This is a genomic window from Nesterenkonia halobia, assembly GCF_039536005.1.
Lineage (GTDB): Bacteria > Actinomycetota > Actinomycetes > Actinomycetales > Micrococcaceae > Nesterenkonia > Nesterenkonia halobia.
The window spans coordinates 114,864-159,213 of the sequence record NZ_BAAAYG010000014.1; the positions used below are offsets into that span (position 1 = coordinate 114,864).

41 protein-coding genes (1 of these 41 running past the window's edge) are annotated in these 44,350 nt (G+C 71.9%); 9 read left to right on the plus strand and 32 right to left on the minus strand.

The window, feature by feature from the left end; genetic code table 11:
• The 3 genes in view from murI to clpS are tightly spaced (at most 5 nt apart) and all read right to left on the minus strand, a layout consistent with a single transcriptional unit that may run on beyond the window.
• Window positions 1-152: the start of a glutamate racemase gene (murI, locus tag ABD652_RS12910; RefSeq protein ID WP_344722023.1), read on the minus strand. Its footprint begins 865 nt before the window's first position; 152 of the gene's 1,017 nt are visible here — the first part of the coding sequence; the start codon lies at window positions 150-152; its stop codon lies beyond the left edge, outside the window.
• The gene (locus ABD652_RS12915) at window positions 149-931 is read right to left on the minus strand and encodes a DUF2017 family protein (RefSeq protein ID WP_344722025.1); all 783 of its coding nucleotides are present in this window, start codon (window positions 929-931) and stop codon (window positions 149-151) included. Before ABD652_RS12915 ends, murI begins: the two co-directional genes overlap by 4 nt.
• A gap of 5 nt (window positions 932-936) precedes the next feature.
• On the minus strand, window positions 937-1,245 hold the full coding sequence (gene clpS, locus ABD652_RS12920; protein WP_344722027.1) for an ATP-dependent Clp protease adapter ClpS: 309 nt from the start codon (window positions 1,243-1,245) through the stop codon (window positions 937-939).
• Between the two features lie 18 nt (window positions 1,246-1,263).
• Here clpS and ABD652_RS12925 point away from each other — a divergent pair, with 18 nt between their 5' ends.
• Entirely contained in the window at window positions 1,264-2,607 is a 1,344-nt protein-coding gene (locus ABD652_RS12925) for a nicotinate phosphoribosyltransferase (protein ID WP_344722029.1), read from the plus strand.
• Between the two features lie 93 nt (window positions 2,608-2,700).
• Here the strand turns inward: ABD652_RS12925 and ABD652_RS12930 are convergent, their stop codons facing one another.
• Window positions 2,701-3,264, minus strand: a complete 564-nt coding sequence (locus ABD652_RS12930) for a helix-turn-helix domain-containing protein (protein WP_344722031.1) — start codon at window positions 3,262-3,264, stop codon at window positions 2,701-2,703.
• 166 nt (window positions 3,265-3,430) lie between these two features.
• Between ABD652_RS12930 and ABD652_RS12935 the strand changes: the two genes are divergently transcribed.
• Entirely contained in the window at window positions 3,431-4,504 is a 1,074-nt protein-coding gene (locus ABD652_RS12935) for an FAD-dependent oxidoreductase (protein WP_344722033.1), read from the plus strand.
• A gap of 91 nt (window positions 4,505-4,595) precedes the next feature.
• Complete coding sequence (locus ABD652_RS12940; RefSeq protein ID WP_344722035.1) at window positions 4,596-5,240, plus strand: isochorismatase family protein; 645 nt, start codon at window positions 4,596-4,598, stop codon at window positions 5,238-5,240.
• Between the two features lie 94 nt (window positions 5,241-5,334).
• On the opposite strand, the gene ABD652_RS12945 is transcribed toward ABD652_RS12940, so the two are convergent.
• From ABD652_RS12945 to ABD652_RS12975, 7 genes are all read right to left on the minus strand, one after another.
• On the minus strand, window positions 5,335-6,111 hold the full coding sequence (locus ABD652_RS12945) for a hypothetical protein (protein WP_344722037.1): 777 nt from the start codon (window positions 6,109-6,111) through the stop codon (window positions 5,335-5,337).
• Window positions 6,112-6,690: 579 nt separating this feature from the next.
• Complete coding sequence (locus ABD652_RS12950; RefSeq protein WP_344722105.1) at window positions 6,691-8,433, minus strand: DEAD/DEAH box helicase; 1,743 nt, start codon at window positions 8,431-8,433, stop codon at window positions 6,691-6,693.
• Between the two features lie 201 nt (window positions 8,434-8,634).
• Window positions 8,635-9,024 carry a DUF3039 domain-containing protein gene (locus tag ABD652_RS12955; protein ID WP_344722039.1) on the minus strand — a complete coding sequence of 130 codons (390 nt, stop codon included), beginning with the start codon at window positions 9,022-9,024 and terminating at the stop codon, window positions 8,635-8,637.
• Window positions 9,025-9,141: 117 nt separating this feature from the next.
• Window positions 9,142-10,149: a zinc-dependent alcohol dehydrogenase family protein gene (locus ABD652_RS12960; RefSeq protein WP_344722041.1), complete on the minus strand. Its 1,008-nt coding sequence runs from the start codon at window positions 10,147-10,149 to the stop codon at window positions 9,142-9,144.
• A gap of 96 nt (window positions 10,150-10,245) precedes the next feature.
• On the minus strand, window positions 10,246-11,931 hold the full coding sequence (locus ABD652_RS12965; RefSeq protein WP_344722043.1) for a transporter: 1,686 nt from the start codon (window positions 11,929-11,931) through the stop codon (window positions 10,246-10,248).
• A complete protein-coding gene (locus ABD652_RS12970) occupies window positions 11,916-12,770 on the minus strand; it encodes an ABC transporter ATP-binding protein (protein ID WP_425574590.1) in 855 nt (284 codons plus the stop codon). The genes ABD652_RS12965 and ABD652_RS12970 overlap by 16 nt, the downstream gene beginning before the upstream one ends.
• Window positions 12,771-12,869: 99 nt before the next feature.
• Window positions 12,870-13,907, minus strand: coding sequence for a co-chaperone YbbN (locus ABD652_RS12975; protein WP_344722047.1), 1,038 nt, complete (start codon window positions 13,905-13,907; stop codon window positions 12,870-12,872).
• A 288-nt stretch (window positions 13,908-14,195) separates the two neighbouring features.
• Between ABD652_RS12975 and ABD652_RS12980 the strand changes: the two genes are divergently transcribed.
• Window positions 14,196-15,572, plus strand: coding sequence for an AI-2E family transporter (locus tag ABD652_RS12980; protein ID WP_344722049.1), 1,377 nt, complete (start codon window positions 14,196-14,198; stop codon window positions 15,570-15,572).
• A gap of 36 nt (window positions 15,573-15,608) precedes the next feature.
• On the opposite strand, the gene ABD652_RS12985 is transcribed toward ABD652_RS12980, so the two are convergent.
• Window positions 15,609-15,923, minus strand: coding sequence for an LIM domain-containing protein (locus ABD652_RS12985; RefSeq protein WP_344722051.1), 315 nt, complete (start codon window positions 15,921-15,923; stop codon window positions 15,609-15,611).
• Window positions 15,924-15,960: 37 nt separating this feature from the next.
• Between ABD652_RS12985 and nucS the strand changes: the two genes are divergently transcribed.
• Window positions 15,961-16,653: an endonuclease NucS gene (nucS, locus tag ABD652_RS12990; protein WP_344722053.1), complete on the plus strand. Its 693-nt coding sequence runs from the start codon at window positions 15,961-15,963 to the stop codon at window positions 16,651-16,653.
• Between the two features lie 129 nt (window positions 16,654-16,782).
• Here nucS and ABD652_RS12995 read toward each other — a convergent pair whose 3' ends face one another.
• The 19 genes from ABD652_RS12995 to argS form a co-directional block, all read right to left on the minus strand.
• Window positions 16,783-17,049, minus strand: a complete 267-nt coding sequence (locus ABD652_RS12995; protein ID WP_344722055.1) for a F0F1 ATP synthase subunit epsilon — start codon at window positions 17,047-17,049, stop codon at window positions 16,783-16,785.
• A gap of 86 nt (window positions 17,050-17,135) precedes the next feature.
• Window positions 17,136-18,596 (minus strand): F0F1 ATP synthase subunit beta, encoded by a 1,461-nt coding sequence (gene atpD, locus ABD652_RS13000; protein ID WP_010525767.1) that lies wholly within the window; start codon window positions 18,594-18,596, stop codon window positions 17,136-17,138.
• A gap of 75 nt (window positions 18,597-18,671) precedes the next feature.
• The gene (locus ABD652_RS13005; RefSeq protein ID WP_344722059.1) at window positions 18,672-19,565 is read right to left on the minus strand and encodes a F0F1 ATP synthase subunit gamma; all 894 of its coding nucleotides are present in this window, start codon (window positions 19,563-19,565) and stop codon (window positions 18,672-18,674) included.
• Between the two features lie 95 nt (window positions 19,566-19,660).
• A complete protein-coding gene (gene atpA / locus ABD652_RS13010; protein ID WP_344722061.1) occupies window positions 19,661-21,286 on the minus strand; it encodes a F0F1 ATP synthase subunit alpha in 1,626 nt (541 codons plus the stop codon).
• Window positions 21,287-21,422: 136 nt separating this feature from the next.
• Window positions 21,423-22,232: a F0F1 ATP synthase subunit delta gene (locus ABD652_RS13015; RefSeq protein WP_344722063.1), complete on the minus strand. Its 810-nt coding sequence runs from the start codon at window positions 22,230-22,232 to the stop codon at window positions 21,423-21,425.
• Window positions 22,232-22,795 (minus strand): F0F1 ATP synthase subunit B, encoded by a 564-nt coding sequence (locus tag ABD652_RS13020; protein ID WP_211364979.1) that lies wholly within the window; start codon window positions 22,793-22,795, stop codon window positions 22,232-22,234. The genes ABD652_RS13015 and ABD652_RS13020 overlap by 1 nt, the downstream gene beginning before the upstream one ends.
• Before the next feature lie 83 nt (window positions 22,796-22,878).
• The gene (locus ABD652_RS13025; protein ID WP_010525772.1) at window positions 22,879-23,082 is read right to left on the minus strand and encodes an ATP synthase F0 subunit C; all 204 of its coding nucleotides are present in this window, start codon (window positions 23,080-23,082) and stop codon (window positions 22,879-22,881) included.
• A gap of 133 nt (window positions 23,083-23,215) precedes the next feature.
• Window positions 23,216-24,028 (minus strand): F0F1 ATP synthase subunit A, encoded by an 813-nt coding sequence (atpB, locus tag ABD652_RS13030; protein WP_344722066.1) that lies wholly within the window; start codon window positions 24,026-24,028, stop codon window positions 23,216-23,218.
• Window positions 24,029-24,393: 365 nt separating this feature from the next.
• A complete protein-coding gene (locus tag ABD652_RS13035; protein WP_344722067.1) occupies window positions 24,394-24,834 on the minus strand; it encodes a hypothetical protein in 441 nt (146 codons plus the stop codon).
• The gene (locus ABD652_RS13040) at window positions 24,831-26,036 is read right to left on the minus strand and encodes an MraY family glycosyltransferase (protein WP_344722069.1); all 1,206 of its coding nucleotides are present in this window, start codon (window positions 26,034-26,036) and stop codon (window positions 24,831-24,833) included. The genes ABD652_RS13035 and ABD652_RS13040 overlap by 4 nt, the downstream gene beginning before the upstream one ends.
• An 18-nt stretch (window positions 26,037-26,054) precedes the next feature.
• Window positions 26,055-26,726, minus strand: coding sequence for an L-threonylcarbamoyladenylate synthase (locus ABD652_RS13045; protein ID WP_344722071.1), 672 nt, complete (start codon window positions 26,724-26,726; stop codon window positions 26,055-26,057).
• Window positions 26,723-27,646, minus strand: coding sequence for a peptide chain release factor N(5)-glutamine methyltransferase (prmC, locus tag ABD652_RS13050; protein ID WP_344722073.1), 924 nt, complete (start codon window positions 27,644-27,646; stop codon window positions 26,723-26,725). The genes ABD652_RS13045 and prmC overlap by 4 nt, the downstream gene beginning before the upstream one ends.
• Before the next feature lie 41 nt (window positions 27,647-27,687).
• Window positions 27,688-28,809: a peptide chain release factor 1 gene (prfA, locus tag ABD652_RS13055; protein ID WP_425574591.1), complete on the minus strand. Its 1,122-nt coding sequence runs from the start codon at window positions 28,807-28,809 to the stop codon at window positions 27,688-27,690.
• A gap of 132 nt (window positions 28,810-28,941) precedes the next feature.
• On the minus strand, window positions 28,942-31,035 hold the full coding sequence (gene rho / locus ABD652_RS13060) for a transcription termination factor Rho (protein ID WP_425574588.1): 2,094 nt from the start codon (window positions 31,033-31,035) through the stop codon (window positions 28,942-28,944).
• A 393-nt stretch (window positions 31,036-31,428) separates the two neighbouring features.
• Window positions 31,429-32,496, minus strand: a complete 1,068-nt coding sequence (gene thrB / locus ABD652_RS13065) for a homoserine kinase (RefSeq protein ID WP_344722077.1) — start codon at window positions 32,494-32,496, stop codon at window positions 31,429-31,431.
• A gap of 11 nt (window positions 32,497-32,507) precedes the next feature.
• Entirely contained in the window at window positions 32,508-33,617 is a 1,110-nt protein-coding gene (thrC, locus tag ABD652_RS13070) for a threonine synthase (RefSeq protein ID WP_344722079.1), read from the minus strand.
• A gap of 98 nt (window positions 33,618-33,715) precedes the next feature.
• Window positions 33,716-35,050, minus strand: a complete 1,335-nt coding sequence (locus ABD652_RS13075; RefSeq protein WP_344722081.1) for a homoserine dehydrogenase — start codon at window positions 35,048-35,050, stop codon at window positions 33,716-33,718.
• A gap of 95 nt (window positions 35,051-35,145) precedes the next feature.
• The gene (locus ABD652_RS13080; RefSeq protein ID WP_344722083.1) at window positions 35,146-36,696 is read right to left on the minus strand and encodes a diaminopimelate decarboxylase family protein; all 1,551 of its coding nucleotides are present in this window, start codon (window positions 36,694-36,696) and stop codon (window positions 35,146-35,148) included.
• The gene (gene argS / locus ABD652_RS13085) at window positions 36,696-38,351 is read right to left on the minus strand and encodes an arginine--tRNA ligase (protein ID WP_344722085.1); all 1,656 of its coding nucleotides are present in this window, start codon (window positions 38,349-38,351) and stop codon (window positions 36,696-36,698) included. The genes ABD652_RS13080 and argS overlap by 1 nt, the downstream gene beginning before the upstream one ends.
• A gap of 142 nt (window positions 38,352-38,493) precedes the next feature.
• Here argS and ABD652_RS13090 point away from each other — a divergent pair, with 142 nt between their 5' ends.
• The 4 genes from ABD652_RS13090 (at window position 38,494) to ABD652_RS13105 (ending at window position 43,127) form a co-directional block, all read left to right on the plus strand.
• Entirely contained in the window at window positions 38,494-38,919 is a 426-nt protein-coding gene (locus ABD652_RS13090) for an ArsR/SmtB family transcription factor (protein WP_344722087.1), read from the plus strand.
• 22 nt (window positions 38,920-38,941) lie between these two features.
• Window positions 38,942-39,910 (plus strand): SRPBCC family protein, encoded by a 969-nt coding sequence (locus tag ABD652_RS13095; RefSeq protein ID WP_344722089.1) that lies wholly within the window; start codon window positions 38,942-38,944, stop codon window positions 39,908-39,910.
• Between the two features lie 195 nt (window positions 39,911-40,105).
• On the plus strand, window positions 40,106-41,590 hold the full coding sequence (locus ABD652_RS13100) for a glycoside hydrolase family 43 protein (RefSeq protein ID WP_344722091.1): 1,485 nt from the start codon (window positions 40,106-40,108) through the stop codon (window positions 41,588-41,590).
• Window positions 41,591-41,849: 259 nt separating this feature from the next.
• Window positions 41,850-43,127, plus strand: a complete 1,278-nt coding sequence (locus tag ABD652_RS13105; RefSeq protein ID WP_425574589.1) for a M20 metallopeptidase family protein — start codon at window positions 41,850-41,852, stop codon at window positions 43,125-43,127.
• Window positions 43,128-43,173: 46 nt separating this feature from the next.
• Here ABD652_RS13105 and ABD652_RS13110 read toward each other — a convergent pair whose 3' ends face one another.
• The gene (locus tag ABD652_RS13110; RefSeq protein ID WP_344722093.1) at window positions 43,174-43,713 is read right to left on the minus strand and encodes a hypothetical protein; all 540 of its coding nucleotides are present in this window, start codon (window positions 43,711-43,713) and stop codon (window positions 43,174-43,176) included.
• Window positions 43,714-44,350: the final 637 nt, after the last annotated feature.

Consider the following 44,350-nt stretch of genomic DNA (forward strand, 5'->3'; position numbering starts at 1 on the left):
CCGTACGGGCCGTGGGCCGTGTCGCCGATGTAGATCAGCCGCTCGTCGGGCAGCTGGTCGAGCACCGCGCGGGCGACGGTCAGGCCGCCGACGCCGGAGTCGAAGATCCCGATGGGGGCCTGACGGCCGCGATCATGGCCGTCGACGGTCATGCCCGTCGACCGTCCGCGGCTCCGCCCTCGGCGTCGTCGGCGTCGGTATCAGCGTCGGTGTCAGTGTCTTCGGCGTCGGCGTCAGCGGCCGCGTCCTGCGCGCCGTCGTCGGGCAGCGCCTCGAGCATCGCGGAGAACAGCGTCTCCTGCAGCCAGGTGACGAAGGTGTAGACCTCGGCCATGAACGTCTCCTGGTCACCGCCGTCGTCGCGCACCGCGCGCTGCTGGACCGCCTCGGCGTCGGCTTCGTCCTCGATGCCGATCCGGGCGGACAACGTCAGCCGCACGTCGTTCAGCGCGCGGCCGAGCATCGGCGCCTGCTCGTCGGTGACCTGCACCGGCGAGGACTCGAGCAGCATCCGGGCGGCGCGCAGATCGGCGATCTTCGCCGCCCGCAGCGACGACTCGCTGAGCCGACGGAAGCGCCCGGCCTCCTCGTCGTCGGTCGAGGCGTCGGGCAGCAGCCGGCGCAGCACCGGGTCCTCGGGAGCGGCGAGCGAGTCGTCGCCGTCGAGGCCGGCCAGCTCGGCGCTGAAATGCGCGAAGACCGAGTCGTCCATGCCGGCGTCGGGGGTCGCGTCGGCAGGTGCGTCGGCGGCCTCGCTCGCCGGCGCGGCGTCGTCGGCGTCGCCAGCGTCGTCAGCGTCGTCGGAGACGTCCTGGGTGCGCCCCTCGAGGATCGTCACGACGTCCCCGCAGAGGCGGCTGAGCAGCCGACGCTCGTGCTGGTCCAGCTCGGCGCGGCAGCCGCGGGTGGTGGATCGGAAGGCAGTGGCCACGGTGCTCAGTTCTCCTCGAGGGTGGCCTGCAGGCCGTAGTGGTGCATGGCGGTCACATCGCGCTCAGCCTGCTCACGGCTGCCGGTGGCGACGACGGCGCGGCCCTTCTCGTGGACCTGCATCATCAGTTCGTGGGCGCGGTCGGACGAGTGGCCGAAATAGGTGCGGAAGACCCAGCTGACGTATGACATCAGATTCACCGGGTCGTTCCAGACGACGACGTGATACGGACGCTGCGCCGCGGCCCGGACCGAGGTCTCCTCCTCGAGGTCGGTCTCTCCGCGGGCGAGCGTCGACCCTGCAGTGGAGCTCATAGTCGATATTCTACGCTGGTGACCGTGACACAGACATCCGAGGCCGCGGGCGCCGAGCCCGGCGACTCCACCGCGCTGCGCACCGACCAGTACGAGCTGACCATGGTCCAGGCCGCCCTGCGGTCCGGGGCCGCCCACCGGCGCTGCGTCTTCGAGGTCTTCGCCCGCAGCCTGCCGGCCGGACGCCGCTACGGCGTGGTCGCCGGCACCGGCCGGCTGCTCGAAGGGCTGGCCCGATTCCGCTTCACCGCCGAGCAGCTGGGCTGGCTCGACGACCGGGGCATCGTCGACGAGCCGACGCTGGAGTTCCTGCGCGACTACCGCTTCTCGGGCACGATCACCGGCTACGCCGAGGGCGAAGTCTATCTGCCCCATTCGCCGGTGCTGCGCATCGAGTCCAGCTTCGCCGAGGCCACGCTGCTGGAGACCTACATGCTCTCCGTGCTCAACCATGACTCCGCCGTCGCCTCGGCGGCCTCCCGGATGACGCTGGCCGCCGTCGACCGCCCCTGCGTCGAGATGGGCTCGCGCCGGACCCAGGAGGCCAGTGCGACCGCCGCGGCGCGGGCGGCGATGATCGCCGGCTTCTCCGGCACCTCGAACCTGGAGGCCGGCCGCCGCTGGGACGTGGCCACGCTGGGCACCGCCGCCCACGCCTTCACCCTGCTGCACGACTCCGAGCAGGAGGCCTTCGCCACACAGGTCGAGGCCTTCGGCCCGTCGACCTCGCTGCTCGTCGACACCTACGACGTCGCCGCGGGCGTCCGGCGCGCCGTCGAGGCCGCCGGCGCCGAGCTCGGCGCCGTCCGGCTGGACTCCGGCGATCTGGTCGAGCAGGCCCACGAGGTCCGCCGACTGCTCGACGAGCTGGGCAACACCTCCACCCGGATCATCGTCACCTCCGATCTGGACGAGTACGCCATCGCCCGTCTGCAGTCGGCACCGGTGGACTCCTACGGCGTCGGCACCCAGCTGGTGACCGGCTCCGGGGCGCCCACCGCCTCGATGGTCTACAAGCTGGTCGAGCGCACCGACGCCGACGGCGCCGCCGTCCCGGTGGCCAAGACCGCCGTCGGCAAGCGCAGCGTCGGCGGGGTCAAGCACCCACTGCGCACCTACGGGGCCGACGGCTCCGCCACCAGCGAGCTGATCGGCGTCGGCGGCGCCCCCGACCCCGAGGGACGCGCAGTGCGGGAGCTGATGGTCCCGCTGGTCGTCGACGGCGAGATCCGCGCAGAGCACACCGGCGCGGCCGGCGTCGAGGCCGCCCGCGAGCGCCACCGCGCCTCAGTGGACGAGCTGCCCACGGCCGCGCACCGGTTGCAGGACGGCGAGCCGGTGCTGCCGACCGTCTTCGACTGACGCCGCACAGCCCGCTCCCGATGCGATGAGTCGGCGGAAAGCGTGGGAAAGGCGAAGCATTCCCACGCTTTCCGCTGACTCATCGCCGTCGTGTCAGGGCTCGGAGGTGACCCGGGTGCGGACGTGTTCGCCGGACTCGTTGAAGATGCCGATCACCTCGGCCGACTCCGGACCGGGCGCGCTGAACGCGTGCGGAGTGACAGTGTCGAACTCCGCGGCCTCGCCCGGATGCAGCAGGATCTCCCGCTCCCCGAGCTGCAGGCGCAGCCGGCCGGAGATCACATAGCACCAGTCGTGGCCGGGGTGGCTGTGCAGCTCCTCGGCGGGCAGCGGCGGACGCGGGGCATAGGTCAGCTTCATCGCCTGCACGGGCGCGGACTCCGGCGAGAGCGGCTGCACATGCATCTCCTCCTGCCGCCAGCCGTCGCGACGGACGCGCGGGTCGCCCGGTTCGACGGCGATCAGATCGTCGACGCCGATCCCCAGGCTGCGCGTCAGCGGCAGCAGCAGCTCCAGGCTCGCCTGCCGCCTGCCGGACTCCAGCCGCGAGATGGTGCTCGCCGAGACTCCGGCGGCCCGGGCCAGCCGGTCGAGCGTCCAGCCGCGCGCGGTGCGGGCGGCACGCAGCCGCAGACCGACCTGAGCGAGTGCGTCCATCGGTGCTCCTGTCTTCGCTTCCTGCCTCGCGTCCTGCCTCATGTCCTATGCCCCGTCGCGCCGCAGCATGACCGGGCCGACGATTCCCCGCTGTCCAGCATGGGCAGTTCTTGCCGATTCCGCAAGATGTATTTCTGAGAATCGGTCGCAGGAGGACGATGAAAGCATGAACTCCGCAGCCCACGTCTCCAGCACCTCCGACCACCACGACCAGCCCGACCAGCCCGACCAGCCCGACCATCCCGGCCGACCCGACCTCCACGACGTCATCGTCGTCGGCGGCGGGGCAGCCGGCCTCTCCGCGGCCCTCGCCCTGGGCCGCGCCCGGCGCGACACCCTCGTGCTGGACCTCGGCGCCCCGCGCAATCGCTTCGCCGCCGGCATGCACACCGTCCTCGGCCACGAGGGCCTCGCCCCGGCGGAGCTGCTGCGCCGTGGACGGGCCGAGGCCGCCGGCTACGGCGTCTCCTTCGCCGCAGTCGGCGCGGCGGAGGTGGCCGAGGAGCGCGACGAATCCCTCGGCACCGCGGCCCCGCCGCGGCTGCGCGTCACCGACACGGCCGGCGTCGTCCGCCGAGCCCGCGCCGTCGTCGTCGCCACCGGAGTGACCGACCGGCTGCCGGAGATCCCAGGTCTCGCCGAGCACTGGGGCACCGCTGTGCTGCACTGCCCGTACTGCCACGGCTGGGAGGTCGGCGACGCCCGGCTGGGCGTGCTGGCCGCCGGCCCGATGAGCCTGCACCAGGCCGAGCTCATCCGCCAGTGGAGCGATCGGCTGACCTTCTTCAGCGCCGCGGCCGAGCCGCTCGAGCAGCGGACCCGCGAGCGGCTCGCCGCCCGCGACGTCATCGTCGAACCGGCTCCGGTGGTCGAGGTCGTCGGCGACGGCGAGCGTCTGCACCGCGTTCAGCTGGCCGACGGCCGGCAGGTCGCCGTCGACGCACTGTTCACCGCCGGCGAGCTGATCCCGCACGACGACTTCCTCGATGGTCTCGACCTGGAGCGCGCCGACACCCCGGCAGGACGCTTCCTGGCGGTCGACCAGGGCGGACGCACGAGCCACGAGCGGATCTTCGCCGCCGGCAACATCGCCCAGCCGATGGGCACCATCCCGGCGGCGATGAGCACCGGAACCCTGGCCGGGGCCATGGCCTCCATGACCCTGGTCACCGAGGACTTCGACCTGGCCGAACGCGCCGGACGGGACCTCGGGCGGCAGGCCGGGCGCGAGCCGGCCTGAGGCTCCGCCCGGCGAGCGCCCCGGCCGGTGTCCGGCTGCACCGGACGTGCAGTAGCGTGGAAGGGACAGCCCGCCGACAAGGAGGATCATCATGGCCGAGGCCCTGATCATCGTCGACGTCCAGCATGACTTCTGCGAAGGCGGTGCGCTGGCCGTCGACGGCGGCGCGCGCGTCGCCGGCGAGATCAGCGAGCATCTGGAGGACGCCCACGCCCAGTACGACGCCGTGGTCACCACGCAGGACTGGCACATCGACCCCGGATCGCACTTCTCCGAGACCCCGGACTTCCGGACCTCCTGGCCGGTGCACTGTGTGGCCGGCACTCATGGGGCCGAGCTCCACGACGATCTGGACACCGACCACGTCGACCAGCCCTTCCTCAAGGGGCTCTACAGCGACGGCTACTCCGGCTTCGAGGGCCTGGTCGGCGATCCGGAGAAGGTCGGCACGTTGGAGGGCGAGAAAGGCACCAAAGTCGGCGCCGCCGACGCCGTCGCCGACGACGCCGAGGACCTGCACGCGTGGCTGGCCGATCGGGAGATCGATGCGGTCACCGTGGTCGGGCTGGCCACCGACCACTGCGTGCGCGCCACCGCGCTGGACGCCGTGGAGAACGGCTACCAGGTGCGCGTGATCCGTGAGCTCACCGCCGGCGTGGACGAGACGGCGGTGGCCGAGACCTATGAGGAGTTCGCCGAGGCCGACATCGAGATCGTCCGGCTCGACGAACTCTGATCTCCGACCGGGGAGCCGGAGTCGGGGCCTTCCGGGCCGGCACTGCACACCTGATGCGTCACCGCAGCTGGTATTCATCGCCTCCCACGGCACATCAGGTGTGACGTGAGACGCCGCGGAGGGCCAGCCGTCGTTCCAGGCGCCGGGGCTCCTCGAGATCCGCCCACCGCCAGCGCACCACGCGCCGGCCCGTCGCGAGCTCGACGTCGTCCTCGCGCCACTTCTCCCGCCAGTACACCCCGGCCGGATCAGTGCCGGAGAGACGATCGGCGTCGTCATACTTGACGCGTCCGTCGAACTCTCCGAAGACGCCGTCCTCCTCCCAGTCGAAGTCAAGACGCACCACGCGTCCGTCGGGCAGGTGCACGGACCGCTGGAGCGTCGGCGCGACGAAGCCCAGCTCATCGATGAGCACCCGAGAGCGCGACTCGCCGACCGATTCGCTGCGCCCGTCGGCGAACTCCCGCATCGCGTGCCACCGGCGCTGGGCGCGGCGCGATCCGAGCCAGCCTTCCACATCGTCCAGCTCCCCCGAGCGCGTCCTGACGAGACCCGCGGCCAGTCCCTCGCCGCGGCCCGCGAGCGCCGCATCCAGGCAGACCACGGCCTCCTGCCGCGACATCTGCGGGATCGTGTCCACCAGGGCGAAGGCCGCCGGCTCCACGGCGACGGTCACCGGCGTGCCGTCCGCCAGCAGCACTCCGGAGACGCCGCGCTCGACGGCCCGCGTCTCAGCGGGACCCGCCCAGTACTCTCGGCGAGCAGCCGCGGCTGACCAGCCGTGCGGCACAGGAGGCAGAAGACGCCGGACCGGGAACGGGGCCAGCGCCTCCGAGTCCATGGGTCCGAGCTCGGCGGCTCGGACCACCACGGAGCTCAGTCGCTGTCTCGGGCAGTTCCCGGTCATCGCCGGACCCCGGCTGCGACCGGCGCGACCCCGACCGGCCACGCGGATCTGCAGTTCGCCAGGATCTCGGAGCATCGGCAGTCCGTGGACGAGGAGCGCCGACTCGCGGCAGAAGACCGTCCCCGGCCGGAAGAGCGCGATCGCGGCCACCTGCGCCGCCGCCCGACGACGACGCGGGGCCGCGAGCCAGGCCAGGGTCTCGACGAAGACCCCCGGTCGGAGGCGGAGAAGATCTCCGCGATCCACAGCACGCCGCAGGGTCGATCGAGAAGGGGATCCTCCGCCGTCGCCGACGATCAGTCGGAGCGGCGACGGGGAGACGTCCGACGCGCGATGAGCCATGCGCCCATGATCACCGCTGGGGCCCCCGCGGCGAAGGGAGAAGGCGGCCGCTGTGGAGAAGCATCGGACCGCCGAAGCATCCGCACACCGGATGTGTCACCCAGGGTGGTCCGCCGCCCGATGAGTGACACATGAAGTGTGATCCGTCACCGCATCGTCCCCTCTCCCGGCAGGCCCGACCCCGCTCCTCCCGGGACCGCCTCACTTCCGGCCGACGAACCAGTTCTGCAGCTTCTTCAGCCGCTCCTCCAGCTGCGCCTGGGTCGCCTGCCCGACCTGCGGGCCGCCGCAGGCCTCGCGCAGCTTGTTGTGGATCGTCCCCTGGTGCATGCCGGTCTTCCCCGCATAGGCCGAGACCGACTTGTTCAACTCGCCGCGCAGCTTCTTCAGCTGCCGGTGGTCGACGACGTCGGCCGCCCGGTCCTGCGCATCCTGCGGGCGACGCCTGATCTGCTCGGCCTGATGCTGGCGCAGCAGCGTGGAGACCTGTTCAGGCTCCAGCAGCCCCGGGATGCCGAGGAAGTCGCGCTCCTCGTCCGACCCGACCTCTCCGCCGAGTCCGAACTCGTCGCCGTCGAAGAGCACGCGGTCGAAGGAGGCGTTGGAGTCCAGCGCGGCGAAGGATCCGCGGGCCAGCTCGTCGGAGGCCTTCTCCTCCGTCTCCGCCTCCTCGAGGAGCTCGTCGTCCAGGCCCTCCTCCTCGTCGGTCGTCTGCGCCGACTCGGGGACCTCGAGCGCGTGGTCGCGCTCCGCCTCCAGCTCATTGGCCAGATCCGTCAGCGTCGGCACCGAGGGCAGGAAGACGCTGGCGACCTCGCTGGCGTTGCGCCGACGCACGAAGCGCCCGACCGCCTGGGCGAAGAACAGCGGCGTCGACGTCGAGGTCGCATAGACCCCGACGCAGAGCCGCGGCACGTCGACGCCCTCGGAGACCATCCGCACCGCGACCATCCAGTACTTCGAGCCGTCGGCGGTGAACTCCTCGATGCGCTCGGAGGCCTCGTCGTCGTCGGAGAGCACCACTGTGGTCTTCTGGCCGGTCAGCCGGTCCAGCTGGGCGGCATAGGCGCGGGCGTGCTCGTGGTCGGTGGCGATGACCAGCCCGCCGGCGTCCTCGACGCGGTCGCGGACCTTCAGCAGCCGCTGGTGCGCGGCGGCCAGCACCTGCGGGATCCACTCGCCCTCCGGGTTGAGGGCAGTCCGCCAGGCCTGCTGGGTGATGTCCTTGGTGGCGGCCTCGCCCAGCTGGGCCTCCATCTCCTCGCCGTCGGAGGTGCGCCAGCGCATCGTGCCCGAGTAGGCCATGAAGACCACCGGGCGCACGACCTTGTCCTGCAGCGCCGGGCCGTAGCCGTAGGAGTAGTCGGCCTTCGACCGGCGCACTCCGTCGGCGTCCTCGACGTAGTCGACGAACGGGATCGGCGCCGTGTCCGAGCGGAACGGCGTGCCGGTCAGCGCCAGCCGCCGCGCCGCCGGCTCGAAGGCCTCGCGGATGCCGTCGCCCCAGGACAGCGCGTCGCCGGCGTGATGGATCTCGTCGAGGATCACCAGCGTGCGCCCGGCGTCGGTCTTGTTGCGGTGCAGCGCCGGCTTGTTGGCCACCTGCGCATAGGTCACCGCGACGCCGAGGAACTGGCGGCCGTGCCGGCCGTCGGCGTTCTTGAAGTTCGGGTCGATCGCCAGCCCCAGGCGCGAGGCGGCGTCGGCCCATTGATGCTTCAGATGCTCAGTGGGAGCGACGACGGTCAGCCGGTTGATCTCGCCGGAGTCGACCAGCAGCTTCGCCACCCGCAGCGCGAAGGTCGTCTTGCCGGCTCCCGGCGTCGCGACGGCCATGAAGTCCCGCGGCCGTCGCTCGATGTAGAGGTCCAGCGCCTCCTGCTGCCATTGGCGCAGCTTCGGTGCGGTGCCGCGCGCCGCCCGGTGAGGATAGACCGGCGGCATCGACGAGCCGACGTCGCTGCCGACGTCGAAGAGCGACTCCGTCTGAACGCCCGAGGAATCAGTCACAGCTGTGCAAGCACCCTTGGAAGGTCGGGGATGGGGATCCGCCGTCGGCGGAGCAGGCGCGACGCGGCGCCAGCGCGCACGGCACCTGCCGGACGGCCGCAGAGCCGTCCGGCAGGTGCCGTGCGCGGTGTCGGACTACTTGTTGCGGCCGAAGCCGAAGAAGCCGCCGCCGGACTTGCCGGAGTCGGAGTCGTCGTCGCCGCCCTGCATCTCCTCGTAGATCTCCTTGCATTCAGGGCAGACCGGGAAACGCTGCGGGTCGCGGGAGGGCACCCAGACCTTGCCGCAGAGGGCGACGACGGCGTCGCCCTCCAGCGCGGACTCCATGATGCGGTCCTTCTTCACGTAGTGGGAGAACCGCTCGTGGTCGCCGGGCTGGGCCTGCTGCTCCTGCTGCTCCCGCTCGATCGTGGCGGCGCCGCCGGAGGACGGCGAGGCGTCCGGGTCGGCGGTGTGCAGACGGACGTCGAGGTCCTCCTGGCCGGAGACCTCGGCGGTGGAGTGGCTGTGTGCGTGAACCATCATGTCCCCCATTCTACCGGCCCGCGACGACTCGGCCAGATCCGGGGCGGAGGCCGGATAGACGCTCCGATCTCTGCCCCAGTCTCGCCGTCCTCGCCGTCCTCGCCGTCCTCGTCGGTCTCAGTGCTCCAGGACGATCTTGCCGATGTGCCGTCCCGACTCCTGATGCCGGAAGGCCTCGGCCATCTGCGCCAGCTGGAAGCTGCTGTCGATCACCGGGCGGATGCCGGTGGTCTCCAGCGCCCGGACCAGCTGCTGCTGATGCGCCCGGCTGCCGACGGCGACGCCGTGCAGCGTGGCCTGCCGGCCGAGCAGCGCCCCGGTGGGCACCTCGCCGGTCACCCCGGTGAGCACCCCGATCTGCCAGATGGCCCCGCCGACGGCGACGGCCTGAAGCGACTGCGGCAGCGTCCCGGCGCCGCCGACCTCGACGACGTGGTCGACGCCGCGGCCGTCGGTGAGCTCGCGGACCCGCCGACCCCACTCGGAGTGCTCGGTGCGGTCGATCGTCGCGGCGGCGCCGAGCTCCTCGAGCCGACGCCGCTTCTCCTCCGAGGAGGTGGTGGCGATGACTTCGGCGCCCATCGCGCGGGCGATCTGCAGCGCGATGATCGACACCCCGCCGGTGCCCAGCACCAGCACCGACTGACCGGCGCTGAGCCCGCCGTCGGCCACCAGCGAGCGCCAGGCGGTGACCCCGGCCGTCGGCAGCGTGGCGGCCTCGGCATGGCTCCATCCGGACGGGGCCCGGGTGAAGGACGTCGCCGGACGGACGACCACCTGCTGGCCGAAGCCGTCGATCCCGTCGCCGGGCACCTGGGAGAACTCTCCGGTGGTCGGCGGCCCGTCGAACCAGGTGGTGAAGAAGGTCGAGACCACGGCGTCGCCGACGGCGAACTCCTCGACGCCGGCGCCGACGGCCTCGACCTCGCCGGCGCCGTCGGCCATCGGCACGCGTCCGGCGGCGGTGGGCATGGCGCCGGCGACGATCGCGTAGTCGTGGAAGTTCAGCGAGCTGGCGTGCACGCGCACGCGGATCTCGCCGGCGCCGGGTTCGCCCGGATCGGCGACATCCTCGACGGCGAGACGGTCGAGCCCTGCGGGAGCGGGGACGGTGACACGGCGCATGGCGGCATTCCTCTCGGGCGGGGGACGGCGGCGGACGTCACCGGAGGACGACGTCCGCCCGGACCAACAGCGCATGCCGCGGCGCTGTTCCCGGGCTCAGTCGCTGACCTGCTGGAAGAGCTCGGGCTGATGCCGGTCGTAGACGCGGGCGCCGAGCCGGATGCCCAGCACCAGCAGCCCGATCCCCTTGAGCAGCGTCACCGCGACGAGCACCGGCACCAGCCAGTCGAGCGCGGCGAGCGTCCAGACGATCCAGAGCACCAGCTCCGGAAGCATCGTCGCGGCCATGACCAGCATCGAGCCGAGCTGCACCATCATGGTGCGGCCCGCGGCCCCGGGCGGCTGCTTGAACGGGCTGTCGCCGGGCCGCGGCACCGGATAGGTGAAGCGCGCCGAGACCAGGCTGGAGATCCCCGTGGACGCCAGCAGCAGACCCAGGCTGACGGCGGTGGTCAGCACCACCGCCGTCGCGTCGCCGACCAGCGCCGCGGGCAGGATCGCGGCGACCAGCGTCGCCGGCACGGCGAAGGTCAGCAGCGCGACCGCCCGCCCCAGCCGATCGTCGACGCCGCGCACTCCGGCGGTGACATGCAGGCTGAAGGCCGAATGGTCGTAGGAGACGTCGGCCGAGATCCCGAAGCCCAGCATGAACGCGACGAGCAGCCCCAGCCCGTAGAGCGTCCAGTCGGCCTGGGTCTGCAGATGCAGCATCACCGCCACCGCCACCAGGCCGGGCAGCACGATCAGCGAGCCGCCGTAGCGCGGATCGCGCATCCAGTAGATCAGCGCCCGCGCCGCGACGGCCGCCCAGGGCCGGTCCGGGACCAGGCCCAGCACCCCGAGGCCCCGCCGGCCGGCGGAGCGCGAGGCCGCCGGAGGACGGGGACGCTCGGTGATCCGCAGCAGCCCCGCCCGGATGACCAGCAGCGCGACGGCCATCGTGGCGACCACGATCACCAGCCGCAGCCCGACGGCGGCCCAGTCGCCGCCGGCGACGTCGGCCGGCACCGCGGCGGCCGCACCCAGCGGCGTGGCCGCCAGCACGGCGGTGATCGCCGGCAGCGCCTCGGCGAGCGTGTCGAAGGAGTTCTGCACCGCAGTGGTGATCGGCCAGATCATCACCGCCAGACCAACGCCCAGCACTGCGAACAGGTCGCGCGCGCGGCGTCCGGAGAACCAGGCGCTGGCCGCCGTCGTCGCGGCCTGGCTGAGCAGGCTGAGCATGCCCAGCGTCACCGGGGCCATGACCAGCGCGGCGAGCATCGCCGCCGGGTCCGCGCGCCAGTAGAGGAGGTGTCCGGCCTGCCAGAGCAGGGTGAGCACTGTGGAGATGGAGACCAGCCCGCAGAGCACCAGCGCGAGGACGAGCTGCCGCCGGCCGATGCCGTAGGGGATCAGCTGACGCGGATCCATCACACTGTCGCCGCCGGTGAGGAAGAGCGGCACCAGCACCCAGATCAGCGTCGCCCCCGCGCCGAGCAGCACGGAGACCGTCGCCCGGGAGTCGACGGCGATCTCCTGGCCGCCGGCGACCGCCAGGCCCACCGCGATCATGCCCACCACTCCCAGCCCGTAGAGCAGCGCGAAGATCGTGCCGACGAGCTGCCAGGTCGAGCGCGTCATGCCGTTGCCCAGCAGCCGCAGCTTCAGTCGCAGGAGGACGGCGATCATGCTCGGCGGCTTCGTCGGCGCCGCCGGTGCCGTCACCGCCGCCGTCGCCTGCCCCGGCGCTCCCGTCGACGCGGGCGCCGCACCCTCCGGCGGGGTCACAGGCGCAGCCACGAGAGCTCCTCTCCCCCGCCCTCGGCGCCGACCAGCTCGACGAAGCGGGCCTCCAGATCGGCCCCGCCGCGGACCTCGTCGGTGGTGCCGGCGTCGAGCAGCCGCCCGTCGGCGATGATCCCGACGTGGGTGCACATCCGCTGCACCAGGTCCATCACATGGGAGGAGAGGATCACCGTGCCGCCGGAGGCGACGTAGCTGTCCAGCAGCCCGCGGATGGTCCGGGCGGAGACCGGGTCGACGGCCTCGAAGGGCTCGTCGAGCACCAGCAGCTGCGGGGCGTGGATCATCGCCGCGGCCAGGCCGATCTTCTTCGTCATGCCGGCCGAGTAGTCGGCGACGAGCTTGCCGGCGGCCTCGGCGAGCCCGAGCACCTGCAGGAGGTCCTCGGTGCGCTCGGCGACGGTGGCACGGTCCATCCCGCGCAGAAGGCCGGAGTAGGTCACCAGCTGCCGTCCGGTGAGCTTGGTGAACAGCAGCACGCCGTCGGCGAGCACGCCCATGGCCTGCTTGGCCCGCTGCGGCGAGGCCCAGACGTCGACGTCGCCGACGGCGGCGTGCCCGGCGTCGGGCCGGAGCAGACCGGTGGCCATGGACAGCGTGGTCGTCTTGCCCGCACCGTTGGGGCCCACGAAGCCGTAGAACGAGCCGCGCGGCACCGTCATGTCCAGCGCATCGACGGCGAGCGTGTCGCCGAAGCGCTTGGTCAGTCCGTGCAGGGTCAGCGCCGGCGTCTCGCCGGGCGCCGCGCCGGACGGGGCGGAGGGCGCCGGCGCGGCGACGTCCTGGGGGTCCGCGGCGGTCGACGACGCCGACGAGCCGGACAGTGGGATGCTCATCATGTCCGGCAGATTAGGCCATGCGGCAGAGCCTGCCATCCGTCGCAGGGATGATCCCGGCGGATCAGCACCTCATCGGGATCGGCGCGTGCCGTCCCCTCAGAACAGCGCGCGGGCCAGCTGCTGCCGCGACTTGTTCACCCGCGGGTCGGAGTCGCCGACGATCGAGTACAGCTCGACCAGATGCGCCCGGGCCGTCTCCCGATCCTCGCCGGGGTGCTGCTGGATGAAGCGCACCAGCCGGGCGAAGGCGTCCTCCACATGGCCGCCCAGCACGTCGACGTCGGCCACCGCCGTCTGCGCGTCGACGTCGTCGGGCGCGTCGGCGGCCGCCCGGCGGACCTGCTCGACGTCGGCGTCCTGGGTGCGCTTCATGAGCTTCACCCGGGCCAGTCCGACAGTGGCGTCCTCGTCGCCGGGCTTCTGCCGCAGCGCCTCCTCATAGGCGGCGACCGCACCGTCGAGGTCTCCGGCCTCGAGGGCGTCATGGGCCTTCTGATGCTCCGGCGGCAGCTCCGGCTCCGCCTCGGCGCCGCCCGCGGCTCGGGTGGACTGCGGCGGCAGCGGCTCGGTCATGCCGTTCTGCGTCGCCGCCTGGACCAGCTGCGGGACCAGCTGGTCGAGCTGCTCGGCCGGCACCGAGGCGTCGAACTCGCCGACGGGACGCCCGCCGAGGAACGCCGTGGCCACCGGCACCTGGTCGGCGCCCTGCGCCTGGGCGATCTCCGGGCTGGAGGCGTCGATCTCGGCCATCAGCACGCGCCCCTGCTGGGCGTCGACGGCGTCCTCCAGCCGGGTGCGCATCTGCTCGGAGGCGTCGTCGGCCCCGTGGATCAGCACGACCACCGGCGCCTGGGACGAGAGCTGCACGACCTGCTGCAGCTGCTGGGCCTGCACGGCGATCACCCAGCTGTCGGCCCCCTGGCCGCCGCCGGATGCGGCCGGCTGCTGCGCCGCCCCCGTCGGGCGGCTCGGTCGACTCTGCTGGCCCTGCTGGCCCTGCTGGCCGCCGGCCAGCGCCGAGAGGTCGACGGCGCCGCGCGAATCGACCCCGCGCGGCTCCTCGGCGCCTCCGGCGGGCGCGGCGCCGGCGCGCGGGTCTGCGGAACGCGGGTCCTCGGGTCCGGGCTGGGTCACGGGGCACTCTCCTGTGCTGCTGGTCGTCGCTGTCGGAATCATCGTCGGCCTCGCTGTCGGGATCCCTGCTGAGATCCCGTCGACCGGGCGCGGTGCGCCGCCGTCGTGGATGGCCGCAACACTCACGATAGTATCCCCGTCCCGCCCAGACATATCCTGCTCCTCCGCGAGGAGGCGCAGGACCGAGCCCTCGCGACCGACGCCGCGGCCCGCCGACCGCGGCGTCGGCGGAGAGCGTGCCGGCGTCGGCTCCTCGGCCCCGACGGCGCCAGTGGCTAGGGTGGTGCTGTGGACTCTCTGCGACGAGGGCGACGCCGCATCGCCCGCCTGACGGCCCCGCTGCGTTCCCGCTTCGCCTCCGGGCGCGCGGCCCGCGCCCGGGCCGCGGACCGGCGCCCGCGCTACGACGCCCACGGGCTCCCCATCTTCGAGGAGGCTCCGGGCGAGCCGCGCCGCGCGCCGCACCTCGGACCCGACGACTCCCCGGACTCCGGCCCGCAGGGTCCCGCGACCGACGACGGCGACGGCGCGGCGGCCGAGCCCGCGCCCGGGGCCTCCGCCGGCTCCTCCGCGGCACACCCGGTGCCGACGGCCGACGCCGGCATGACCGTCCACCACTCCACCGCCGGCGTGCTGGCACGTCCCATCTACACCGGCTTCATGTTCACCGTCGGCGTGGGCCTGGCTCTGCTGCTGTTCTACATCGGCCAGTCCAACACCCAGCTGCTGATCTGGATCGGCGCGGCCCTGTTCATCGCCCTCGGACTCGACCCGATCGTCCGCGGGCTGGAGCGACTCGCCCTGCCGCGCCCGCTGAGCGTGGCGATCACCATGCTCGGCTTCGTCGGCGTGCTGGCCGGATTCCTCGCGGCGGTGATCCCCGTGGCGACCCGGCAGTTGTCGACATTCGGCCAGTCGGTGCCGGAGCTCATCGACGACATCTCGTCCTCGGACTGGTTCCGCCGCCTCGACGAGACGCTGGGGCTGCAGGAGATCGTCGATCGCGAGCTCAGCCGCTTCGTCGCCGACCCGACGGCGGTGACCGATGCGCTCGGCGGGATCTTCGGCGTCGGCGCGGCCGTGCTGACCACCGGCGTCGGCCTGCTCGTGGTGCTGGTGCTGGCCCTGTACTTCCTGGCTTCGCTGCCGACGATGAAGGCCTGGGCCTATCGGCTCGCGCCCGCCTCGCGGCGGCCCCGTCTGCAGCATCTCGGCGACCGGATCCTCGACGGCGTCGGCCAGTACGTCATCGGACAGGCCTGCGTGGCCGTGCTGAACGGCCTCGTGGCCTTCGTCGCGATCCGCCTCGCCGAAGTCCCCTTCGGGGCGCTGCTCGCCGTCGTCGTCGGCATCCTGGCCTTCATCCCGCTGGTCGGCGGAGTCACCGGCGGGGTGCTGGTCACGCTGATCGCGCTGACGGTGGACTGGCAGACCACGCTGACCTTCGCCGTCGTCTACTTCATCTATCTGCAGATCGAGGCGTACTTCGTCTCCCCGCGCATCATGTCCCGGGCGGTGCGCATCCCCGCCGCCGTGGCGGTCATCTCGGTGATCGCCGGCGGCGCGCTGCTGGGGATCCTCGGCGCGCTGATGGCCATCCCGCTGGCCGCGGCGGTGATGCTGGTCATCCGCGAGGTGCTGATCCTCCATCAGGATCGGCGGTAGCGTCCGGGCCCGGTGTTCCGGTGTTCCGGGGACGGCCTAGCCGATGCGCCAGCAGTGCGGGTGCCAATGGCGGCGCTCCGCGGCGGCGTGCTCGTCGCCGAGGATGAAGTCCGCCCGCCAGGCGACGACGTGCGGAGTCCCCGGCGGGATCGGCAGACGGCACCCCGGGCAGATGTATTCCTTCGTCGCCCCCGAGGCGGTGATCCGCCGCACGTGGTACTCGCCGTCGCGCCGCCGCACTGTGCCGCCCTCGACCCCTCCGGGCATCGTCAGCCCCGGGTTCAGCGGTCGGTGGCCCTGCTGCCACTTCGACCCGCGCCGGCGCCCCGGCTTCCCCGCTCCCTTCGCCATGTCGGCCATTCTTCCAGAACCGGTAGGATCGTGGACTGTGCGACTGGTGATTGCGACATGCTCAGTGACCTATACGGGGCGGCTGACCGCCCATCTGGCCCAGGCGACGCGCCTGCTGATGGTCAAGGCCGACGGCTCAGTGCTGGTGCATTCCGACGGCGGCTCCTACAAGCCGCTGAACTGGATGTCTCCCCCGGCGACGATGCGCGTCGGCGAGCCCGAGCCCGACGAGGCCTCCGCCGGAGTGACCGAGGTCTGGACGGTGCAGGCCACCAAGAGCGACGACACTCTGCGCATCGCGATCTTCACGCTCCACCATGACTCCGCCCATGAGCTCGGCACCGACCCGGGCCTGGTCAAGGACGGGGTCGAGTCCGATCTGCAGCGGCTGCTCGCCGAGCAGATCGAGCGTCTCGGCGACGGCCATGCGCTGATCCGCCGCGAGCACCCCACCCCCATCGGCCCGGTGGACATCCTCGCCAGAGGCCCTGCGGGCCACGTGGCGGTGGAGCTGAAGCGCCGCGGCGACATCGACGGCGTCGAGCAGCTCACCCGGTATCTGGACCTGCTCAACCGCGACCCGCTCCTCGCGCCCGTCGAGGGCGTCTTCGCCGCCCAGCAGATCAAGCCCCAGGCGCGCACGCTGGCCGAGGACCGCGGCATCCGGTGCGTGGTGCTCGACTACGACGAGATGCGCGGCCTCGACGACGCCGACTCCCGCCTGTTCTGACGGGCGGCGGCCCGCCCGCGCACGACGACGGCCCCGGGCCCGTCTCCGCGCAGGAGACGAGGCCCGGGGCCGTCGCGCGTGTGAAGTGAGTGGAGATCCTCGCCGTCGGCCGTCTCCGGCCGGCGCCGATCAGTCCGAGACGAGCTGGGCGTCGTCGGCGACGATGGTCACCCGGTCGGAGTCGACCGAGAAGAACCCGCCGTTGACCTGGGCCCGCACCGGAGCGCCGTCCACCGGCTCGATGACCAGCTCTCCGGAGTCCAGCAGCGCCAGCACCGGCGTGTGGCCCGGCAGGATCCCCATGTCTCCGTCGGTCGTGCGGCCGCGGATCGCCGTGGCGGCTCCGGACCACACTGCGTGGTCGTGCGCGACGACCTCGACGTCGAGTTCAGCCATGCCCTGTTTCCTTCCTCAGCAAGCGGGCGGCGGGTTCCCCGTCCGGCGACGCCGCGGCGTCGCCGGACGGGGCCGACGCGGGGTGGTCAGGAGTTCTTCTTGAGCTCCGCGTACTTCTGCTCGACGTCCTCGAGGCCGCCGACGTTGTAGAACGCCTGCTCCGGCACGTGGTCCAGATCGCCGTTGCAGATGGCGTTGAAGCCCTCGATGGTGTCCTTGATCGGGACGGTCGAGCCCTCGATGCCGGTGAACTGGATCGCGGTGTAGGTGTTCTGCGACAGGAACTGCTCGATGCGGCGGGCGCGCGAGACGGTGACCTTGTCCTCCTCGGAGAGCTCGTCCACACCGAGGATCGCGATGATGTCCTGCAGCTCCTTGTTCTTCTGCAGGATCGCCTTCACGCGGGTCGCGGTCTGGTAGTGCTCGTCGCCGATGTACTGCGGGTCCATGATCCGCGACGTCGAGGTCAGCGGGTCCACCGCCGGGTACAGACCGCGCGAGGCGATCGCGCGGGAGAGCTCGGTCGTCGCGTCCAGGTGGGCGAAGACGTTCGCCGGCGCCGGGTCGGTGTAGTCATCGGCGGGGACGTAGACGGCCTGCATCGAGGTGATGGAGTGACCGCGGGTGGAGGTGATGCGCTCCTGCAGCACGCCCATCTCGTCGGCCAGGTTGGGCTGGTAGCCCACGGCCGAGGGCATGCGGCCCAGCAGCGTGGAGACCTCCATGCCGGCCTGCGAGAACCGGAAGATGTTGTCGATGAAGAGCAGCACGTCCTGGTTCTGCACATCGCGGAAGTACTCCGCCATGGTCAGCGCCGACAGCGCCACGCGCAGACGGGTTCCGGGCGGCTCGTCCATCTGGCCGTAGACCAGCGCGGTGTCCTTGAGCACGTCCGACTCGGCCATCTCGACCCAGAGGTCGTTGCCCTCGCGGGTCCGCTCGCCGACGCCGGCGAAGACCGAGGTGCCGCCGAAGTTGCGGGCCACACGGGTGATCATCTCCTGGATGAGGACCGTCTTGCCCACGCCGGCGCCGCCGAAGAGGCCGATCTTGCCGCCGGAGATGTAGGGGGTCAGCAGGTCGATGACCTTGATGCCGGTCTCCAGCATCTCGGTCGAGCCCTCCAGCGTCGCGAAGTTCGGGGGCTCGCGGTGGATGGGCCAGTGCTCGGTGACCTCCAGCTCGGAGGTCGGGATGTCCAGGGTCTCGCCCAGGACGTTGAAGACGTGGCCCTTGACCCCGTCGCCGACGGGCACGGTGATCGCCGCACCGGTGTCCTGCACCGGGGTGCCGCGGACCAGGCCGTCGGTGGCCTGCACGGCGATGGCGCGCACCAGGTTGTCGCCCAGGTGCTGCGAGGTCTCGAAGGTGACCGTGCGGGTCTGACCGTTCGTGGTGATCTCGGTGGTCAGGGCGTTGTACAGCTCCGGGATCGCGTCGGACGGGAACTCGACGTCGACGACCGGGCCGATCACACGTGCGATGCGACCGGTCGCGCCCGGCTGAACGGCTCCGGAGGAGCCCTGTTCGGTCGTGGTGGCAGTCATCTCTCTCACTTCACTTGATCTTGGATGATGTCGGAACGTGGTCTGCGTGGTCTCCGGCGGCCCCGGAGACGGCCGCTAGCTGGCGGACAGCGCCTCGGCGCCGCCGATGAGCTCGGTGAGCTCCTGGGTGATCTCGGCCTGGCGGGCGTTGTTGCGCAGCAGCGTGTACTTCCGGATGAGCTCGTCGGCGTTGTCCGCGGCCGACTTCATCGCACGCTGGCGGGCGGCCAGCTCGGAGGCGGCGGCCTCGAGCATCGCGGCGAAGATCCGCGACTCCACGTAGCGCGGCAGCAGCGCGTCGAGCACCGCCTCGGGGCCGGGCTCGAACTCGTAGAGCGGCAGCGGGTCCGCGCCGGAATCCGGCTGCTGCTCGACGAAGGCCAGCGGCAGCAGGCGCTTGACCACCGGCTCCTGCCTGATCATCGACTGGAACTCGGTGTGCACCACGTAGAGCTCGTCGACTCCGCCGGCGTCGGCGCCGCGCGAGAATCGGTCGATCAGCGCGTCGCCGATCTCCCGAGCGGTGTACACCTCCGGCGCGTCGGTCTTGCCGGTCCAGACCTTGTCGTACTCCCGCTCGCGGAAGTCGAAGTAGGCCTGGGCCTTGCGGCCGTAGAGGTACGGGCGCACCTCCTTGCCCTCGCCCTGCAGCTTGGCGATGAGCGACTCGGAGCGCTTGAGCACGTTGGTCGAGTAGGCGCCGGCCAGGCCGCGGTCCGAGGCCATGATGAGCACTGCGGCGCGCTGCGGGTTCTCCGCCTTCTGCGTGAGCACGTGCTCGACATCGTCCTGCGAGGCGACGGCCGACACCGCACGGGTGATGGCCTCCGCGTACGGCAGCGAGGCCTGCACCCGCTCGCGCGCCTTGCCGATGCGCGAGGTCGCGATCAGCTCCATCGCCTTGAAGATCTTCTTCATCGACGACGTCGATGCGATCTTCTCGCGGTAGACCCGGATCTGGGCTCCCATGCTTGTCCTTCCCTGAGATGGTCGGCTCCGTCGGCGCCGTCACCGCCCGACGGGGCGGGGCGACGGCGCCGACGGCGACGAGAGGTCGAGTCGGCTCAGCGCTGCTGAGTCCCGATCTCCTCCTGGTTGATCTCGTCCTCGGAGAGCGGCTCCGCGTCGGCGAACACCTGCTTGCCGGTCGACGACTGGAACGTCGGCTTGAAGGACTCCATGGCCTCGTTCAGCGCGTTGATCTGGTCGTCGCCCCAGGCGCCGCTCTCGGCGATGGTGGTCAGCACCGTGCTGTGCCGGCGCAGGTGGTCGATCCACTCGGACTCGAAGCGCTGCACGTCGGCGGTGTCGACCTCGTCGAGGTGACCCTGCGCGCCGGCCCAGATCGAGACGACCTGCTGCTCGACCGGGTACGGGGTGTACTGGGCCTGCTTGAGCAGCTCCATGAGCCGCTCGCCGCGGACCAGCTGCTGGCGGGTGGCCGGGTCGAGGTCCGAGGCGAACATCGAGAACGCCTGCATCTCGCGGAACTGGGCCAGGTCCAGCTTCAGCGTGCCGGCGACCTTCTTCATCGCCTTGATCTGCGCCGAGCCGCCCACGCGGGACACCGAGATGCCGACGTCGACGGCCGGACGCTGGTTGGCGTTGAACAGGTCCGACTGCAGGAAGATCTGGCCGTCGGTGATGGAGATGACGTTGGTCGGGATGTAGGCCGAGACGTCGTTGGCCTTGGTCTCGACGATCGGCAGACCGGTCATCGAGCCGCCGCCCATCTCGTCGGAGAGCTTCGCGCAGCGCTCCAGCAGGCGGGAGTGCAGGTAGAACACGTCGCCCGGGAAGGCCTCACGTCCCGGCGGACGACGGAGCAGCAGCGAGACCGAGCGGTAGGCCTCGGCCTGCTTGGTGAGGTCGTCGAAGACGATCAGCACGTGCTTGCCGCCGTACATCCAGTGCTGGCCGATCGCCGAGCCCGCGAACGGCGCCAGGTACTTGAAGCCGGCCGGGTCGGACGCCGGGGAAGCCACGATCGTGGTGTACTCCAGCGCGCCCTGGTCGGCCAGCGTCTGGCGGACCGAGGCGATGGTGGAGGCCTTCTGGCCGATCGCGACGTAGATGCAGCGCACCTGCTTGTCCGGGTCGCCGGAGTCCCAGTTCGCCTTCTGGTTGAGGATCGCGTCGACGCCGAGCGCGGTCTTGCCGGTCTGCCGGTCGCCGATGATCAGCTGGCGCTGGCCGCGGCCGATCGGGATCATCGCGTCGATGGCCTTCAGACCGGTCTGGAGCGGCTCCCCGACCGACTGGCGCTGCACGACCGTCGGAGCCTGCAGCTCCAGCTCGCGACGCCCCTCCGGGGCGATCTCGCCCTTGTCGTCGATGGGCTGGCCCACCGGGTCCACGACGCGGCCGAGGAACTCGTCGCCCACCGGGATGGACAGGACCTCTCCGGTCCGGCGGACCTCCTGGCCCTCCTCGATGCCCTCGAAGTCGCCGAGGACGACGGTGCCGATCTCCCGGGTGTCCAGGTTCTGGGCCAGGCCCAGCGTCCCGTCCTCGAAGCGAAGAAGTTCGTTGGCCATGGTCGAGGGCAGTCCCTCGACGCGGGCGATGCCGTCGGCCGCGGAGATCACGCGTCCCACTTCGACGCGCTCGGCGCTGCCGGGCTCGTAGGACGCTGCGAACTCGTTCAAAGCATTGCGGACGTCGTCGGCGTTGATGGTCAAGTCGGCCATCTGCAGTCCCTGCTCTCCTGTGTCATGGCCGCGGCTGCGGCCGGAATGGTTCAAAGTGTCACGTCTGGCGGCATGGACGACCTGTCGGGCCGACCGCCGCCGCGCGCGAGTGAGCCGATGCCGGAGGTCCCGGCGCTCAGCCTGCCAGTCTCCGCTGCAGGTCGTCGACCTTCGCCGAGATCGTCGAATCGACGACCTCGTCGCCGACCTGCACCCGGATGCCGCCGACCACCTCGGGGTCGACGACGACGTCGAGCTTCAGCTCCCGGCCGAAGTACCGGTCGAGGCCCGCACGCAGCCGCTCGCGGCGGTCGGCGTCGAGCTCCTGGGCCACGGTGACCCGAGCGATCCAGCGGCTCTGGCGGGCCGCCACCTGCTCGGCGAACCGCTCGACCAGGGCCTCGGGGCGCAGCCCGCGCGGGGCGACGACGGCCCGGTCGATCAGCAGCCGCGCCTCGGCCCCGGCGTCCGGGGAGAGTCGGGACGCCAGCGTCGACAGCGCCTCCGCACCGGCCTGCGGCTCGGTCAGCGCCCGCTGCACCTCGTGCGAGGAGCCCACCGTCCGGCGGAAGGCCAGCAGCTGGGTCTCCAGCCGCTCGAGCCCGTCGAGTCCGTCGGCCTCGGCCTGCTGCGCCACCACGGTCACCGCCAGGGTCTCGACGGAGTCGGCGAGGTCCCGGTCCCGGCTGAACCGCTTCGAGACCAGAGCCTCGAGCAGCGTCAGCGTCGTCGGAGCGACCTTCTCGCCGAAGAGCCCGCGCACCACGGAGGTCCGCTCATCGGGCTCCCGGGCCGGGTCGGTCAGGCTGCGTCGCAGGGCCGAGGAGGAGTCGAGCACGTCCACCGCGCCGAAGAGCTCATCGGCCACGGCCAGGTCGGCGGACTCGAGAGTCCGGGCCTGCTCCCGCAGCACCGCCGCCAGGGATTCGCTGGTCACCGCGGCCATTACTGCGCAGCCCCCGTCCGGCTCTGGTCCGTCTGCTCGGCGTCCAGGTCAGCCAGGAAGCGGTCGACCACGCGCTGCGAGCGGGCGTCGTCGTCCAGCGCCTCGCCGACGATGCGGCCGGCCAGCTGGGTGGCCAGACTGCCGACGTCCTGACGCAGCGAGACGAAGGCCTGCTGGCGCTCGGCGGAGATCTGCTGCTGAGCCTGCTCGGTGATGCGCGCCGCTTCGGTCGCCGCCTTCTCCTTGTGCTCGGCGACGATCTGGGCACCCTCGGCGCGGGCCTCCTCGCGGAGACGGCTCGCCTCGGCGTGCGCGTCGGCCAGGCTCTGCTCGTAGCGAGCCTTCATGGCCTCGGCCTCGGCCTGGGCCTCCTCCGCCTTGTTCAGGCCGCCCTCGATGGCCTCGACCCGCTGCTGGTACGTCTTCTCGAAGGCCGGCACGATGAACTTCACCACGACGAACATCAGCACGATGAAGCCGAGGCCGGTGGCGAGGATCTCCCAGGGGTTGGGAACCAGCGGGCTCGCCTCGCCGGCGGCGTGGAGCACGTCTGCGCTGATCATGTGTTCACCCATTTCCTTGATCTGTGGTCCTGAGGGTCACGAGAGTCGCGGCGAGGAGCTCGACGCGACGTCACCGGGACCGGTCAGAGGACGAAGGCGAAGACCAGAGCCAGAACGAAGACTGCCTCGGCCAGTGCGAAGCCCAGCAGGGCGATCGGCTGCAGGATGCGCTGAGCCTCGGGCTGACGGGCCACACCGTTGATGTAGGCCGCGAAGACCAGGCCGATGCCGATGGCCGCACCGGTGCCGGCGAGGCCCATGCCGATCATGTTCAGGTTTCCGTCCATGTCCTTGTGCTCTCTTTCTGTGATGTCGCCGGGGCGGGCCCCGGCGGCTTGCGGGATGGGGTGACGCTCCGCGCCGCGCGTGGAGTGCGTCGCTTCCGGAGGGAGGCCCTCCGTGAGTCTGGGGGTCGCCGCCTCAGTGGGCCTCGGCCTCGAGGGCACCCTGCAGGTAGACGGCGGTGAGCAGCGTGAAGACGAAGGCCTGCAGGATCATCATCGCCAGCTCGAGGAAGTACATCGGGATGAAGCCCAGCAGCACCAGCACGCCGGTGGCGTTCATGGCCAGCGACTCCTGCTGGGTGATGAGGAACTCCGCGCCGGAGCCGACCAGCATCACGATGACGTGGCCGGCCAGCATGACCGCCATCAGACGCAGCGAGTGCGTCACCGGGCGGATGATGAAGTTCGACAGGATCTCCAGCGGGACCAGCAGGATGAGCAGCGGCTTCGGCACGCCGGAGGGCACCGCGACGAGCTTGACGTAGCGCAGCCCGTACTTCTGGAAGCCGACGCCGACCCAGAGGATCCAGACGATGCCGGCCATCGCGTAGGCGGCGCCGACATGCGAGAAGCTGGGCAGCTGCAGCAGCGGGATCGCGCCGAAGAGGTTGTTGATCAGGATGAAGAAGAAGATGCCGAAGAGCAGCGGCACCCAGGTCATGAAGTGCTTCTCGCCGATCACGTCGCGAGCCATCGTGTTGCGCACGAAGCCGTAGCCGGACTCGGCCAGATACTGGAGGCGCGAGGGCACCAGGGCCCGCTTGCGGATCGCGGCGGAGAAGAACCACCAGATGAACACGATGGACAGCACGATCATCAGCATCTGCTTGCCGAAGCCGGTCCCCCATTCGGCCATCCACGGCAGGATCTCCGGCAGGTGGGTCTCGTCGAGGGTCGGCGGGGTGAAGCCGCCCTCATTGTCGGCGGCTGCGAGCGCAAGCGAGTGCAACGCTGGTCCTCTCTGCGGTGTCCGTCATCGGGCACGTGCCCCGGGCATCGGCGAGCCGGAGGGGCCTCCGTCTCGCGGTGGTCTGGTGCGCAGTGCGGGATCTCCTCCGGTGCACGCACGTGAGCATGCCTGCACACAGCGTCGAGCTCTGCCTGTCAGGACTGATCGTCGTCGTGCGGTGGACCGAGAAGCATCCATCGCCGTGGCGCGGTCATCGGTCAGCCTATCAAATGACGGGGGTCACGCAGCGACCGCGCCGGAAACGCGGGACCAACTGTACTACATGCTGTAGAAAGCTCGGCGTCGGCCGGAGCCGCGCCGCACGTCGCCCGTCGACGGCGGCGCCCCGGGCGGCGGGGCCGCGCTCAGTCCGACGCCGGATCGACGGTGACGCGCATCCCCAGGAACGCGCGGATCTCGGCGGCCTGCCAGCCGACGACGACCACGGCGGCGGTGACGGCGGCCCACCCCGGGCGGACCCAGTCCGGGGCCGCGGCCTGCTGGGCCAGCAGCACCAGACCGATGACTTTGATGACGAAGGCGACGAGGAACAGCGGCACCGTCAGTCGCGGGATCCGCCGCTCGGCGAGGTCGATGAGCGCCAGACTCGTCGCGGAGAGCACCAGCACCGCCGCCCCTCCGGCCAGAGCGCTGAGCGCGGCCTCTCCCCCGGCGACCAGCAGCCCCAGCAGCGCCGCGAGCCCGGTGATCGCCGTGCCGGCGACGACGGCGGCGACCAGCACCGGCCGCCAGCCGGTGCCGCGCACCACCGCGCGGCGGCGTCCCGCGTCCGACGTCGGGGTCATCGGTCCTCCTCCGGAGCGTCGAGGTCGTCGAGATCGGCCACGTCGGCGCGCGCCGCCCCGCGCCGGCGCCGCCGCAGACCGGCGAGGGCGGCCTCGCGGTTCGTCCGCCGCGCGCGCCGCTGCAGCCACGGCCCCAGCGTCAGCACGCTGGCCAGGCCCAGCGAGAGGAGCATCGCCGCGCTGACCAGCCACCACGGCAGGAAGTTGAAGGACACCGCGCCGAAGGCGAAGAGCCCCGACCACAGGTGCAGCAGCAGCACGGCCTGGGGATGCGAATAGCCCTCGTCGATGAGCTTGTGGTGCAGATGCCCGCGGTCCGGGCTGAACGGCGAGGCGCCGCGGGCGGTGCGGCGGACGACGGCCAGCGCGAGGTCGAGCACCGGCAGCAGGATCACCGCCAGCGGCAGCAGCACCGGCATGTAGGCCGGGATGTTGCGGAACCGGAAGCCTTCGGCGAGCTGGCCGACGTCGGAGGTCACCGCCACGGCGCCGGCCGCCATCACCAGGCCCAGCAGCATCGCGCCGGTGTCGCCCATGATGATCCGGGCCGGGTGGAAGTTGTGCGGCAGGAAGCCCAGGCAGGCGCCGACCAGCACCGCCATCAGCAGCGTGACCAGGTTCGAGGCGTCGAACTCGTTGATCGACAGCGTCAGCAGATAGCTGTAGATGAAGAAGGCGCCGCCGCCGAGCGCCGCGACGCCGGCGGCCAGCCCGTCCAGGCCGTCGATGAAGTTGAAGGCATTGATGGTCAGCACCACCAGGAAGACCGTCAGACCCGCCTGCACCGGGGCGTCGCCGACCCCCAGCCAGCCGACCGGCATGACCTCCAGCCGCATGCCGTGGGCGACGAGCACCACCCCCGAGGCGATCTGCCCCAGCAGCTTCACCGCCCAATGGATGTCCCAGGCGTCGTCGGCCAGGCCCACCACCAGGATGATGATCATCGCCAGGAAGACTCCGCGGACCGGGGTGAGATCGGCGAAGATCCCGCTGAGGTACGGGATCGCCGAGGCCGCGGCGAGCCCGACCACCATCCCGACGAACATCGCCGCCCCGCCCCAGCGCGGCATCCGCCCGCGGTGCATGTCGCGCGTGCGCACCGGCGTGAAGACGCCCAGATGCAGCGCGATGCGGCGGACCGGCGGGGTGAGGGCATAGGTCACCACCGCCGAGACGGTGAGGACGATGAGGAAGTAGATCATGCGGCGACGTCGCGGCGCTCAGCCTTCGTCGTCGGTCTGCGGGCCGCGGACCTCGCCGACGACCGCCTGCAGCTCGGCCGGGCTCACCGCCCCCTCGCGGACGATCTGCGGGGTCGCGAGCGTGCAGTCGACGATGGTCGAGGGGCGCGTGGTGCTCCGCTCGCCGTCGTCGAGGTAGACGCTGACCGCCTCGCCGAGCATCTGCTCGGCCTCGGCCGCCGTCGTCGCCGCGGGCAGCGAGGTGCGATTGGCCGAGGAGACGGCCATCGGCCCCACCTGTCCCAGCAGGTCCAGGGCGAGGTCGTCGGCGGGCATGCGCAGCGCGACGGTGCCGCGGGTCTCGCCCAGGTCCCAGGCCAGCGACGGCTGCGCCGGCAGGATGAGGGTCAGCGCGCCGGGCCAGAAGGCCTCGGCCAGGCGCCGGGCGGCCTCGGGGACCTCGTCGGCCAGCGCGTCCATCACCGCCGCCGAGCCGATCAGCACCGGCGGCGGCATCGTGCGGTTGCGCCCCTTGGCGGCCAGCAGGATGCTCACCGCCTGCGGCGAGAAGGCGTCCACGCCGATGCCGTAGACGGTGTCGGTCGGCAGCACGACGCATTCGCCGCGCTGCACGGCCTCGTGGGCCGCGGCGAGGCCGGCGGAACGGGCGTCGGGATCGAGACAGTCGACGATATGGCTCACGCGCGTCATTCTTCCATGGTCGTGGTGGTGTTCTCGGACATCGAGGACCGCCGCGCGGCGCTGGTCGCCCGATCGCGGCCGGTCAGATCCTGGTGGGTGCGCACCGCCGTCAGCCGGGGATGCGCCGCGCAGCGGGCGGCCAGCGGCTCGGCCTGCTCCTCGGCGTGCTCCATGATGAACCACCCGTCCTCGCGCAGCAGCATCGCCGCGACCTCGACGACCTGGTGCGGCAGCGACAGCCCGTCCTCGCCCCCTCCGTAGAGGGCGACCTCGGGATCATGCTCGCGGACCTCGACCTCGACCGGAACCATCGAGGCCGGGATATAGGGCGGATTGGAGACGACGACGTCGAACGTCTCCGCCCAGCCCTCCGGCAGGTCACGGAGGTCGGCGCAGTGCAGATGCACCCCGAGCGGCTCGAGATTCAGCGCGGCCCAGGCCGCCGCCTCGGCGGAGACCTCGACGGCGTGGACCTCGGCGCCGGGCAGCTCGGCGGCCACGGCCGCGGCCAGCGCTCCGGATCCGGTCCCCAGGTCGAGCACGCGCAGCCCGGCGCCGTCGGCCCCCCTGTGCTCCCCGTGCTCCCCCTGCTCCCCCTGCTCCCCGGCGAGACGGTGCAGGCGGTCCAGGGCGATCTGGGCGACCTGTTCGGTCTCCGGCCGCGGGACGAAGACCCCCGGGCCGACCCGCAGCTGCAGGTCGCGGAACGGGGCGAGGCCGGTGAGGTGCTGCAGCGGCAGTCGGCGGGCCCGCTCGGCGACCAGCAGCTCGAATCGCTCGGCCGCGGCGTCCTCGAGCCGGGCGCCGCTCAGCGCCAGGGCCGCGGCCCGTCCGCGCGAGACGCCGAGGACGTGGGCGGCCAGCAGCTCGGCATCCGCCCGCGGCGAGGGCACCTCGGCCTCGGTCAGCCGCGCGACCGCAGCACGCATCACCTCCTCGAGATCGGGCCCGAGACCTGACACGCCCTCGCTCACGAGTCCCTCGACTCGGCTCCGGACTGCCCTGCGGGCCCGCCCACCGCATCCGCCAGCGCGGCGAGCCGCTCCTGCTCGTCGAGCTGGATGCAGGACTGCACGACGGCCTCCAGGTCGCCGCCCATCACCGTGTCGAGGTTGTAGGCCTTGTACCCGGTCCGGTGATCGACGATCCGGTTCTCCGGGAAGTTGTAGGTCCGGATCCGTTCGGAACGGTCCATCGTGCGCACCTGCGAGGCGCGCGCGGCGGCGTTCTCGGCGTCGATCTCCTCCTGCTGGTGGGCGAGCAGCCGGGAGCGCAGCACGCGCATGGCCGCGTCGCGGTTCTGCAGCTGGGACTTCTCGTTCTGCATCGCCACCACGATCCCGGTGGGCAGATGAGTGATCCGCACCGCCGAGTCCGTGGTGTTGACCGACTGACCGCCCGGCCCCGAGGAGCGGTAGACGTCGATCTTGAGATCGTTCGGGTGGAGCTCGATCTCCTCGGGCTCGTCGACCTCCGGCATCGCCAGCACGGCCGCGGCCGAGGTGTGGATCCTCCCCTGGGACTCGGTCTCCGGGACGCGCTGGACGCGATGGACCCCGCCCTCGTACTTCAGATGGGCGTGGACGCCCTGTGCCGGATCGTTCGTCGACGAGCGGACCGAGAGCTGGACGTCCTTCACCCCGCCCAGGTCCGACGGCGTCGAGGAGAGCACCTCGGTCTTCCACCCCTTGGACTCCGCATAGCGGGTGTACATCCGCAGCAGGTCGCCGGCGAAGAGCGCGGCCTCGTCGCCGCCGGCGCCGCCCTTGATCTCGACGATGACGTCGCGGGCGTCGTTCTCGTCGCGCGGGATCAGCATGCGCAGCAGCCGGTCGGCGGCCTGCTCGTGCTCGACGGCCAGCCGCTCGGCCTCCTCGGCGAACTCCGGATCCTCGCCGGCGAGCTCGCGCGCGGCGGCGAGATCCTCCTCCGCCCGGGACCAGCGACGGTGCGCCTCGACGACGCCGTTCAGCCGGGCGTAGCGGCGCCCCAGCCGACGGGCCAGCGCCTGGTCGGCGTGGACGTCGGGATCGGCGAGGCGCTCCTGCAGCTCGGCATGCTCGGCCAGCAGCGCGTCGGCGGAGGCGAGCATGCTCTCGGTCAGCGAGGCGTCGGGACTGGACATGGCGGGGACCTTCTTCGACGGGAGGGACGGGAGGCGGGACGCGGGACGGCTTCGGCCCGGGACGCACGAGGCGTCCCGGGCCGAGGCGGACCTGCGGCGCTAGTCCTTCTTGTCGCCGAGGGTCGTCTTGTTGGCCAGCAGGAGGAACTCCGCGTTGGACTTCGTCTCCTTGAGCTTGTTGATGAGCAGCTCCAGGCCCTGCTGCTGCTCCAGTCCGGAGAGGACCCGGCGCAGCTTCCACATGATCTTGATCTCCTCGGGCGAGAGCAGGTTCTCCTCGCGGCGGGTGGAGGACGCGTTGACGTCCACCGCCGGGAAGATGCGCCGGTCGGCCAGGTGCCGCGACAGGCGCAGCTCCATGTTGCCGGTGCCCTTGAACTCCTCGAAGATGACCTCGTCCATGCGCGAGCCGGTCTCGACCAGCGCAGTGGCCAGGATCGTCAGCGACCCGCCGTTCTCGATGTTGCGCGCCGCGCCGAAGAACCGCTTCGGCGGGTACAGCGCATTGGCGTCGACGCCGCCGGAGAGGATCCGGCCCGAGGCCGGCGCGGCGGTGTTGTAGGCCCGGCCCAGTCGGGTCATCGAGTCGAGCAGCACGACGACGTCCTTGCCCATCTCGACCAGGCGCTTGGCCCGCTCGATGGCCAGCTCCGCGACAGTGGTGTGGTCGTCGGCCGGACGGTCGAACGTCGAGGCGATGACCTCGCCGTCGACGGTCCGCTGCATGTCGGTGACCTCTTCGGGCCGCTCGTCGACGAGCACCATCATCAGGTGCACCTCGGGGTTGTTCGCCTTGATGGCCTGAGCCAGCGCCTGCAGGATCAGCGTCTTGCCGGCCTTGGGCGGCGAGACGATGAGGCCGCGCTGACCCTTGCCGATCGGCGAGACGAGGTCGATGACGCGGTTGCCGACCTCCTTGGGGTCGTTCTCCAGCCGCAGGCGCTCCTGCGGGTAGAGCGGCACCAGCTTGCCGAAGTCCACGCGACCGTCGTTCTGGTCGGCCGGACGGCCGTTGACCGACTCCAGCTTCACCAGCGGGTTGAACTTCTTGTTCTTGCCGGAGTTGCTCTCCCCGTCGCGCGGGGCACGGATGTAGCCGTGGACGGCGTCGCCCTTGCGCAGGTGATGCCGCTTGACCTGGTTCAGCGAGACGTAGACGTCGTTCTGACCCGGCAGGTAGCCGGAGGTGCGGACGAAGGCGTAGTTGTCCAGCACGTCCAGGATGCCGGCGACCGGCAGCAGGACGTCGTCGTCGGTCAGCTCGGTGTCGTCGACCTCCGGGTTGCTCCGGCCCTTGCGCCGGTTCCCGCGGTCGTTGCGGTTGCGGTTGCGCCGGCTGCGGCGTCCGTCGTCGTCGTTGCCGCGACCGCCGCCGTCGTTCTTCGGACCGTTCTTCGGCGCGTTGTTCTGGCCGCTGTTCTGACCGTTGTTCTGGCCGTTGTTCTGGCCGCCGCCGTTCCGGCCGCCGCGACCGCCGTCGCCCTTCTGGCCCTGCTGGTTCTGCTGGTTCTGCTGGCCGCCGCCGTCGTTCTTCTGCTGGCCGCCGTCGTTCTGGTCGTCGCCCCGGCCACGATTGCGGCGGTGCTTGTTGCCGCCCTTCTGACCGTCCTGCTGGCCCTTCTGGCCCTGCTGGTCCTGGCCCTTCTGGCCGTCCTGCTGGCCCTTCTGCTGCTGGCCCTGCTGGTTCTGGCCCTTGGACCCACGGCCTCCGCGGGAACTCTGCTGGTCGCCCGACCCGCCGTCCTGCTGGTCGGCCTGCTCCTGGCCGTCCTGGGACTGGTCCTTGTCCTGGTTCTGGCTCTGGTCCTGGCCGCGGCCCTTGCCGCCGCGACGGGACTTCTGCCGGTCGGAGCCCTCGGAGCTCTCCGAGCCCTGGCCGTCCTGGGCCGCGTCGCCCGAGGCGTCGGCCTGCTTCTCAGCCTGCTTCTCGGCCTGCTGCTTCTCGGCCTGCTTGGCCTTCTCCTGGCGCTCGGCGACGGCGCCGCCGCGCTGGTGCGAGGAGATGGCGTCGACCAGCTGCTGCTTGCGCATCCGCGAGCCGCCGGTGATGCCGAGCTGCGAGGCCAGAGCCTGCAGCTGGGCCATCTTCAGCCCGGCCAGGCCCGCGTTCTTCGCATCGGCGGAATTCTCGGCGCCCTCGGCGGGCGTTCCGGTGCCCTGAGCCTCGGTGGTCTCAGCGGTGGTGTCTGTCACGAAGGATTCCTTCCCCCTCGTCGGGCAGGGTGATCGCGGTGCCTCCGCTCATCGGACGCGGCGCGACGTCGACTCCCTGCGGCGTGTCTTCAACGGCTCGTCAGATGGCCGTCGGCTTATCAGTGATTCCAGCGCTCCGATGGTCGTCGCACGTCGATCGGGTCGGGCACGTCTCGCCGGTGCACAGGGCACGTCCTGTGAGGGGCACGCCGGACGCAGAGAGGCAGGTCCTGCCGATGAGGCAGGGCGTGCGACGCCGCTGTGCGGCAGAGGGTGCGCGACTCGCGCGGGAACATCGGTGATCGTTCGCACGGCGTCGAACTCTGCCGTGTGGATGGTGCCGGGACCGGGGTGCCGCACCCGCGAGGGGCGCCGGCTCCGGACTCGGCGTGATCATCGCCGGTGTGCTTCCACTGTAGCACCCACGTCACTGATCGGCAGGATCAGCGAGCGCCATGTGTCGAGACCCCCCTCATGGTCCCGACCGCCCTCGGCGCCGGCCGCGGCGGGATCGACGACGTCGACCGCCTCGCCGATGCGGCGACGGGCGGCCTCGGCGGCCTCGTCGCCGTCGGCCAGCACCAGCACCGACGGCCCCGCTCCGGAGATCACCGCGGCGTGGCCGGCGTCGCGGAGCCGGTCCACCAGCGCCATCGAGGCGGGGAAGGCGCCCCGCCGCTGCTGCTGGTGCAGCCGGTCCTCGGTCGCCGGGAGCAGCAGCTCCGGCTCGGCGGTCAGCGCATGGACCAGCAGCGCCGAGCGGGCCGAGTTGTCCGCAGCCTCGGCATGCGCGATCTGCTCGGGCAGCACTCCCCGCGCGGCGGTCGTGGACTGCTCCGCCGCCGGCACGGCGAGCACAGTGCGCAGCCGCGGATGCGGCCGCAGCCGCGCGGTGCGGAAGGTCTCCCCCTCGCGCCAGGACACGGCGAGTCCGCCGCGCAGCGCCGGAGCATAGTTGTCGGGGTGCCCCTCGATGCGCGCGCCGATCTGCAGCTGCTCGTCGGCGTCCAGCCCTTCGGGCAGCAGCTGGTCGGCGACGGCCACCGCCGAGGCGATGGCCGCGGCCGAGGACCCCAGACCCCGGCTGTGCGGGATCCGATTGCTGGCCCGCACGGTCAGGTCCGGCAGCCGGAACCCGCGGGCGGCGAGGATGCGCTCGATCAGCGTGACCACCAGATGCGAGGCGTCGGTGGGCAGCGCCTCGGCGCCCTCGCCGTCGACGTCGACGCGGACCTCCGCGGCCGCCTCCGCGGCGCGGGGCGCGGCCTCGACGACGATCTCGTCGTGCAGCCCCAGCGCCAGACCCATGCAGTCATACCCGGGCCCCAGGTTCGCCGAGGTCGCCGGCACGCGCAGCCGCATCGAGCACGGGGCGTCCAGCGCCTCGACGAGATCGGGCGCGGAGTCGACGACGGAGACGGGCTCGGGCGAGGAGGCGGCGCGGCTGGATGCGGTGCTCACCGGCGCCTCCGTCACAGGCCCAGGTGCCGGGCGACGGTCTCGACGTCCTGCGGCAGCTCAGTGGGCTCGGCACCGGCCTCCGCGGCGTTCTTCACCGCCCAGTCCGGGTCCTTCAGCCCGTGGCCGGTCACCGTGATGACCACCCTGCTGCCGGACGGGACCTCGCCGGCGGCGTGCTTCCTCAGCAGACCGGCGACGCCGGCGGCGGAGGCCGGCTCGACGAAGACGCTCTCCCGGGCCGAGAGCCAGCGGTGGGCGGCCAGGATCTCCTCGTCGGGGACGGCCTCGATGAGCCCGCCGGAGTCGTCGCGGGCCGCTTCGGCCTGCTCCCAGGAGGCCGGGTTGCCGATGCGGATCGCCGTGGCGACGGTGTCCGGCTCGTCGATCGGGTGCCCGGCGACGATCGGCGCCGAGCCGGCCGCCTGGAAGCCCCACATCGTCGGGGTGCGCGTCGCCCGCGGACCCAGCGGCTCGACGTCGTCGTCGCCGCCCTCGGGGCTCCACGGCCGGGCGTACTCCTGATAGCCGCGCCAGTAGGCGGTGATGTTGCCGGCGTTGCCCACCGGCAGCACGTGATAGTCCGGGGCGTCGCCGAGGGCGTCGACGACCTCGAAGGCGCCGGTCTTCTGTCCCTCGATGCGGGAGGGGTTGACCGAGTTCACCAGGAAGACCGGATAGGCCTCGGCGAGCTTGCGGGCGACGTCGAGGCAGCCGTCGAAGTTGCCGTCGACCTGGATGATCTCCGCGCCGTGGGCGATGGCCTGGCTGAGCTTGCCCATCGCGATGTTGCCGCGCGGCACCAGCACCGCGCAGGTCAACCCTGCCCGGGCGGCGTAGGCCGCCGCCGAGGCCGAGGTGTTGCCGGTGGAGGCGCAGACCACTGCCCGGGCGCCGTCGGCCACTGCGGCAGTCATCGCCATCGTCATCCCGCGGTCCTTGAAGGAGCCGGTGGGGTTCATCCCCTCGACTTTGAGCCGCACGTCGCCGTCGATCAGCTCGGACAGCGCCGGGGCGGGCACCAGCGGGGTGCCTCCCTCCCCCAGCGTGATGATCCGGTCCTCGGGGCCGACGGGCAGTCGGTCGGCGTATTCGCGGATGACTCCGCGCCACTGGTGCGCCACGGCTGGTGCTCTCCTCCGGTCGGGGGCGGTCGGGGTCCGTCCGATGCGAGTCGGGCCGGTCTCAGTCGATCGAGGCCGGTCGAGGCCGGCCCGCCGGCTCAGGACTGCTGGTCGATCTCCACGCGCAGCACGGAGCTGACCGCGCGGACGACCTCCTTCTCCTTCAGCGTCTCCACCGTGTCGGCCAGCGCCTTCTCGCGGGCCTGGTGGGTGACGATCTGCACGATCGCCCCGCTGTCCTGGTCGGTGTCCACCTCGCCGTCGGCCGAGACGCTGCCGGGCTGGCGCATCGCCTCGATGGAGACGTGGTGGTCGGCGAAGACGCGGGCGATCTCGGCGATCACGCCTTCGCGGTCGGCGACCTCCAGGTCGACGTAGTAGCGCGTGGTCGCCTTGGTGATCGGCAGCGCGGTCATCGTGGTGTCGGTGGCCGACAGCTCGGCCGGGGCACCGGCGGTCCGCACGCTGCGCGCGGCCGATACCAGGTCGCCCAGCACCGCCGAGGACGTCGGCAGCCCGCCGGCGCCCTGGCCGTAGAACATCAGCTCGCCGGCGTTCTCGGCGACGACGAAGACGGCGTTGAACGCGCCGCGGACGCTGGCCAGCGGGTGGGTGCGCGGCAGCAGAGTCGGGTGCACGCGCAGCACCGCGCCCTCTCCGTCGAAGCGCTCGGCGATGGCCAGCAGCTTGATGACGTATCCCGACGCCGCCGCGGCCTCGATGTCCGAGGAGGTCACCTGGGTGATGCCCTCGCAGTGCACGTCGTCGATGGTGAACGGCGCGTGGAAGCCCAGCGTGCCCAGGATGGCGGCCTTCGCCGCGGCGTCGTGGCCCTCGACGTCGGCGGTCGGGTCCGCCTCGGCGTAGCCCAGCCGCTGCGCCTCGTGCAGCGCGTCGTCGAAGGCCGCACCGGTGGTGTCCATCTGGTCCAGGATGTAGTTCGTCGTGCCGTTGACGATGCCCATCACCTTGGTGATGCGGTCGCCGGAGAGCGACTCCTGGATCGGCCGCAGGATCGGGATCGCCCCGCCGACGGCGGCCTCGTAGTGCAGCGGCACGTCGGCCTCGGCGGCGATCGCGGCCAGCTCGGCGCCGCGGGTGGCCAGCAGCGCCTTGTTGCCGGTGACCACGCCGGCGCCGCGGCGCAGCGCGCGCTCGATCAGCGACGCGGCCGGCTCCAGCCCGCCGAGCAGCTCGACGACGACGTCGACCTGGTCGACCAGCGCCTCGGCGTCGGTGGTCAGCAGCTCGCCGGGGATGCGCCAGTCGCGCGGGGCCTCGACGTCGCGGACGGCGACGCCGGCCAGCCGGACCGGGGCGCCGACGCGCGAACTGATCAGCTCGCGCTCCTCCACCAGGGTCCGCGCCACCTGGGAGCCGACGGAGCCCGCCCCCAGCAGGCCGATCGTGAGCGGGGCAGCTGTGCTGGCCATGGTCACCTCAATCTTCGGTGCGTCGGGCCGCCTCGACGGTGCGGTCCGAGGACGGTCAGGTCAGAGTCGGACGCCGGTTCGGATCCGACGACGGTTCACGACGAGTACCCGGTGTCCCGGCCGAGCATCTGCTCCTCCGTCTCACGGCGGATCAGCACCTGCGACCGGCCGTCGGCCACGGAGACCACGGCGGGACGGGTCAGCAGGTTGTAGTTGCTCGACAGCGAGTGGCAGTAGGCACCGGTGGCCGGCACGGCGAGCAGATCGTCCCGCGCCGTCGTCGTCGGCAAGTATACGTCGCGCACGACGATGTCACCGGATTCGCAGTGTTTGCCCACGATGCGAGACAGCGCATGCTCGCCGACGACCTTCCGGTCGGCGAGCACCGCCGAGTAGTCGGCGTCGTAGAGCACCCCGCGGGCGTTGTCGCTCATCCCGCCGTCGACGGCGACGTAGCGGCGCGCCGCCGTGGAGCCGTCGTCGAGGTCGACCTGGACGTCCTTCTGCACGCCGACCCGGTAGAGGGTCACCCCCGCGGGGCCGACGATGGAGCGGCCGGGCTCGATGGAGATCCGCGGGACCGCCAGCTCGTGCCGCGCGCAGGCCGAGACCACGGTGGCCGCCAGCGCCTCGGCGATCTGCGCCGGGTGGCGCGGGGCGTCGGCCTCGGTGTAGGCGATGCCGTGGCCGCCGCCGAGGTCGAGCTCGGCCAGCTCGACGCCGTGGGCCGCGCGCACGGCGCCCAGCAGGCCGATCAGCCGGGTGGCGGCGAGCTCGAAGCCCTCCGGCTCGAAGATCTGCGAGCCGATGTGGCAGTGCAGCCCGCGCAGCTCGATGTGCTCGCCGGCCAGCGCCCGCTCCACAGCGGTCCAGGCCGCCGAGCCGCGATGCGCGGCGACGTCGCCGGAGGCGTTGTCGGAGGCGCCGTCGGCGGTTCCGTCCTCCCCCGGCACGCCGTCCGGCGGGGTCAGCGAGAGGCCGAACTTCTGGTCCTCGTGGGCGGTGGCGATGTATTCGTGCGTCGAGGCGTGCACGCCCGGCGTCAGCCGCAGCATCACCGGCGCCGTCGTCGCCTCGGCGGCGGCGAGCTGCTCGATGCGCTCGAGCTCCTCCAGCGAGTCGGCGATGATCCGGCCCACCCCGGCGCGCAGCGCCCGGAGGATCTCGGCGTCGGACTTGTTGTTGCCGTGCAGCCCGAGGCGCGCCGGGTCGACGCCGGCGGCCAGCGCGACGGCCAGCTCCCCGCCGGAGGCGGTGTCCACGCACAGCCCTTCCTCGGCGGCCCAGCGCGCGGCGTGGGTGCTCAGGAAGGCCTTGCCGGCGTAGAAGACGTCGACCTCGGCATGCGGGGCGAAGGCCGCGGCGAAGGACTCGCGGTACTGCCGGGCGCGACGGCGGAAGTCGGCCTCGCTGAGCACGTACAGCGGTGTGCCGTGCTCGGCGGCCAGCGTCTCGACGTCGACGCCGCCGATGGTCAGCCGACCGGCGTCGTCGCGCTGCGCGTCGGCGGGCAGCAGGGCCTGCTCGAGGCCGGCGCTGTCGGTGATCGGACTCAGCCAGTCGGGCGCCAGCGGATGCGGCGCGGTCTGCTCGCCGTTCTGCGCGGTGCTCTGTTCGGTGCTCTGTTCGGTGCTCTGCTCGCTCATCACATCTTCTCCGGGGCCGAGACGCCGAGCAGGTGCAGACCGTTGCGCAGCACCTGCGCCGTGGCGTCGTTGAGCCACAGCCGCGTGCGGTTCAGGTCGGTCACCGGATCGGCCACGCCGTCGCGCCCGACGCTGGGAGCCATCCGGCAGGCGGCGTACCAGCCGTGGTAGGCCGCGGCCAGCGACTCCAGATGGCGGGCGACGCGGTGGGGCTCGCGCAGCTCGGCGGCCGAGGCGACGATCGAGGGGAAGCGACCCAGCTGGGAGAGCAGCTCCTCCTCGGTCTGGTGGGTCAGCAGCGCGGCGTCGAAGCCGGAGCGGTCCACTCCGGCCGCGGCGGCGTTGGCCGCGGCGTTGCAGGCCCGTGCATGGGCGTACTGGACGTAGAAGACCGGGTTGTCGTTGGTCTTCGAGCGCAGCAGGTCCGGGTCGACGTCGATCGGCGAGTCGGCCGGGTAGCGCGCCAGGGTGTAGCGCAGCGCGTCGGCGCCGAGCCAGTCGATGAGGTCGTCGAGCTCGATGATGTTGCCGGCGCGCTTGGAGAGCTTCGCGCCCTTGACGCTCATCAGCTGGCCGATGAGCACCTCGATGTGGTGCTCGGGGTCGTCGCCGGCGCAGGCGGCGATGGCCTTCAGCCGGGCGACGTAGCCGTGGTGGTCGGCGCCGAGCAGGTAGATCTTCTCGGTGAAGCCGCGCTCCCGCTTGGACAGGTAGTAGGCGGCGTCGGCGGCGAAGTAGGTGGCGTCGCCGTCGGCCTTGAACAGCACGCGGTCCTTGTCGTCGCCGAAGTCGCTGGTGCGCAGCCACACCGCGCCGTCGCGGTCCTCGATGTGCCCCTGGGCGCGCAGCGTGTCCACCGCCGCGGCGACCTTCCCCTCGCTGTGCAGGCTCTGCTCGGAGAAGAAGACGTCGAAGTGGACGCCGAAGCGCTCCAGCGTGTCCTTGATCCGGCCCAGCTGCGCCTCGTAGGCCAGCTCGCGGACGATCGGCCGCGCCTGCTCGCGGGCCATCTCGACCACGTCGGGGCGCGCGGCGACGACCTCCTCGGCGAGCTCGACGACGTACTCGCCGGGGTAGCCGCCCTCGGGGACGTCCTCGCCGTGCATCCGCGAGATCACCGAGTCGGCGAAGACGCCCATCTGGTTGCCGGCGTCGTTGATGTAGTACTCGGTGGTCAGCTCGGCCCCGGCGGCGCGCAGCAGCCGGGCGACGGCGTCGCCGAGGGCCGCCCAGCGGGTGTGGCCGATGTGCAGCGGGCCGGTCGGGTTGGCCGAGACGTACTCGAGGTTCACCGTGCGGCCGGCCAGGGCCTCGGACTGCCCGAAGGCCTCCCCCGCCTCGACGATGGTGCGGGCCAGCTCGCCGGCGGCCGCGGCGTCGAGCGTGATGTTGACGAAGCCGGGGCCGGCGACGTCGACGGCGGCGATGCCGTCGCGCTCGCGCAGCCGGGCGGCGAGGAGCTCGGCGAGCTCGCGCGGGGGCATCCCGGCCTGCTTCGCCAGCTGCAGCGCGACGGTGGTCGCCCAGTCGCCGTGCTCGCGGCTCTTGGGTCGCTCGACCACGACGGTCTCGGGGAGCTCGACGGACAGCTCGCCGGCCTCGACGGCCTCGGCGAGCACTGCGGTCACTGCGGCGGAGAGTTCTTCAGGGGTCACCCGCACAGTGTAATCAGTCGACGGCGGACTCCGCGCCCGGGCCGGCCGACGGTCCGGGCGCAGGTCCCGACGCCGGGACGCGGCCGACGGGCCGGCGCCTCGACTGTTGACGTGACCTCCCGCACGTCCTACATTCAACCATATGGTTTCTCTTTCCCCGGAGGCCGGACCCGGGCTCGACGACGCCGAGACCGACCGGCTCTTCCGCGCCCTCGCCGACGCCACGCGGCGCGACATCGTCCGGCGCACGCTCGTCGCCGAGCAGTCGATCTCGCGGCTGGCCGACACCTACGCCATGTCCTTCACCGCCGTCGGCAAGCACGTCGGCGTGCTGGCCGAGGCCGGGCTGGTGAGCAAGCACGCCAGCGGCCGCGAGCGCCTGATCCGCGCCGAGCCGACGCGGATCCGGGAGGTCCGCGGCCTGCTGGACCGCTTCGTCGCGATCGAGGCCGGGCGCATCGCCCGCCTGGACGCGCTGCTGACGGAGGACGAGACGGAGGGCGAGGCGGAGCACGAGACCGAGACCGAGGAGCTGCGAGCGACCGCCCGGGACGTGCCCGGGCGCTGATCACCACCGGAGAGGTCGCATCATGCCCATCACTGCAGTCGAGAAGAACACCGACGAGCTGACCCTGACCATCACCGCCGAGTTCCCCGTCAGCCGCCGACGCCTCTGGGACGCCTACAGCGACCCGCGGCAGATCGAGCGATTCTGGGGGCCGCCGGAGTATCCGGCGACCTTCCATCGCCACGACATGGCGCCCGGCGGCCTCACCCTCTACTCGATGACCGGACCTGAGGGTGACACGCACTTCGGCTTCTGGGAGTACCTCGCCGTGGAGGAGCCGGCCTCCTTCGACGTGGTCGACGGCTTCTGCGACGCCGACGGCGCGCGCAGCGACGACCTGCCGACGATGCGCATGGTCTACCGCTTCGAGGAGACCGCCGCAGGATCGCGGCTGGTCGCGCGGACCTTCTTCAACTCGACCGAGGAGCTGGAGCAGCTGCTGGAGATGGGCATGGAGGAGGGCGCCCGGACGGCGATGGGGCAGATCGACGCCGTCGTCGCCGACACGGAGCGCTTCGCCGCCGAGCGCGGCACCACGGTCCAGCCGCTCACCGAGCGCACAGTGCGCCTGGCGCGGATCGTCGCCGGTTCCCCCGAGCAGGTCTGGCGAGCCCACCATGACCCCGATCAGCTGCGCCGCTGGCTGCTGGGCCCCGACGGGTGGTCGCTGACGCGCTGCGAGCTGCCCGAGGAGCTCGGCCCCTACCACTACGAGTGGACCTCCGACGCCGACGAGCGCTTCGGCTTCAGCGGAGAGGTCACCGAGGCGCGCCCGCCGGTGCGCGAGGTGACCACCGAGCGGCTGGCCGGCACCGACGGGCCGACGACGACGAACGTGCTCACGCTGACTCCGCTCGACGAGGCCACGCTGGTGACGCTGCACGTCACCTACCCCGACGTCGAGATCCGCGACCAGGCGCTGGAGACCGGCATGGCCGACGGACTGGAGGCCAGCTACGTCCGGCTGGAGCGGGAGGTCCTGGCCGGCTGAGCCGTGCAGGGTCCGCCCTCCGCACGGGGCCGCCCTCGGCACAGAGTCCACACATCGGGCGGGAGGCGGCGACGGTGCCGTCGCCACCTCCCGCCCGGTCGTGTAACCTGACTCACACCACGGGCGTTACATCGATGTAGAACCCGGCGTGCGCCCTGAGGAGGATCCACGACCCCGCCCCGCAGGAGGACGACCGTGCTGCACCGAGCCTCCGCCGCGCTGACCGCGGCGACCGCCCTGACGCTGAGCTCCGCCGCCCCGCCGGGCGGCCATCCCGGCGGCGGCGCCATGCCCGATGACCCCGAGCACACCGACGTGGAGGTCCACGACCCGTCGGCGGTCGCCGCCGGCGACGAGACCTGGGTCTTCGGCTCCCATCTGTCCGCCGCCTCCACGGAGGACTTCATCACCTGGGAGCAGGAGGCGAACCTGCCCACCCCGGAGAATCCGCTCTTCGACGACGTCACGACCGAACTCGCCGAGACCTTCGCCTGGGCGGAGACCGACACCCTCTGGGCTCCGGACGTCTTCCAGCTGGCCGACGGCCGCTACGCCATGTACTACAACGCCTGCGAGGGATCCTCGCCGCGCTCGGCGATGGGCATCGCCGTCTCCGACGACGTCGACGGCCCCTACGAGGACCAGGGCATCATCCTGCGCTCGGGCCACCGCGAGGGCGAGGGCCCCGCGGAGGACGGCACGCCCTACGACGCCGCCGTCCACCCGAACGTCGTCGACCCGGACATATTCCGCGACGCCGAGGGCACGCTGTGGATGGTCTACGGCTCCTACTCCGGCGGCATCTTCATCCTGGAGCTCGACGAGGAGACCGGCGAGCCGCTGCCCGGCCAGGGATACGGGAAGCATCTGATGGGCGGGAACCACAGCCGCATCGAGGCGCCGTCGATGATGCACGACCCGGAGACCGGCTACTACTACCTGTTCACCTCCTTCGGCGGGCTGAGCGCCGACGGCGGATACACCATGCGCGTGGCGCGCTCGACGTCGCCGGACGGCCCTTTCTACGACGCCGGCGGGCGCCGGATGGACGAGGTCGCCGCCGATCCGCGCGCGCCGATCTTCGACGACGAGTCCATCGAGCCCTTCGGCACCGTGGTGATGGACGGCTTCCAGCTCTCCGCGGACGCCGCGGGCGTCGACCCGCAGTCGGTGCAGGATCTGGGATACGTCTCCCCCGGCCACAACACCACTTTCCGCGACCCGGAGACCGGGAGGATGGAGCTGATCTTCCACACCCGCTTCCCGGGCGAGGGCGAGCGGCACCAGGTCCGCACCCATCGGATGCAGATGACCGCGGACGGCTGGCCGGTGGCTGCTCCGCTGCAGGAGTCGGGCGAGCCGATGGAGAAGGTGCTCCGACCCGGCGTGCCCGGCGAGTACGAGCTGGTCGCCCACAGCCGCGAGATCTCGGCCGAGCCGGCCCCGACGCGGACGGTGACGCTCCGCGGCGACGGGACGATCGTCGACGCCGCGGGCGAGGCGGTCGGCTCCTGGCGGCTCCAGGCGCAGAACCGCGCGGTGATCACCCTGGACGGCGTCGAGCACGACGGCATCTTCGCCGAGCAGGTGGATCCCGCCGGCGGCGATCCGGCGGTCACGCTCAGCGTGCTCTCCGAGGGCGGTGACGCTCTCTGGGGCGTCCGGACGACCTCGGACTGAGCCGGACCGCGACGTGATCTCGCTCTCCCGCCCGCCGGGCCGATCCCCGGCGGCGCGGGAGAACGGCCGGATGCTCCTCGCACAGCCCTCAGAGTCGTCAGGCACCATACGGCGCGGCGGCCATCAGGCCATCTGTGCCTGTCAGACCGCTGCGCCGACGCTGCGCACGCCTGATGCCGCGGGGCGAGAGGTCCCCTGACGGCGAGCTCTCCAGACGCGCGCTCCGTCGACGGCCCGACGAGCGGACGGAGCAGAGTTCATGACGACATCACCGACACATCCTGAGGCCGCGGAGACCCGATCTGACGGCGAGCTGGCCGCGGAGGCCCGCGAGATGCTGCCCGAGCTGGTCGCGCTGCGACGCCGGCTGCACGCCGACCCGGAGCTCGGCCTCGACACTCCGCGCACCCAGCGCCGCGTGCTCGAGGCCCTCGACGGTCTCGGCCTGGAGATCACCACCGGCGCGGCGGCGACCTCGGTGGTCGCCGTGCTGCGCGGCGCGCTCCCCGGGCCGACGGTGCTGCTGCGCGGCGACATGGATGGACTGCCGCTGGACGAGGACACCGGTCTGGACTTCGCCGCCGAGAACGGCGCGATGCATGCCTGCGGCCACGACCTGCACACCGCCGGCCTCGTCGGCGCCGCCCGTCTGCTGGCCGCCCGCCGCGACGAGCTCGCCGGGGACGTGCTCTTCATGTTCCAGCCCGGCGAGGAGGGCGCCGGCGGCGCCCAGGTGATGATCGACGAGGGGCTGCTGGACACGACCGGCTCGCGTCCGGAGGCGGCCTATGCCCTGCACGTCGCCCCGGGGCCGCGCGGCGTCGTCGCCACCCGGCCGGGGGCCGCGATGGCCGGCTCCTCCTCGCTGACCATCACGGTGCGCGGCCGCGGCGGCCACGGATCCCAGCCGCATCGCGCCCAGGATCCGGTGCCGACCGCGGCCGAGATCGTGCAGGCGCTGCAGACGATGGTCGCCCGCCGCTTCGACGCCTTCGAGCCGGTGGTCCTGTCCGTCACCCAGCTGAGCACCGACGCCGGCGTGGTGAACATCATCCCGGACACAGCGACGCTGCAGGCCACAGTGCGCACCACCTCCGAGGCGGCCGTCGAGCAGCTGCGCGAGGAGCTGCCCCGCCTGGCCGAGGGCATCGCCTCCGCCCATGGGATGAGCGCCGAGGTCGATTTCGAGGTGCTCTACCCGCCCACGATCAACGACGCCGCGCGCACCGCCGAATGCCTGGACGTCCTCCGCGAGACCCTGGGCGCCGAGCGCGTGGTGTCCATGGACCGCGCGGCGATGGGCTCGGAGGACTTCGCCTTCGTGCTCCAGCAGGTTCCGGGGACCTTCTTCATGCTGCTGGCCGGACCGGAGGATCCGCAGGCCTCGGGCGAGGTCAACCACTCGCCGCGGGTGATCTTCGACGACTCGGTGCTCGCCGAGGCCGCCGCGGCACTGGCGACGCTCGCCCATGCGCGGCTCGCCGCCGGCGCCTCCGATTCCGCCGTCTCGGGAGATGTCTCCGCGACGACCGGCTGAGACGGCGCGGCCCCGGTGCTGCCGCCGGGGCCGCGCCGGCGGATGGTCAGACCTTCTCGCTCGCGGCCTCCTCGTCGCTGATCGCCTCGACGGTGAGGACGCCGGCAGGCTCGCTGTCCCCCTCGCGGTCCAGCTCCGAGAACCGCACCCGGGCGCCGTTCGGGAGCGCGACTTTGAACTCGTCGTCGTGGGCGGAGCTGACCAGCAGGTTCCGTGCGCGCTGAAGAGTGCTGACCACATCGGTGGAGGCATCGAGCCAGCGGCGCTCCTTCTCGGAGTCGAACTCCTGGACCGGGACTTCATAGACCGTCACACCGCCGCGATGCGAGGAGTACCAGTACATCACCGAGAGCAGGGAGTGCAGATTCACTCGGGAGATCAGCAGGTCGTCGTCGGGTCCGCCTCCGGAGTGCAGCTCGATGCGCCGCACCCGCGGTGCGTCCTCCTCGGGGTACAGCGGATCCGGCTGGGGATCGCCGATGTGCACCCTGCTGTAGACGAGGTGCTCCTCCAGCCAGGCGAAGAAGGCCGGCAGGGTGCCGGTGAATCCATCACCGGCAGGGTCATAGGTCGTGTGCTCTGACATGCGGGGCGTCTCCCGGTGATGGTCTCGATGATCGCGGAGGCACCGGCCCGTGGCCGGCACCCTCCGTGACGACGATGCATCGTCGAGCGACGTGATCCCCGTCACGGATCGCGCCCCACTCTACGGGGTCGCCGACGCCGACGGGAGACCCGCATCGGATGATGACGCCCGGCGGAACGGACATGGCGTGGAGCTGCAGGTCGGATCAACGACATGACGTCGAAGCAGCAGGGTCCACGATGCTGTGAACCACGTGTCGTCGCGCCTTCTGGAAGCGGGCCCCACGGGCACCGACGACGGAGATGCCAGCCTCGGCGAGAACCCCAGAGGTGAGGAACCGCTGACACGCCCGAGCTATACACACATTTCTGCCTATAACCCCCGCTCCCGGAGGCATCTGCCGCAGACACGAAGAAGGCCCTGCATCACCGTGATCACGGCGATGCAGGGCCTTCCCGACAGTGTGCCCCGGCAGTGTCTGGTTTCAGGACATCGTTCACCCCGTGTGCCAGGACATCGTTCATCAGCTGTGTCACGACATCGTTCAGCACCTGTGCCGGGACATCGTTCACCCCATGGACACCACCAAGAACCAGGCCATCGTGCTGGCGGTGACAGAAGCCGGGATGCCCATCGC

Coding starts and splice junctions, on each gene's coding strand:
- ABD652_RS12955 (WP_344722039.1), bottom strand. CDS start 9,024: ATGATGGTTCACGCACACAGCCACTCCACCGCCGAGGTCTCCGGCCAG.
- ABD652_RS12960 (WP_344722041.1), bottom strand. CDS start 10,149: ATGCGCCGTGTCACCGTCCCCGCTCCCGCAGGGCTCGACCGTCTCGCC.
- ABD652_RS12940 (WP_344722035.1), top strand. CDS start 4,596: ATGGCCGAGGCCCTGATCATCGTCGACGTCCAGCATGACTTCTGCGAA.
- ABD652_RS12930 (WP_344722031.1), bottom strand. CDS start 3,264: ATGGACGCACTCGCTCAGGTCGGTCTGCGGCTGCGTGCCGCCCGCACC.
- ABD652_RS13005 (WP_344722059.1), bottom strand. CDS start 19,565: ATGGGAGCCCAGATCCGGGTCTACCGCGAGAAGATCGCATCGACGTCG.
- ABD652_RS13025 (WP_010525772.1), bottom strand. CDS start 23,082: ATGGACGGAAACCTGAACATGATCGGCATGGGCCTCGCCGGCACCGGT.
- ABD652_RS13080 (WP_344722083.1), bottom strand. CDS start 36,696: ATGAGCGAGCAGAGCACCGAACAGAGCACCGAACAGAGCACCGCGCAG.
- ABD652_RS12935 (WP_344722033.1), top strand. CDS start 3,431: ATGAACTCCGCAGCCCACGTCTCCAGCACCTCCGACCACCACGACCAG.
- ABD652_RS13035 (WP_344722067.1), bottom strand. CDS start 24,834: ATGACCCCGACGTCGGACGCGGGACGCCGCCGCGCGGTGGTGCGCGGC.
- ABD652_RS12950 (WP_344722105.1), bottom strand. CDS start 8,433: ATGCCGCCGGTCTATCCTCACCGGGCGGCGCGCGGCACCGCACCGAAG.
- atpA (WP_344722061.1), bottom strand. CDS start 21,286: ATGGCCGACTTGACCATCAACGCCGACGACGTCCGCAATGCTTTGAAC.
- atpD (WP_010525767.1), bottom strand. CDS start 18,596: ATGACTGCCACCACGACCGAACAGGGCTCCTCCGGAGCCGTTCAGCCG.
- ABD652_RS12970 (WP_425574590.1), bottom strand. CDS start 12,770: ATGAGCATCCCACTGTCCGGCTCGTCGGCGTCGTCGACCGCCGCGGAC.
- prmC (WP_344722073.1), bottom strand. CDS start 27,646: ATGCGTGCTGCGGTCGCGCGGCTGACCGAGGCCGAGGTGCCCTCGCCG.
- ABD652_RS13040 (WP_344722069.1), bottom strand. CDS start 26,036: ATGATCTACTTCCTCATCGTCCTCACCGTCTCGGCGGTGGTGACCTAT.
- ABD652_RS12985 (WP_344722051.1), bottom strand. CDS start 15,923: ATGGCGAAGGGAGCGGGGAAGCCGGGGCGCCGGCGCGGGTCGAAGTGG.
- ABD652_RS13095 (WP_344722089.1), top strand. CDS start 38,942: ATGCCCATCACTGCAGTCGAGAAGAACACCGACGAGCTGACCCTGACC.
- prfA (WP_425574591.1), bottom strand. CDS start 28,809: ATGCTCGCCTCCGCCGACGCGCTGCTGGCCGAGCATGCCGAGCTGCAG.
- ABD652_RS13090 (WP_344722087.1), top strand. CDS start 38,494: ATGGTTTCTCTTTCCCCGGAGGCCGGACCCGGGCTCGACGACGCCGAG.
- ABD652_RS13015 (WP_344722063.1), bottom strand. CDS start 22,232: ATGGCCGCGGTGACCAGCGAATCCCTGGCGGCGGTGCTGCGGGAGCAG.
- ABD652_RS13110 (WP_344722093.1), bottom strand. CDS start 43,713: ATGTCAGAGCACACGACCTATGACCCTGCCGGTGATGGATTCACCGGC.
- ABD652_RS13075 (WP_344722081.1), bottom strand. CDS start 35,050: ATGGCCAGCACAGCTGCCCCGCTCACGATCGGCCTGCTGGGGGCGGGC.
- ABD652_RS13105 (WP_425574589.1), top strand. CDS start 41,850: ATGACGACATCACCGACACATCCTGAGGCCGCGGAGACCCGATCTGAC.
- ABD652_RS13045 (WP_344722071.1), bottom strand. CDS start 26,726: ATGACGCGCGTGAGCCATATCGTCGACTGTCTCGATCCCGACGCCCGT.
- ABD652_RS12995 (WP_344722055.1), bottom strand. CDS start 17,049: ATGGCTGAACTCGACGTCGAGGTCGTCGCGCACGACCACGCAGTGTGG.
- clpS (WP_344722027.1), bottom strand. CDS start 1,245: ATGAGCTCCACTGCAGGGTCGACGCTCGCCCGCGGAGAGACCGACCTC.
- ABD652_RS13020 (WP_211364979.1), bottom strand. CDS start 22,795: ATGATCAGCGCAGACGTGCTCCACGCCGCCGGCGAGGCGAGCCCGCTG.